The sequence below is a fragment of the Nocardioides sp. genome (assembly GCF_036267815.1).
Classification (GTDB): Bacteria; Actinomycetota; Actinomycetes; order Propionibacteriales; family Nocardioidaceae; genus Nocardioides.
In genome coordinates this window covers 1-44,491 of sequence record NZ_DATAVI010000057.1, presented here as the reverse complement: position 1 = coordinate 44,491, position 44,491 = coordinate 1, and the positions used below count along the sequence as shown (strand labels likewise).

The following is a 44,491-nucleotide window of genomic DNA, read 5'->3' as shown; positions in this document are numbered from 1 at the left end:
CGCGCGATGGCGCGGGATGGGCACACCACCGCTACGGCGCTACGGCGCGACCGCCGCCAGCCGCCCTTGTCCGGCTACGTCGTCGAACGCGCCGCCGAGCAGGGCGACGCCGTGCGAGACCCGGATGTCGAGGATCCCCGGGAAGGTCGTCCCGGACGACGTCTCGACCCGGTCGGACACAGCGCCCGTGGCGGAGTCGACGATGGCGAACATCTTGTGCGCCAGGTCGGAGACCTCGGTGAAGTGCCCACCGATGAGCACGGTGTCACCGACCAGCGCAACGGCGTCGACGTCGCCGTCGGTCTTGTCGGCCCACGCGGTCCTCCCGGTGGACCAGCGGTAGGCGCGGATGCGCCCGCCGGGCCCGTCGATGCCGGCGTAGACCAGCTTGCGGCTGGCGACGAGGTCGCGGACCGGGCAGTCGCGCAGGCACACGGCCGGCGGCGTCCACTTCATCAGGCGTCCGCGCAGGCTGACCGCACCGAGGTTGACCTTCGGCTTGTTGAGCAGCTGGTGGAAGTGACCTCCGACGAGCACCGCCTTGTGACCCGGAGCGGCAGCCAGGGAGAACACCGGGCCGTTGGCACCGCGGGGCGACGCCGGCCAGCCCTCGGCCAGATGGCCTGAAGGGTTCACCGAGAACAGGCGAGCCTGGTGGACCTTGCCGACATAGCGGAAGTCGCCGCCGACGTAGAGCCGGTTGCGCAGGTGCAGGAGCGAGTAGACGGGCCCGTCGAGCCGCAGCCCCTTGACCGGCAGCAGCTTGCCGGTGGACAGCCGGAGGACCGCGAGATGGTGGCGGCTCTTGCCGTTGACCTTGGTGAAGTCGCCACCGATGTAGAGCGCCCGGTGGAACACCGCGATCGCGTCCACCTCACCGTTGGCGTGCGGGTGGAAGGCCTTGATCGGCGCGCCCGTCTTGCTGCTGAGAGCCGCGATCCGGACCCGGCGCTGGCTCTTGGTGAGACTGGAGTTCCAGACGTTCTTGAAGTCGCCGCCGATGTAGAAGCTCTTGCCGTGGGTGGCAACCACGTTGACCGTACCGTCGGGCCGCCACATGCGGGACTGGAGCGCCGAGAGCTTGCCGGACGACTTGCCGGTGCTGCCTCCCTGCGCTGCGCCGGCCCCGCTGACGGGCAGGCCGATCATCGCGATCGCCAGCAGACCAACCAGGCCTGCCGGCATCCCCCGGCGAATCTTGAACGTAGCCATCTGCTCTCCCATGCACAGGCGGCGATCCGGTCACCCGTGCCTGCGTGTGACACGGGGTCAGGGCGATCGCACAAGCCTCACTCGGTAGGCCGCACCCCCCGGCCGTACGCGCATATGGTAGACGGTCAACGCCGCAGATGGCTCGCCCAAAAGGATGACGTCTTTCGGCGGGGCGAGGGGGGTCAGCAGGACATCGAGAACGTCACGTGGTCGACCCAGGTGTCCGTGTGGCTGCCGGAGCCGTCGTGGTAGGTGAGGACGACGCCGTCCATGGTCGAGTCGCCTGGCGTCGGGTCGACCTGGATGCGCAGGAACACGTTGTACCAGCCGGCAGTCGGGTCCAGCGTCACGCCGGCGGCGCTCATCCGCTGGCTCCACTGCACACTGCTGCTCGAGGTGAAGATCTTGGGCGGCGGCCAGCCGGGAAGCGTCCCGGTGCCCGGCGTCTGCGGCGCGGGCGCCAGCCAGGCGCCGGCCACGACGACGCCGTCGGAGTGGTCGGTCGAGACCGCGTCGACGACGACCGGGGCGGTCGCCTTGACCAGGACCGGGTAGTAGAGGAACTCCGCCGGGTCGTCGCCCGGGTGGAGCTGGAGGCACTCGCGGTTGTGCTTGCCGTCGGACCTCGGGCTGAACCTCAGCACGGAGGCGGCCGGCGCGGTCGAGGTGGGCGAGGTCGGGGAGGTGGGAGTCGTCGACGCGGACGAGCCGTCGGAGGGCGTGTCGGCCGACGTCGGCGCGTGGTGATGACGGTGCGGCGGCTCCGCGGATCCCCCGCCGCCCCCGGAGCCGAAGCACCCCGAGAGCAGCGTGCAGGTGGTCACGACGCCGAGCGCGGTGGCCCACCGACGACTGCGGCCGGGTCTCCTGGGACTCATGGGGTTCACGCTATCCAGAGTTGTCGGTGGTCTCTGGGAGGGTCACGCCATGTTCACCATGTCGCTCCTGGCCGTCCTGCTCACCGGGCTCGCGCTGGGCGTTGCGCTGGGCGGCCTCGGCGGCGTCCTCTGGAGCCGATCGCGACCGGCGTACGCCGACACGCTCGGGCGAGGCATGGTCGACCAGGCCGAGGTGATGCAGGGTCTGGACCGGCTCAGCGACCAGCTGCACGACTTCGAGCACGCGCGGGCCACGTGGCAGGGCCAGCTCCACCAGCAGGTCCTCGACATGCGGATGACCACCGACACGCTGCGCCGCGAGACGCAGAGCCTGTCCACGGCGCTGCGACGACCCCAGGTGCGCGGACGCTGGGGTGAGCTCCACCTGCGCCGGGCGGTCGAGGTCGCCGGCCTCGTCGACCGATGCGACTTCTCCGAGCAGGTGCATCTCCGCGACGACGCGGCGGTGCTGCGGCCCGACCTGGTCGTCCGACTCGCCGGTGGGCGAGCGGTGGTCGTCGACGCGAAGGTGCCGCTCGACGCGTTCCTCGACGCGACCACGACCGACGACCTTGACGAGCGGGAGGCGCAGCTGGCCCGACACGCGCGCCAGCTGCGCGGCCACATCGACATGCTGGGCTCGCGGCGGTACTGGCGCGCGCTGCCGGAGTCACCGGAGTTCGTGGTCCTGTTCCTGCCCGCCGAGTCGTTCCTCGCCGCCGCGCTCGACGCCGACGGGTCGCTCATCGAGTACGCCGCCGACCGCGGGGTCGTCCTGGCCAGCCCGACCACGCTGATCGCCCTGCTGCGCACCGTCGCCCACGGGTGGCGCCACGAGGCGCTGGCCGACCAGGCCCGGGAGATCCACCGCGTCGGCCGCGACCTGCACGAGCGGATCGGCACCATGAGCGGCCATCTGGCCAAGCTGGGCCGGTCCCTCGACGCCGCGGTCACGTCGTACAACCAGACGGTCGGCTCGTGGGAGTCCCGCGTGCTGGTCGCGGCCCGACGATTCGAGGAGCTCGACGCCACCGACGAGCGGCTCCCCGAGGCACCGCTCGTCGAGACCGCCGCGCGCGCCGTCGGATCGGTGCACCCGCTGCCACGGCGCGCCGCGGGCGGCGACGAGCCGCGCGAGCATACGGTGAGCCCGTGACGACGCGAGCCGCGCGTGAGCCCGTGCGTCCCGTATGGGACGGCGTCAGCCGTGGGAGCGAGGTGGTCGCTCTCGCCGCTGCCCTGACGCTGACGGCCGCCACGGTGGAGATCACGCTCGGCGGTCACCTTCGGCTCTTCTTCGACGTGTGCTTCGTGCTGGTCTGCGTCGCGGCCGCGATGCTCGTGCGTCCCCGCGACTTCTTCACCGTGGGCGTGCTGCCACCGCTGCTCATGCTCGGCACGATGCTGCTGGTCGCGCTCAACGGTCCGGGGATCGTCGCGGGTCGCCACGACGGCCTGGTGCAGGCCGTGGTCACCGGGCTGGCCCGACACAGCCTCGCGCTCTTCCTGGGGTACGCCGCCTGCCTGGCGACGTTGGTGCTGCGCAAGCGCGCCGACCGCTACTGACCGGGCGCTACTCCTCGAACCTGCCCGGGTCGCCGGCTCCTCGACGTACCACCTCGGGGAAGCCCTCCGACCAGTCGACGACCGTCGTCGGCTCGGCGATCGTCTCGCCGGCCTCGACCACGACGTCGACGGCGTGGTCGAGCTCCTCCTTGATCTCCCAGCCCTGGGCGCGGGGCTCGGACTCGCCGGGGAGGATCAGCGAGCTGGACAGCATCGGCTCCCCGAGCTCGGTGAGCAGCGCCTGGCACACGGCATGGTCGGGGATCCTGACCCCGACGGTGCGCTTCTTGGGGTGGAGCAGGCGACGCGGCACCTCGACCGTGGCCGGCAGGATGAACGTGTAGGGGCCGGGGGTCGCCGCCCGGATGGCCCGGAAGGCGCTGTTGGAGATCTGCACGAACTGGCCGAGCTGCGCGAAGTCCGAGCACATCAGGGTGAAGTGGTGCCGGTCGTCGAGCTCGCGGATCGCGAGAATGCGGTCGCGGCCGTCGCGGTTGCCCATCCGCGCGCCGAGCGCGTAGCCGGAGTCGGTGGGGTAGGCGATCAGGCCGTCGGCACGCACGGCGTCGGCGACCTGCGCGATCACGCGCGGCTGCGGGTTGTCCGGATGGACGTCGAGGTACCTCGCCACGTGCTCATCCTAGGGTCGAGGGGATGGACGGCCTCGACTCCCAGCCCCTGCACAGCATCAGCGCAGCCGGCGCGCAGGAGTCCGCCGTACACGTGGGACATGACCGCCGCCGTGGCCCGACTCCCCCGCACGTTCGTCCGCTTCGCCCTGGTCGGCGTCGCCAACACCGCCCTCGACGTCGCGCTCTTCGCGATGCTCTGCCCGGCGCTCGGGATCTTGGTCGCCAACGTGGTGTCGACGTCGTTCGGCATGGCGTTCAGCTTCGCGATGAACGGACGCCACACCTTCGGCGCCACCCACGCCACACGGGCGCAGGCGATGCGCTTCCTGGCGACGAACGTCGTCACCATGTGGCTGGCGCAGCCGCTCGCGATCAGCGCCGCGCACGCGGTGCCGGGGGTGTCGTTGGCAGTCGCGAAGCTGGCCGGGCTCGGCCTGAGCATGGTTGCGAACTTCCTGCTCTACCGGTACGTCGTGTGGTCGCGGCCGGCGGGCGCCCCTGGCGCGGCCCGAGAGCGGCCGCCCTTCCGAGACGGGGTCGCCGACGTGCGGGTCAGCGACCCGCCGCGCGGAGGTCTCGTCGCAGCTCGGGAGGCAACGCGAAGATGAGCGACTCCTCGGCGCTGTGCACGGCCTGGGCGTCGGGGTAGCCCCGGTCGGCGAGGTAGCCCAGGACGCCGTCGACCAGCGCCTCGGGGACGCTGGCCCCCGAGGTGACGCTGACCCGGTCGACCCCGGCGAGCCAGGCGTCGTCGATCTCGCCGGCGTCGTCGACGCGGTGCGCCGCCTTCGCGCCGGCCTCGAGGGCGACCTCGGCCAGGCGAACGGAGTTGGAGGAGTTGGCCGAGCCCACGACGATCACGAGGTCGGCGTCGTGCGCGATCTCCTTGACGGCCAGCTGACGGTTCTGCGTGGCGTAGCAGATGTCGTCGCTGGGCGGGTCGAGCAGCTCGGGGAACCGGCGGCGGATGGCCTCGACCGTCTCGAGCGTCTCGTCGACCGACAGGGTGGTCTGGGAGAGCCAGGCGACCTTGGCCGGGTCGCGGACGACGATGCCCGGCACGTCGTCGGGGCCCTGGACGAGCTGGATGTGGTCGGGCGCCTCCCCGGAGGTGCCCTCCACCTCCTCGTGTCCGGCGTGCCCGATCAGGAGGATGTCGTAGTCGTCGCCGGCGAACCGCTTGGCCTCGTGATGGACCTTGGTGACCAGCGGGCAGGTGGCGTCGATCGTCTTCAGCCCCCGGGTCCTGGCCTCGTCGTGGACGGTCGGCGAGACGCCGTGGGCGGAGAACACGACGGTCGCACCCTCGGGCACCTCGCCGAGCTCCTCGACGAACACCGCGCCGCGCGACTCGAGGTCCGAGACGACGTGCTTGTTGTGCACGATCTGCTTGCGCACGTAGACCGGCGCGCCGTAGAGGTCGAGCGCCTTCTCGACGGTGATCACCGCGCGGTCGACGCCGGCGCAGTAGCCGCGGGGGGCAGCCAGCCGGACGGCCCTGCTCGGCATGCCGAGTTCCACACTCATGCGCCCGAGTCTACGGAGCGGGGTGGCGATCCCCGAGCCGGCGTGCAGAGTCGGCGGCCTGCCCTAGCGTGTGCGCATGGCCCTGGAGACCTCCCCGTCGGCGCCCGCTGCGGTGCGCCAGATCGCCCTGGCGATCTCGCAGTGGGTGGGTCGGCTCGGCGCGATCTGGGTGGAGGGGCAGATCACCCAGGTCAGCAGGCGCCCGGGCGTCGGGACGGTGTTCATGACGATGCGCGACTCGGCCGCCGACATCTCGGTCCCGGTGACCTGCGCGCGCACGCTCTTCGACAGCCTCAACCCGCCCCTGGTCGAGGGGGCAAGCGTCGTGATCCACGCCAAGCCCGACTACTACCCCAACCGTGGCTCCCTCTCCCTGGTCGCCCGCGAGATCCGGATGGTCGGCCTCGGTGAGCTCCTGGCCCGGCTGGAGCGCCGCCGCCAGCTGCTCGCCGCCGAGGGCCTCTTCGCGCCCGACCTCAAGCGGCGACTGCCGTTCCTGCCCCGGTGCGTCGGCCTGGTGACCGCGCCCGGCTCGGCCGCGGAGCGCGATGTCGTCGACAACGCGCGCCGCCGCTGGCCCGGGGTCGCCTTCGAGACGGCGTACGCCGCGATGCAGGGCAGCCGGGCCGCCAGCGAGGTGATCGACGCCGTGGAGCGCCTCGACCGCGACCCCCGGGTCGACGTGATCGTGGTGGCCCGGGGCGGTGGCTCCGTCGAGGACCTGCTGCCGTTCAGCGACGAGGGGCTGGTGCGTGCCGTCGCCGGTTGCCGGACGCCCGTGGTGTCGGCGATCGGCCACGAGCCCGACACCCCCCTCCTCGACCTGGTGGCCGACCTTCGAGCCTCGACCCCCACCGACGCGGCCAAGCACCTGGTGCCAGACATGGCCGAGGAGCTCGCCGGCGTGACCTGGGCGCGCGACCGCGTGCGGACCCTGCTGCGCCAGCTCGTCGAGCGTGAGTCGCGAGCCCTGGCCGACCTGCGCGCCCGGCCCGCGCTGGCCGACCCGCGCAGCCTGCTCGGCGCGCGCTCGGTCGAGGTCGAGGACCTGCGCGACCGGGGCCGGCGCTGCCTGACCCACCAGCTCGCCCGTGCGGGAGACGACATCGCCCACCAGCGAGCGCGGGCACAGGCACTCTCGCCGCTGGCCACCCTCGAGCGGGGGTACGCCGTCGTCCAGGCAGCTGACGGGGCCGTGGTCAGGTCGGTCGAGGGGGTGGCCGCCGGCGCGCCGCTGCGCATCCGCGTGGCTGACGGCAGGATTGCCGCCACCACCACCAAGGTCGAGGCCGCTGCGATCGACGTCGAGGAGAGTCATGGCTGATCCGGAGTCCCCGGACGAGGACGAGCGACCGGGCTACGAAGAGGCGCGGGCCGAGCTGATCGAGGTCGTCCGCGCCCTCGAGGCGGGAGGCACGACGCTCGAGGAGAGCCTGGCCCTGTGGGAGCGCGGCGAACGGCTGGCGGCGATCTGCCAGGAGTGGCTGGAGGGCGCTCGCCGTCGCCTCGACGCCGCCATCGGCGAGGAGGCCTGAGCACGCGCTGACGGCCCGGTCGGGTCAGCCTGCGACGCGCGAGCTCGTCAGCGACGCCGCGAGCTGCTCCAGCCGGGCCTGCGAGACCGTGCCGAAGACCAGCAGCGACTCCTGGGCGGCGCCGCTGCCGACCCGCGCGACCAGAGCGGTGTCCCCTCCGGTGTCGGTCCAGGTGTCCCACCGGCTCGCCACCGAACCAGCAACCGTGACCGGGGGACCACTGCGGGCATCGGAGTCGACGTAGGTCCCGATCAGCTCCGAGACGGGCTCCGGCGAGTCGACGAACCCGACGTACTGCCCGTCACCGCTGAGCATCGACAGCTCGAGCTCCGACGGCGAGCCGGGCGAGACGGTCACCCGCGTGGCGTACCACCCGGCCGGCAGGCGTGCCGGATAGACCACCTGCGAGCCGGCCTGCTGCGCGTCGTGCACCTGGGCGAGGTAGTCGACATGGGCCGGCCTCTCGTCGAGGTTGGTCCGGTTGAGGGCCCGGAACGCGACGTAGCCGCCGATCACCAGCAAGGTGACCAGGAGCGCGCCGGCCATGCCGGACGCCGAGCGCTGGTAGCGACCCGGCTGCGCACTCACGACGCCCATCCTCACAGCCCGGCCTAGAGTTCGCGGGTGCCGCCCCTGTCTGACGCCGTGGTCGTGCTGGCGCTGGTCGGGCTGCTCGTCGTGGCGTTCGGTCACCCGCGGGGGCGGGTCGAGGCGGCCGCCGCGGCCGTCTGTGCCGCGGCCGCCGTCGCCACCGGCCTGGTGACCTGGCGCCAGGCGGGAACCGCGGTGCGACATCTCGCCCCGGTGGTGGCCTTCCTGGTGACGATCCTGGTCGTCTCCGAGGTGTGCTCGCGGGCCGGCCTGTTCGAGGCGGCTGCGCAACGCGTGGGTCGGTGGGGCCACCGCTCCGCCGCCGCCCTGTTCACCGGCGGCTTCGTCCTCGCCGCGGTCGTGACGGCGACCTTGAGCCTGGACGCGACGGTCGTCCTGCTCACCCCGGTCGTGCTCACCGCGGCCGCGCGCCGCGACGTCCCGGACGAGCCGGGCACCTATGCCTGCCTGCGGATGGCGAACTCCGCCTCGCTGCTGCTGCCGGTGTCCAACCTGACCAACCTCCTGGCCCTGCCGCACCTCGACCTGACCTTCACCGGCTTCGCGATCCGGATGGCGCCGGTGCTGCTGGTGGTCCTCGTCGTGGAGTACGTCGGGCTGCGGCTGCTGTTCCGCGACCGGCTCCGGGCCGTGCCGGCCGATGACGACGAGGAGGTCCGTGCGGTCCCGCTCTTCCCGGTGGTCGTCGTGGTCGCGATGCTCGTCGGCTTCGCCGTGGTCTCGCCGTTCGGCGGGCAGCCCTGGTGGGTCTCGCTGGTCGCCGCGGCCGCACTGGCCGCCTGGTCGGTACGCCGCGGCCTCGCCCGGCCCGCTCACCTGGTCGACGCGGCCCACCCGGGATTCGCGATCTGGGTGCTGGGGCTCGGCGTGGTCGTCGTGGGGCTGGCGCAGGGCTTCCTCGGCGACGCCGTCCGGCATCTCGTGCCGGGCACGACCGGTCTGCTGGCGCTGCTGGGCGTGGCGGTCCTCGCGACGGTGCTCGCCGTCCTCCTCACCAACCTGTCGGCGACGTTGCTGCTGGTGCCGTTCGTCGCGCCGCTGGGCACCACCGCCGTGCTCGCGGCGCTGCTGGGGCTCAACATCGGGTCGGGGATCACCTGGACCGGCTCGCTGGCCAACCTGCTGTGGCGCCGCACGCTGAGCAGGCACGACATCCACCCCGGCAACGCGGCGTTCCACCGGGTCTCGCTGACGCTGACGCCGGTCAGCCTGGTGGCGTCGGTGCTCGTGCTCTGGCTGGTCACCTGAGCCGCTCTCGACGGATAGGGTCCGGGGTATGACGCAGAGCCCGGGGCGCGCTCCGATCACCCCCGACCGCAACCTGGCCCTCGAGCTGGTCCGGGTCACCGAGGCTGCCGCGCTGGCGGCGGCGCGCTGGGTGGGACGCGGCGACAAGGACGGAGCCGACGGCGTCGCCGTCGACGCCATGCGGAAGATGATCGCCACCGTGCAGATGCGGGGCGTGGTGGTGATCGGCGAGGGCGAGAAGGACAACGCGCCCATGCTCTACAACGGCGAGGAGGTCGGCGACGGCACCGGTCCGGAGTGCGACGTCGCGGTCGACCCCATCGACGGCACCACCTTGACCGCCAAGGGCATGAACAACGCGGTCTCCGTGCTCGCCGTGGCCCCACGAGGCTCGATGTACGACCCATCCGCGGTCTTCTACATGGAGAAGCTGGTCACCGGTCCCGACGCGGCCGACGTCGTCGACATCCGGGCTCCCGTGGCCGAGAACATCCACGCCGTCGCGAAGGCCAAGGGATCACGTGCCGACGACGTGACCGTCGTGATGCTGGACCGGACCCGCCACGAGAAGCTCGCCGACGAGGTGCGCGCGACCGGTGCCCGGATCAAGTTCATCGTCGACGGCGACGTCGCAGGCGCGATCATGGCGGCCCGCCCCAACACCGGCATCGACCTCCTGCTCGGCATCGGAGGCACCCCGGAGGGGATCATCGCCGCCTGCGCGATGAAGTGCGTCGGAGGGGTGATCCAGGGCCGGCTCTGGCCGAAGGACGACGCCGAGCGCGAGCGTGCGGTGGCCGCCGGCCACGACCTCGACCCCGACCACGTGCTGACCACCAACGACCTGGTCACCAGCGACGACTGCTTCTTCGTCGCCAGCGGGATCACCGACGGCGAGCTGATGCACGGCGTCCACTTCCGGCCCCACGGCGCGACGTCGGAGTCGCTGGTGATGCGGTCGCGCAGCGGCACCGTGCGGCTGGTCACCAGCGAGCACCAGTTCGAGAAGCTCCAGGAGCTCCAGGACCTGTGAGCCGTGCCTCAGGCCACGCCCAGCTCGGGCCTCGGGTCGTCGACGGCCCCCACGACCGCCCGGATCGCCGCGGGCGCGACGACCATGCCCAGGTGCGACGAGCGCACCTCCACGGCCGTGGCCAGGGGGTCGAGGCAGGCACGCCAGTCGACGATCCCGTCGCGCCGCGAGTAGACCGCGGTGAAGGAGATGTCGGGCGACAGCGGAAGCCGGCTCTCCTCGAAGCTGGCGCGGGCGCACTCTCCGGCGACGCAGTCCAGGGTCATCAGTCCCGGCACTCCGGCCCGGCTCAGCCGCACCAGGGCCTCCAGGCTGCGTGAGAGCGCGGCGTGGTGGGCGCCCGGCGCGAGCATCGGGCTGCCCAGGGTGACGATGCCGTCCACCAGGTCCGGGCGGCGTACGGCGAGACCTCGGGCCAGCAGGCCGCCGAGGCTGTGCCCGACGACGGTGACGCGCCGGCCGCGCCGAGCCACGATCGACGCGACCCGAGCCTCGAGGAGGGTCGAGGCCCGCACCGTGCAGCCGACGTTCGCGTGGATGCCGGAGCGGTAGCTGCGGTGACCCTGCTCGCGCAACGCCCCGGCCAGCAGCGCCAGGCTCGCGTCACCGGCCATGAAGCCCGGCACGAGCACCACCGGCCTCGCGTCGGCCCGGCCGGTGGAGCTCGCGCCAGGTCGCCCCGGACCACGACCCGGCCGGCGCCCCAGACGCGACCACGCCAGGTGCCCCGCCTCGGTCAGCACCCGGGCCTCGCGCAGCACGGCTCTGCGTCCCGGGACTGCGAAGCCGTCCGGGAGCAGGAAGTCGGCGACGGGGAACGTGGCCATAGGAGCCGACGGTAGGGCCTCGCGGACCCGATGTCCGGCAACTGCCGCGAACCTCCCCCAAGGTCGGTATCCGCCGCCGATGGGTGTTTCATGGTCGTCATGGCCGGTCCCGCCTTCGCGACGCCTGAGACGCCCCCTCCCTCAGCCGGGCAGACGTCCTCGGAGCCCGAGGTCGCCGTCTCCCCCGAGCTCTTCGCGCCGGTCTCGACGGGTGTCGAGCTGTGCTACCGCACCTACGGCGACCCCACGGGCGAGCCGATGCTGCTGCTGATGGGGCTGGCGAGTCCGTTGAACTGGTGGGACCCCGAGCTGTGCTCGATGCTCGCTCGCCGGGGGTACTTCGTGGTCATCCTCGACAACCGCGATGTCGGCCGGTCGAGCAAGGTCGCCGGCCGCGTCACCCGGGGCACCCTGGTGCGGGCGTTCGCCGGGCTCCCGGTGCGCGCGCCGTACGCCCTGAGCGACATGGCTCGTGACGCGTTCGCCCTGCTCGACCACCTCTCGATCGACCGCGCCCATGTCGTCGGGGTCTCGATGGGTGGCATGATCGCCCAGACCATGGCCGTCGAGGAGCCGGCGCGGGTCCGGTCCCTGACCAGCATCATGTCGACGACCGGCCGCCGGTCCGTCGGCTGGCAGAGTCCCCGGCTCTTCCCGGCCCTGCTCAGACCGATCCGACCCGGGCGCGAGGGATACGCCGACAGCAGCGTCGCGATGACCCGGATGATCGGCTCCCCCGGCTACCCCCATCCCGAGCAGCGCGTCCGCGAGGTCGCCGACGAGACCTACGACCGCGGGATCTCCGCCAGCGGCACGATGCGCCAGATGCTCGCGATCCTGACGCAGCCCAACCGCACGCCCCGGCTGCGCGAGCTGCGGATGCCGACGCTGGTGATCCACGGCCTGGCCGACCGGATGGTGCACATCTCGGGGGGCCGGGCCACCGCCGCGGCGATCCCCGGCGCCGAGCTGGTCCTCGTGGGCGGCATGGGCCACGACCTTCCCCCCGAGCTGTTCGCGGCCTTCGTGGACGCCATCGACCGGACCGCCCGGCGCGCCTGATCGCGCCCTCCCGGCGTCAAGCAGTCGCACCGGGGAACGGGATTCCGCACCCGCTCTGATCTGCGGTCATCCTCGAGATGCCGCCGGTGTGAAGGGCACAAGCGCCGGATTCCGTCAAGGCTTGCGTCCATGCGGGAAAGGGACTAGACGAGACCTAAGTCACTCTCTCGGAGGGAGCTCACCGACATGTTCCGCTCACGGCCCAGACGGCCGTCCTGGACTCGAGCCGCCGGGGCACTCACCGCCCTTGCTACGGCGGGGGCTCTCCTCGCCGGGTGCGGAGGCAGCTCCAACGGCCGAGCGCAGCTCACCTGGTACATCAACCCCGACGGTGGCGGCTCGGATCCCACCAAGGGGGGCCAGGCGCAGCTCGCCGCCGAGTGCTCGACCGGCCAGTACAAGATCGACATCCAGCTGCTGCCCAACAGCGCCAGCGACCAACGAACCGGGTTGCTCCGCCGCCTCGCGGCCGGCGACTCGAGCATGGACCTGATGAGCATCGACCCGGTCTACGTGCCGGAGTTCGCCGAGGCCGGCTACCTCGCGCCGGTGCCCTCGTCGATGCAGGCAGACTTCGAGGCCGACCGCGTGCAGTCGGCCCTCGACGCCGCCAAGTGGCAGGGCAAGCTCGTCGCGGTCCCCTTCTGGGCCAACACCCAGCTCCTGTGGTACCGCAAGAGCATCGCCGCCAAGGCGGGGCTGAACATGAAGAACCCGGTGACGTGGGACCAGCTGATCTCGGCCGCGCAGCAGACGAAGACCACGATCGGCGTGCAGGCGATGCTCTACGAGGGCTACACCGTGTGGATCAACGCCCTGGTGCGTGGCGCCGGCGGCCAGATCGTCGACAACCCGGGCGCGACGTACGACAGCCTCAAGCTGGGGCTGAACTCCCAGGCCGGCGAGGACGCCGCGAGCATCATCTCCAAGGTCTCGAGCACCGGCGTCGGCGGCCCGGCGATGGGCAGCTCGGACGAGACCGCGTCGCTCAACCTGTTCCAGGGCCCGACCGGTGGGTTCCTGGTCAACTGGCCCTACACCTACGCGGCGCTGAAGTCCGCGGGGGTCTCGTGGCTGAACGACGTGGGCGCGACGCTCTACCCCCGCACGGTCGCCAGTGACCCGTCGGCACCGCCCTTCGGCGGGATCGACCTCGCGGTGGGCTCCAAGAGCGCCCACGTCCAGGACGCCTACGAGGCCGCCAAGTGCATCACCAGCCCGGCGCACCAGGCGGCGTACATGGTCGCCACCGGCAACCCGGCGAGCGACAAGTCGGCCTTCACCGATCCCTCTGTCGAGAAGGCGTTCCCCAACGGGATCGCGGCGCTGATCGGCCAGAGCCTGGAGAACGCCGCACCGCGACCGCAGTCGCAGTACTACGGCGACATCTCGACCGGGCTGCAACAGCAGTTCAGCCCGCCCTCCTCGGTGAGCTCGCAGACACCCGACAAGGCGCAGAACTTCATCACCCAGGTTCTGGACGGAAAGGCGCTGCTATGACGATCGCGGCCGACCGCGCCCCGAAGACCGACAAGCCCGTCACCAGGAAGAGGACCATCACCGACCGCGCCCGGGGCGAGCGGTCGCTGGGCTGGCGACTCGCGGGTCCGGCGTTCGTCGTCATGCTGTTCGTGACGCTGTACCCGATCCTCTACGCGATCTACCTGTCGCTGTTCAACTACCGCCTGACCGACCCCAGCGGCCGCAAGTTCGTGTTCCTCCAGAACTACGGCGTCGCGCTCACCGACTCGCTGTTCTGGCAGTGCTTCGTCACGACGTTCATCATCGTGATCGTCACGCTGGCGGTGGAGCTGGTGCTCGGCATGGCGATCGCCCTGGTGATGAACAGGATCGTGATGCCGCGGCGCACGCTGCGCACGGTGGTGCTGATCCCGTACTCCATCATCACCGTGGTCTCGGCGTTCTCCTGGCTGTACGCCGCTCGGGTGGACACCGGGTTCTTCAACCACTGGCTGCACTTCTTGACCTTCGGCGGCTTCAACCTCGACTACAACTGGTTCGGCGGTCGTTGGTCGTCGCTGACGATCATCTGCCTGTCGGAGATCTGGAAGACCACGCCGTTCATGTCGCTGCTGCTGCTGGCCGGGCTCGCGCAGATCGACTCCTCGATGGAGGAGGCGGCGCAGGTCGACGGCGCGACGTGGTGGCAGCGCTTCTACAAGGTCGTGATTCCGAACATGAAGGCCGCGCTCATGGTGGCGGTGCTGTTCCGGACCCTGGATGCGATCCGCATCTACGACAACCCGTACGTCATGACCGCAGGAGCCAACAAGACGTTGACGTTATCAATGCTGGTCGCGAACGAGACGATCAACCGCGTCGAGATCGGGATGGGCTCGGCCCTGGCCGTGATCCTGTTCGTGATCGTCCTGATCGTCGCCTTCATCTTCGTGCGCGGGTTCAAGGTCGACCTGACCACCACCGGAGGGAGGAACTGACGTGGACTCCACCATGAGCACCAAGTCGAAGTGGTGGCTGAGCGGCGCGTCCATCCCGATCATGGTGTGGACCCTGGTCCCGATCGTGTGGATCTTCGCGACGTCGCTCAAGAGCGACGCGGCCCTGGGCGACCAGAGCAAGAACACGTTCGGCAACTTCTGGCCCAAGAGCCCGACGTGGGCCAACTACAAGCTGATCTTCAACGGCGGCGCGAAGGACCTCTTCCTGCCGGCGCTGTGGCACTCCATCGTGATCTGCCTGAGCGCCACGATCATCAGCGTCGTGCTGGCGACGTTCTGTGCCTACGCCATCTCGCGGCTCGACTTCCCGGGCAAGAAGCTGATCTTGACCACGGCGTTGGCGGTGTCGTTCTTCCCGGTCATCGCGATGGTGACGCCGCTGTTCAACCTGTGGCGGCAGATCGGGCTGTTCGACACGATCCCGGGCCTGATCATCCCCTACCTCGCCCTCACCCTCCCGCTGTCGATCTGGATCCTCTCCGCGTTCTTCCAGCAGATCCCCTGGGAGATGGAGCAGGCAGCCCAGGTCGACGGGGCCACGAGCTGGCAGGCGTTCCGCAAGGTGGTGGCTCCCCTGGCCGCACCCGGGGTGTTCACCACGGCCATCATCGCCTTCTTCACCGCGTGGAACGACTTCGTCTTCTCGCTGAACCTGACGTCGTCCAACGCCCGAACCGTCCCGGCAGCGCTGGCGTTCTTCACCGGTGCCAGCCAGTTCACCCAGCCGACGGGCGCCATCTGCGCGGCCGCCGTCGTCGTCACGATCCCGGTCGTGATCCTGGTGCTGCTCTTCCAGCGCCGCATCGTCTCCGGCCTCACCTCCGGCGCCGTCAAGGGCTGACCGGCTCGTCGATCTCAGGGAGCAAGCAATGTCCACCATCGAAATGAAGAACATCGTCAAGAAGTACGGCGACGGCTTCCCGGCCGTGAACGACGTCACCATCGACGTGGCCGACGGGGAGTTCCTGATCCTCGTCGGGCCCTCGGGCTGCGGGAAGTCCACCCTGCTGCGGATGATCGTGGGCCTGGAGGACATCACCTCCGGCGACATGATGATCGGCGGCAAGCGGGTCAACGACCTCGCACCACGCGACCGGAACCTCGCGATGGTCTTCCAGAACTACGCGCTCCACCCCCACCTGACCGTCTACGAGAACATCGCGTTCCCGCTGCGGCTGGCGGGGGCGAGCAACGACGAGGTCGACCGCAAGGTCCGCGAGGCGTCCAAGACCCTGGAGCTCGACGAGCACCTCGAGCGCAAGCCGGCCAACCTGTCCGGAGGCCAGCGGCAGCGGGTCGCCATGGGCCGGGCCATCGTGCGAGACGCCGAGGCGTTCTTGTTCGACGAGCCGTTGTCCAACCTGGACGCGAAGCTCCGCGGCCAGATGCGCACCGAGATCGCACGGCTCCAGAAGCGGCTGGGCATCACGACCGTCTACGTCACCCACGACCAGACCGAGGCGATGACCCTCGGTGACCGGGTCGCCGTCCTCAAGCGTGGGGTGCTCCAGCAGCTGGCAACGCCGCGCGAGCTCTACACCAACCCCGGCAACCTGTTCGTCGCCGGCTTCATCGGCAGCCCGCCGATGAACTTCCTGCCCGCCACCGTCGAGGGGAACCAGGTCAAGCTGCCCTTCGGGACGGTCACCATCCCAGAGGACCGGGCCAGGAAGGCGCAGGGCAAGGGGCTGCTGATCGCCGGCATCCGGCCCGAGCACTTCGAGGACGCCTCCGTGGTCGAGACCAAGCGCGAGGGCTCGACGTTCAGGGCCCCGGTCGATGTCGTGGAGTGGCTGGGCAACGAGGCGTACGCCTACATCCCCTTCGAGGCCCCCGCCGAGGTGCAGGCACAGCTCGCCGAGCTCGAGCGCGACCTCGACGGCGAGTCGCTGCGGACCCAGCTGATCGTCTCGCTGGACGGCGCGAGCCGGATCAAGGAGGGCGACGAGGCCGAGATCTGGGTCGACGCGGCCAAGATGCACCTCTTCGACCCGACCAGCGGCGAGAACCTCACCGTCGACCTGTCGGCGGCCGGCGAGATCCCGTCGCGGACCGAGACCGCCCAGGTCGCCGAGGCACAGGACTCGATCGCCACTCCGGGCGAGCAGGAGGCGGCTACCGACTCCTGAGGTGTCGCCAGCCGCGACCCTCACCCGGCGCGGGGCGGCGTGAGACGCTCACGCCGCCCATCACGGCGAACCCCCGGACCCGGACGACCGGGCTGTCCGCGTCGAGCTCCGCGGGTGTCGAGTCCGAGGGACCGGAGTAGCCACCCATGATCCCGGTGCCCTCCAGGACGACGTGGGTGTGCGGGTTGACCTTGATGTCCGCGCCGCCCATCACGGCGTTGATGGTGATGACGACCTCAGGTGCCGCGAACTGCGCCCGACGCAGGTCGAGGTCGGCACCGCCCATGAAGCAGGTGATGGTGAGGCGTGCCGGCACCGTCCACACGCCCTTGCGCTCGAGGCCGCCCATGATCGAGAGGTGGCGCTCCTCGGTCGGCCCGCCGGACACCACCGAGGACCCCGACCACCCCGACGACGAGGCAGGCGACGGCGACGCCGGCACGCGGGGCTGGACCGGGAGGTTCGCGCCCTGGACCGGCAGGTCGAGCGTGATCGGGACCAGGTCGGCGTAGGTGCGGGCGGCGTAGGTCGCCTCGAGCCGCTCGTCGAGCTCGTCGAGGTCGATCCGGCCGGCACCGGCGGCCTCACGGAGCACCTCGGCGACCTGGTGCCGGTCGGCATCGGAGATGCGCAGCCGGGCTGGGTCCCAGATCTCCCTGCCGTCGGCCATGACGGGAGCCTAATCTGCCTTGCACGCCACGACGATGTCGCGCTGGATCGCCTGGTCGACCCGGTGCTCGAAGCCGCGGTACGACGGGGTGTCGCGGACGTCCAGCCCTACCTCGACCAGCAGCGCGAGCGCATCCGCCCGCGGGCAGGTCCGGAGGTTGACCGCGATGCCGATCGCGCCTCCCGGGCGCAGGAGCCGTACCCAGCCCGGCAGCGCCTCGCCGAGCAGCTCCAGGGGCCGGCGCCGCAGCCCGTCGCCCGACCGGCTGCCGTGCTGCACGCCGTACGGCGCGTCGGTGACCACGGCGTCGAAGCTGCCCGCGCGGAAGACCTCGGCAGCCTCGCGGGTGTCGGCGAGGATGCCGGTCACGGTGACGGTGTCCTGGGCGGCCCAGGCCTCCTTGCTCGTGGCCAGCTCGACGTCCAGCCGACGGCCCAAGGTGCGCCCCTCGCGTCGCAGCCTGGCCGTGGCGGCCGTGTGCTTGAGGCGCTTGTCCTTCAGCCACCTCGGCAGGAACGCCGCGTAGGCGTCGAAGTCGGTGCCGTCGAGGTCGATGCCGGCCGCGTGCCAGCCGTACATCAGGACCTGGTTGAGCGTCGTCCCCCGGCCGCACAGGGGGTCGAGCACGCGCAGCCGGTCGACGAGCATGCGGTGCGCGGAGCCGCACGCCGAGACGGTCACGTTCACCAGCAGCTTGGTGAAGACCTCGTTGGTCTTGCCCGGGTACTTCAGGATCGTCAGCAGGTCGTCGTCGAGGCAGTCGAGCCGGTCCAGCCCCACCGGGCGCAGCAGCCAGCCGTCGTCGGCCGGCCGGCGTTCGAAGAGCGCCAGCAGCGTGGAGACGTTCGACAGCTGCGCGATCCCGGCCCGGTCCAGGTCCGCCTCGAACACGACGTACTCGACACCACCGAGCTGCTCGACCTGCGCCGCACCCAGGCGACCGGCCAGGACGGTCTCGGCGAGGACCCCCAGCTCCGCCACCGTCAGCGCCGCCGCCGACCGCGCGTACACGCGGTTCGCCGAGGGCGACACGAGCAGGGCATAGGCGGTCATGGTGTCCAAACCTAGGGCTGGTTTGTGATGATCATGACCCCGGCTTCCCCGGATTCGCCGGCGACAACGCATCGAAGGAGCCCCCATGCCCGAGGTCGACCGCCGCAGGTTCCTCCAGATCGCCGGCGGAGGCGCCGCGATGTCCGTGCTGACGCCGTCCATCGCCCGGGCCGCGTCGATCCCGGCAGCACGCCGTACCGGCTCCCTGGCGGATGTCGAGCACGTCGTCGTGCTCCTGCAGGAGAACCGCTCGTTCGACCACTACTTCGGCACGATGAGCGGTGTCCGGGGGTACGGCGACCCCCATCCGGCCGTCAACCGCAACGGACGCAGCGTCTTCCACCAACCGTCGGGCAAGAAGCTCCGCGACGAGGTGCTGCCGTTCCGGCCGGACCTGAAGGACCTCGGACTGGCCTTCATCCAGGACATCGACCATGGCTGGGAGAGCCAGCACGACGCCTTCGCCAAGGGCAACCACGACCGCTGGGTGCCGGCCAAGCAGACCCCCGTGACGATGGCCCACCTGCGCCGCCAGGACATCCCGTTCCACTATGCACTGGCGGACGCCTTCACTGTCTGCGACGCCTACCACTGCAGCATGCTCGGGCCGACCGACCCCAACCGCGAGTACCTCTGGTCGGGCTGGGTGGGCAACAACGGCAAGGGCGGTGGCCCGATGATCGAGAACGTCTCGGGGCCGTTCGGCTGGACCACCTACCCCCAGCGCCTCCAGAAGGCGGGCGTGGACTGGAAGGTCTACCAGGACCAGGGCACCGGGCTCGACGCGGCAAACTTCTGGGGCTTCACCGGCGACCCCTTCATCGGCAACTACGGCGACAACGCGCTGCTGTTCTTCAAGGCCTACCAGAGCGCGGTGTCCGGGGACCCGCTCTACGAGCGAGCCCGAACCGGCACCGACCTGGACGACCACCCGAACACGTCGTTCTTCGACCAGCTCGAGAGCGACGTCACGGGCGGCACCCTCCCCCAGGTCTCGTGGGTCGTCGCGCCGGAGGCCTTCACCGAGCACCCGAACTGGCCCGCCAACTACGGCGCCTGGTACGTCTCGAAGGTCCTGGACGCGCTCACCAGCGACCCTGAGGTCTGGGCCAAGACCGTGTTGTTCTTGACCTACGACGAGAACGACGGCTTCTTCGACCACCAGGTCCCGCCGTACCCCAGTGTCGGTGCGCTGAACGGCGACTCGACGGTGTCGCTCGCCCATGAGCACTACACCGGCAAGCTCGGCTCCGCGGGCCCCTACGGCCTCGGGATCCGGGTGCCGATGACCGTGATCTCGCCGTGGAGCACCGGTGGCTGGGTGTGCTCGGAGACGTTCGACCACACCTCGGTCATCCGGTTCATGGAGCAGCTCTTCGGGGTGCACGAGCCGAACATCACGCCGTGGCGGCGGGCCGTCTGCGGCGACCTCACCTCGGCGTTCGACTTCTCCGCGACCCAGACGGCGGTGCCGTCCCTGCCCGTCACCACGGCCTACCAGCCGCCGCCCGACGCGACCCGCGAGCCCGACGCAACGGGCGTGCACCCGCCGGCCAAGCAGCATCTGCCGAAGCAGGAGGCAGGCTCCAGACCGGCCCGGGCTCTCGGCTATCGCCTCCAGGTCGACCTGGTGGTGAAGAAGGACGAGCTGAGGTTCACCCTCGACAACCTCGGCTCTCTCGGGGCCCACCTCCAGGCGCGGTCCAACGACGTCGCGGGCGCGCCGTACAGCTACACGCTCGGCGCCGGCCACTCGCTCAGGCCGGTCCTGAAGACGCGGGGCAGGTTCGACGTCAGCTTCCACGGACCCAACGGCTTCTTCAGGAGGTTCGCCGGGAGTACCCGGGAGCCGCTGCTCGAGGTGCACGGCCGCCGCCACGACGGCAAGCTCGTGCTCCGGCTGCACAACCGCTCCGAGCACCGCCTCGAGGTCAAGGTCGCCGACGCGTATGCCGGCGCCCGCACCGTGCGCGTCCGCGCCGGCGCCGTTCGCGAGGTGCGGATCGGCCTCACCGCCAGCCGCGGGTGGTACGACGTCCTGGTCACCGTCCCCCAGCACCCGCACCTCGTGCGCGCCCTGGCCGGCAGGTTCGAGGACGGCCGGCCCGGCGTCACCGACCCCCAGCTCAGCCGTTGAGTTGGCCCTCCGGGCTCGTTGAGTTGGCCCTCCGGGCTCGTTGAGTTGGCTCGACATTCAGAGGGCGTTGCGGGAGATGACCTCGGCGTACCAGCGGGCGGAGTCCTTGAAGGTACGGCGCTGGTCGGCGAAGTCCACGTGCACCAGCCCGAAGCGCTTGTCGTAGCCCCACGCCCACTCGAAGTTGTCCAACAGCGTCCACACGTAGTACCCGCGGACGTCGGCGCCCCGACGTCGCGCCTCCAGGACGGCGGCGAGGTGGTCGCGCAGGTAGGCGATCCGTTCCGGGTCGTGGACGGCGCCCGCCTCGACGACGTCCCGCGCGCCCAGCCCGTTCTCGGTCACGTGCATCGGCAGCCCCACGTCACGCTGCACACGCAGCAGCAGGTCGGTGAGGCCGGCGGGGACGATCGGCCACCCCATCACCGTGCGCGGCCCCGCGACGTCGGCGAAGAACGCGCGGTCGCTGCCGGGGAACGGCCGGCCGCCCTCGTTGGCGGCGCGCACCCGCGCCGGGTTGTAGAAGTTGATCCCGATCGAGTCCAGAGCACCCGCGATCTCCGCCTCGTCGCCGTCCTGCACGAACGCCCAGTCGGTGAGCCCCTCGGTCGTCCGCCGCAACGCCTCGGAGTAGCCGGCTCCGAGCATCGGGTCCAGGAAGACCCGGTTCGCGATCAGGTCGACGTGCTCCGCGGCGGCGACGTCCTCCGGCCGCTCCGACGCCGCCTCCACCTGGTGCAGGTTGAGGGCCACGGACACGTCGGCATTGGCGGGCAGGACGTCGCGCAGCGCGGCGACGGCTCGGCCGTGGGCCAGGTTGAGGTGGTGGGCAGCGCGGTAGGCCAAGGCGTTGTCGGTCCGCCCGGGGGCGTGCTCGCCACTGGCGTAGCCGAGGTACGCCGAGCACCAGGGCTCGTTGAGCGTCGTCACCGCCGGCACCCGGTCACCCAGCTCCTTGCCGAGCACCCCGGCGAAGTCGGCGAAGCGAGCGGGCACGTCGCGCGAGAGCCAGCCGCCCGCGTCCCCGACGTCCAGGCTCTGCGGCAGGTCCCAGTGGTAGAGCGTCATCAGCGGGCGGATGCCGCGCGCGAGCAGCCCGTCGACGAGCCGCCGGTAGAAGTCCAGACCCTGCTGGTTGACCGTGCGCCCGTCGGGCATGACGCGTGGCCAGGCCACCGAGAATCGGTACGACGCCACCCCGAGCTCGACCAGGAGGTCGAGGTCCTCGGACCAGCGGTGGTAGTGGTCGCAGGCCACGTCGCCGGTGTCGCCGTTGTCGACGGCGCCCGGCGTATGGCTGAAGGTGTCCCAGATGCTCGCGCCACGGCCGTCCTCGGCGACGGCGCCCTCGATCTGGTACGCCGAGGCGGCCACCCCCCACACGAAGTCCTCGGGAAAGCTGTGCTCGTTCACCCCTTGATCGCTCCTTGCATGATGCCGCCGACGATCTGCCGGCCCAGCAGGGCGAACACGACCAGGACGGGAACCGTGCCGTACAAAGTGCCGGCCATGATGATCGACTGCTGTGGTGCGTAACCGGTCGCCAGGCTCTGGAAGGAGACCTGGACGGTCGGGTTCTGGGTGCTGAGCACGATGATCGGCCAGAAGAAGTCGTTCCACGCCGTCAGGAAGGTCAGCATCGCCAGCACCGCCATGGCCGGCCGCGCCGCCGGAACGACCACCGACCACAGCACTCGCAGGGGCCCGGCCCCGTCGATGTATGCCGCCTCGATCAGCTCGTCGGGAACCGCACCCGCGATGTACTGACGCATGAAGAAGACCCCGAACGCGGTGCACAGGGAGGGCAGGACGACCGCCGTCAGGTGCCCGGCCAGGCCGAGCCGCGCCATCAGCATGTACAGCGGGATCACGCCCATCTGGAGCGGCACCATCATCGTCGCGATGCAGATGCCGAGCAGGATGTTCGCCCCTCGGAAGCGGAGCTTGGCGAAGGCGAAGCCGGCCAGCGTGCACAGAGCGACCGTGCCGAGCGTGATCGCGCCAGAGACGACCAGCGAGTTGATGAGCCCCTTGTTGAGGGGGGCGAGCTGCAACGCCTTGCGCACGTTGCCGAAGAGCGAGGTCGTCGGCAGGATCGGCGGCCGCGTGGCCGCCATCTCGGCGTTGGTGTGCGACGCCATCACGATCGTGTAGTAGAGCGGGAAGACCGACGCCGCGGTGATCACCGCGACGAACACGTAGGTCACCCAGCCCGCCTTGAGCACGCCGCCCGCGCTCGAGCCCTTCATCGCGCCGTCACCTCGGGCACGGCCGCCACCAGCGGAACCCGTCGTCGCCGCCCGCCGTCGCGCTGCTCGCGTCGTCGCGCGAGGAGCAGGTTGACCCCGACCGCCACGACGATGATCAAGAACATCGTCCAAGCCGTCGCGGAGGCCAGTCCGAGCCGGTCGTTGGTCCAGCCCTGCTGGTACATCAGCAGGCCGAGGGTCTGGTACTGGTTCTGCGTGCCGCCGTCGGGCAGCCCGTTGTGGTAGAGCAGGGGCTCTCCGAAGAGCTGGGCCGCGCCGATCGTGGAGACCACGATCGTGAACAGGATCGTGGGCCGGAGGCCGGGGATGGTCACGTGCCGGAACTGCGACCAGCGGCTAGCTCCGTCCATCGCCGCCGCCTCGTAGAGATCGGAGCTGACCGCCTGCATCCCCGCGAGGTAGATCAGCGCGTTGTACCCCGTCCAGCGCCAGGTCACGATGGCGGAGACCGCGATCTGCGACGGCCACTTCGAGCCCTGCCAGTCGACGGCCGGCAGGTGGCCGAGGTGCAGGGCCCAGTTGACCAGGCCCAGCTTGGGGTCGAAGAGCTCGCTGAAGATGACCGTGGCAGCCGCCAGGCTCGTGGCGTACGGCATCAGGATGGCCACCCGGAAGAACGTCCGTCCGCGGAGCCGGTAGTTGAGCAGGTGCGCGACGCCCAGCGCCATGCACAGCTGCGGGACCGTGGAGATGATCCCGATCGAGATGGTGTTCTTGAACGCGTTCCAGAAGAACTTGTTGGTCAGCAGGTTGTGGTAGTTCTCCAGGCCGATCCAGTTCGACTGGTGGTACGTCGAGAGCCGGGTGTCGTGCAGCGACACCCAGGCCGTGGCGAGCCAGGGGTAGACGCTGAAGGCAGCGAAGACCACGAAGAACGGGAGGACGTAGACGTAGCCGATACGCCGGCCGGGGAGGTGGCGGCGCTGCCGAGCCGAGGTCCGCGGGCGGCGTACGGCGACGTCGGGATGCTCCAGGACGGTCATGGCACCTTTCATACGGCAGATCGGCCGGCAGGTCAGGCTGGTCGGCGCGGCGTGCCCCGGCCGCCGACCCAGCGCAGGTCGGGTCGGCGACCGGGAGTCGGTCAGCCGGTGACCTGCTTGATCGCGTCCAGGGCGTCGTTGAACGCGTCGTCCGGCGAGGTGCCCTTGGTCTCGACGTTGGTCAGCTGCGTGGTCAGCGCCTGCTGGATCTGGGTGTCGTAGAGACCGATCGGGGGGATCTTCATCTGCTGGGCGATGTCGCCGAAGATCTGACCGACGGGTGCGTTGCTGAAGTAGGCGCTCGTGGCCTTGGCGACTCCGGGATCGGCCGCGGCGTCGGAGTTGGACGGGAAGTGCCCGCCCTGCTTCCACATCGTCACCTGCTGGGCCTTGGCCGAGAGCCACTCGACCAGGGCGATCGCGGCGTCCTTGTGGGCAGCCTTGTCGGGCACGCCGAGCCAGGAGCCACCCCAGTTGGTCGCCCCGCCGGGCAGCACCGGAGCGATGTCCCACTTGCCGGCGTAGGAGTCACCGGCCTGGCCCTGGATGTAGCCCATCATCCAGGTGGGGCAGGCGAGCGTGGCGAACGCGCCGCTGGAGAACGCCTTGTTCCACTCGGGGGTGAACTGCTGGAGTCCGGCGGTGATGCCGTCCTGTGCCGCCTGCGAGGCGTAGGTCCAGGCGTTCTTCACACCGTCGCTGTTGGCGACGTCGGGCTGGCCGTCGGCGTTGTCGTAGGCCTCGGTGCCCTGGTAGACCGCGGTCGAGAAGATGCTGGCCGCGCTGTCGACGAAGTGCGACCCGGACGGCTTGCTGGTCGACGCCTCGTACTGCTTGCCGAAGGCGATGAAGTCGTCCCAGGTCTTCCACTTCTGTGCCAGTGTCGCCGGGTCCGAGGGAAGTCCCGCCTGCTTGAGCAGGTCCTGGCGGTAGCAGATCGCCTCGGGTCCGATGTCGGTGCCGAGACCGACCGTCGTCTGCCCGTCCGAGGTGGAGGCGAGCTGCCACTTCCACGGGAAGAACTCCGCCTTGTCGGCGGTGGCGTTGGGGACCGTGTTCCAGTTGACGAACTGGCTGGCGTGGTTCTGCACCACGTCGGCGACGAAGCCGATCTCGATGCCCTGCACGTCGTCGAGGCCGCTGCCGGAGGCGAGGCGGGTCTTCAGCCGGGTCCAGTAGTCGGCCGACTGCTCGACGTCGTCCTCCTTGACCGTGATGTTGGGGCAGAGCTTGTGGTAGGCGTCCCAGAGGCCGGCTTCCTTGAAGCCGAAGGTGCCGAACAGGCCGACCGTCACCGTCGTGTCGGCGGTGGTCCCGCACGGACCGGCCGCCGCCTGGTCACCGGCGGAGCCGGACGAGCCGGAGCCTCCGCAGCCGGCGAGCACGAACGCGGCGAGAGCCGAGACCGCCAGCAGGGCGGCACCCTTGCGGCGCGTGGAGCTTCGGGACATGGGTCCTCCTAGTGCCTGCACTGAACCCGTCCACCGGGTCCGTGAGAGCGCTCTCACGAACGCTCGCCGTCAGGATGCTGTGACCGCCGTCACGATGTCAAGAGTGAGTTAGGTCCAGCGCTGTGCGTAATTCGCCCTCGGCCGGTTGGTCGCCAGCCCTACGCGGTCTCGCGCAGGACCAGCTCGACCGGCAGGACCGTACGTCGCGCCAGCCGGTCGCGGCCCTCGATCCGGTCGAGCAGGAGGCGGGACATCGCCGTGCCCAGCGCGGCGATGGGCTGGCGGACCGTGGTCAGCGCCGGCTCCTGCTCCGCCGCGGCCGGGATGTCGTCGAAGCCGACGACCGCGACGTCCTCACCAGCCGTCCGCCCGGCCTCGCGCAGTGCCCGGAGCACCCCGAACGCCGCCAGGTCGGAGGCCGCGAAGATCGCGTCCACGTCGGGGCGGCGCTCGAGCAGCGCCCGCGCGGCGGCATAGCCGCCGGCGACCGTGAAGTCGCCCACCGAGACCAGGGTCTTCTCGGGACCCATCCCCGACTCCTCGACAGCCGCCCGGTATCCGGCGAGCCGGTCCTGGCCGGCGCACATGTCGAGAGGTCCGGTCACGGTGGCCACCGTGGTGCGTCCGGAGGCCAGGAGGTGGCTCGTGGCGAGTCGTCCCCCACCGACGTTGTCCGCGTCGACGTACCACAGCCGACGGCGGTCGCTGAGGGGCCGGCCGGTAAGAACCGTCGGCACACCCACCTGCTCGAGACGCCGGGGCAGGTGGTCCTGGCCGTGCAGCGACATGAGGAGCACGCCGTCCACGTGGCCCCCGGCCGCGTAGGCCAAGAAGCGCTCCTGGTCCTCGGGTCGGTTCACGACCGTGAACACCAGCTGCTTGCCTGCGCCGGCGACCGTCTCCTGCGCGCTGCGCAGCATTCCGAGGAAGAACGGGTCGGCGAACATCCGCTCCTCGGTCTCCTCCACCAGGAACGCGATCGAGTCGCTGCGCCCGGTGACCAGGCTGCGGGCGGCGAGGTTCGGGGCGTAGGAGAGGTCGCGGGCCGCCTCGAGCACGGCCTGGCGTGCACGCTCGCTGACCTTGGAGTCGCCACGCAGCACGCGGCTCGCCGTCGCGCGGGATACGCCGGCCCGGGCCGCCAGGTCCTCCAGCGTCGGAGCCGGGCGGACTCGGCCAGCCTTGCGCGGAGCCGTCGTCACGGACGCAGTGTGGCACGCAGGAGCCGGGACAGGGCTGCGGACTATCGTGCAGCCGTGAGCGAACCCGCTTCCCTGCCGGAGTCGGCGACCGACTCGACCGGCCCCGAGTTCCACTACTCCGACCTGCTGCCCATCGGTCCCGACGACACGCCGTACCGACTGGTGACGACCGAGGGCGTCTCGGCGTTCGAGGCCGACGGGCAGCGGTTCCTGCGGGTCTCGCCCGCTGCGATCCGGCAGCTGACCGCCGAGGCCATGCACGACATCGCCCACTACCTGCGCCCGGCACACCTCACGCAGCTGCGCCGGATCATCGACGACCCGGAGTCCAGCGGCAACGACCGGTTCGTCGCGCTCGATCTGCTGAAGAACGTCAACATCTCCGCCGGTGGCGTCCTGCCGATGTGCCAGGACACGGGGACGGCGATCGTGATGGGCAAGAGGTCCGAGGGCGTGCTCACCGGTGTCGACGACGGGGAGGCCATCAGCAAGGGCGTGTACGACGCCTACACGAGGCTGAACCTGCGCTACTCCCAGCTGGCGCCACTGACCATGTGGGAGGAGAAGAACACCGGCACCAACCTCCCCGCCCAGATCGAGATCTACTCCGTGCCCGGGGACACGCCGGAGTACAGGTTCCTGTTCATGGCGAAGGGCGGCGGATCGGCGAACAAGTCGTTCCTCTACCAGGAGACCAAGGCGGTCTTGAACCCCACCAGGATGCTGGCGTTCCTGGACGAGAAGATCCGCTCGCTCGGCACGGCGGCGTGTCCGCCGTACCACCTCGCGGTGGTGATCGGCGGGACGTCGGCGGAGTTCGCGCTGAAGACCGCGAAGTACGCCTCAGCCCACTACCTCGACCACCTCCCGACGTCGGGATCGCAGGCTGCACACGGGTTTCGAGACCTGGAGCTGGAGGAGGAGGTCTTCAAGCTCACTCAAGGTTTCGGGATCGGTGCTCAGTTCGGCGGCAAGTACTTCTGCCACGACGTTCGCGTCGTCCGACTGCCTCGCCACGGCGCGTCCTGCCCGGTCGCGATCGCAGTCTCCTGCTCGGCCGACCGCCAGGCCCTCGGCAAGATCACCGCGGACGGCGTGTTCCTCGAGCAGCTCGAGACCGACCCGGCGAGGTACCTCCCCGCAACGGCGGCGACGCAGCCCGAGGACGAGGCCGACGTCGTGCGGATCGACCTCAACCGCCCGATGCCCGAGATGCTCGCCGAGCTCTCGCGGCACCCGGTGAAGACGCGTCTGTCCCTGACCGGGCCGCTGGTCGTCGCGCGTGACATCGCGCACGCCAAGCTGAAGGAGCTGCTCGACGCGGGCGAGCCGATGCCGGCGTACCTGCGGGACCACGCGGTCTACTACGCGGGGCCGGCGAAGACCCCCGCGGGATACGCCTCGGGCTCGTTCGGGCCGACGACGGCCGGTCGCATGGACTCCTACGTCGAGCAGTTCCAGGCGGCAGGCGGCTCACTGGTGATGCTGGCCAAGGGCAACCGCTCGAAGGTCGTGACCGAGGCCTGTGCCGCCCACGGCGGCTTCTACCTCGGCTCCATCGGCGGCCCCGCGGCGAGGCTGGCGCAGGACTGCATCAAGTCGGTCGAGGTGCTGGAGTACCCCGAGCTCGGCATGGAGGCCGTCTGGAAGATCGAGGTCGAGGACTTCCCGGCGTTCATCGTCGTCGACGACAAGGGCAACGACTTCTTCACCGACCCCGGCGGGGCGGTCACGGTGCCCCTGACCGGCATCCGCGTCCGCTCCGCCGAGTAGGTCCTCGGGGACGTCATACTCCGAGCGCTACTGCGCCCCATGGCCCTCGGTTGGTATGACGTCAGGGCCGGTCAGACGCCGAGAGGGGCGCCCGACGGGCTGACCAACGACGTGCGACGGCGCTGGTCGAGCGGCGACGAACGCCGGTCGAGGCGGCCGTCCAGCAGGGCCAGGGCGCGGTCGGCCTGGCCGTCGCTGACCAGGCAGTAGAGCAGGGTCTCCTCCACGATCTCGCGCTGCGCGGCCGATCCGCCCACGCGCGGCAGGCCGGGCAGGACGTCGGTCAGCACCCGTGCAGCCTCGCCCCAGCGCTGCTCGCCGGCGGCGAGCAGCGCCTCGCAGACCGAGGTGACAGTCGTCCGGACCGACAGCTCGGAGGTGCCCTGGCAGTGCGCACGGAGTGCGGCCAGGCGCGGCAGGTCGCCGGCTGCGGCCAGGGCCAGAGCCGCGTGCAGTGCGACGAACGCCGTCTGGGGTCGGTCGACCAGCTCCGCCCCGGCGGCGTCGAGCACGCTCTCCACCGGCGGGGGCGCAGTCTCGCCGCTGAACGCCGACGTGCCGGCCGCGGCGTCCCAGCCCGAGGTCGTCACCACCCAGCGCCACAGGAGGGATGCCGAGTCGATGAGCGCGCGGACGCCGGTCACGGTGGGCGGCGCGAGCTGCATGTAGTAGCGCTGGCGCACCGCCTCGGTGTCGCCGATCGCCAGCTCGTGCAGGGCGGCGTGCCAGGAGAAGTGGGCACGATGGCTGGCCGCCCGGCCGCTCTCGGAGACCCAGCCGTCGAGCCACACGCGTCCGGCCTCGTGCCGGCCTGTCTCGTACATGACGTGTGTCTGGGCGTGGACGGCGTGCCCCGACGTCGGCTCGCACTCCAGCGCGCTCTCGGCGAGCAGCCCGGCGTCGTCGAAGCGCGACTGGTCCTGCCGCGTGAAGGCGAGCAGGGAGATGTACCACCAGTGGTCGCCGTAGGCCGGCGCGAGCCCCTCGACGAGCTCCCACGCCTCCTGCTGGATGTCGGTGACTCCGGAGAACGCGATCGTCGGCACGGCCGCCGAGACGGCCAGCACGTCGCGCGGGTGCTGGGCGATGTGGTTCATCAGGGCGGTGGCACCGGAGTTGCGGACGTCCTCGACGCGCCGTCCGACCACGTCGACCAGACTGCGCTCGCGGTCGTCGGCGCGCATCCGGGCCGCCCGCCGGGCCAGCTCCAGCGAGGCTCGGACGTCGACCGCGGACCCTCCCTCGTGCCCGAGCATGGCAAGCGCCGCATGGGCGACGGCGAACTCCGGGTCCAGCCTCACAGCCTCCAGCAGCTTCTCGTCGGCGCCCGACTGAAGCCGCATCAGCCGCTCCAGACCGGCGTTGTACGCCGCCGCCGCCTCGGCCGTCGTCGACAGCGGCAGCCCCAGCGGGTCGCGTGGACGAGCGATCGGATGGTGGCCCCCGACGAGCCGTCCGTCGGCCAGCCGCCGCGGCTCGGGTGCGATCTCCTCGAGCACGGCGGCCGCGAGCTGAGCCGCCTGCACCCGGATCTCGGGGATGGCGGTCGACTCGAAGAGCTCGCCTCGGCGTACCGATCCCAGGGTCCAGATCGGAGCGTCGGTGGTGCCTGCGGTGTCGACGAGCCGGCCGGAGTCGGTGCGCAGACCGAGGGCAGCGGTGCTCAGCTGCCCGAGGGCCACGCCGGCCCGCGGGGTCAGCAGGTCGTCGACCAGCGGGTCTGACCCGGGCCGGACGACGACGCTGGTGCCGGTGCAGTTCACGACCCACCCGACGTCGTGGACGCTGCCGTCGGTCAGGGTCACCCGCAGCCCACCGCCGGTCAACGGCTCGGCGTCCACCACCTCCCCCGCGGCTCGGGCGAGGGTGTCGGAGGCCTCCAGCGCCGTGATGACGTCGGCCGAGCCCGGCGGCATACGGTGACGCATCCTGCCCCAGGCGCTCGCGTCCTCGCGCAGGAACTCGACCCGGTCGTCGTCGCTGAGTCGCTGCCAGAGCGGCTGGACGACGGTGCGGAGTCCGTCGACCGCGGGACGCCAGTCACCGGTGGCGGCCTCGACGCGGGCGATGTGGGCACGCGCGCGGGTGCGGTACTCCGCCAGGCTCGAGCCCCAGTCGTCGATCTCCGGGATGGCGGCGAGCTGGAGCTCGTCGGCGTGCCGCTCGGGCAGCTCCCCGTGCCGCGACACCGCCTTGATCCGGCGCTCGGGGCGTTGGGTCGGCCCGGCGAGCGACAGGACCACGTCGACCATGGTCAGGCCGGTCCCGACGAGGAGTACGTCGGCCGGGCCGGCCGCATCGCGTCGTACGACGTCGATCGCGCCGGGGGCCCACGGGTTCGGCACGAAGAACGCCGAGCGCTGGAGGGCCTCGGGGGCCCAGGCGTAGCCGGGCGGCCGCTCCCCCGTCGCCAGGACGACGGCGTCCCCCACCACGATCTGGCCGTCGTCGGTGCTCACCACGACGCCGGAGTCGTCGCGCCTTACGGCGGTCGCGCGCACGCGCAGGTGGCGCAGCGTCACCAGGTCGTTGTGCGCGTAGGTCCGGGTCAGGGTCTCGTCGAGGTAGCGCCCCCAGTCGACGCGCGGCGCGAAGACACCGGGCTCGGTCATCAGCTCGGGGTGCTGCCGGGCGCGCCAGGCCACGAAGTGGCCGGGATCCTCGGGCAGCGCGCTCATGCCGCCGGCCGGGACGTTCAGCAGGTGCTGCGGGTCGGCCGTGCCGAACGCCGTGCCCCGGGCGCGATGCAGGGACGGGTCGAGCAGGACGACGTCGAGCGCGGCCTCGCGCCGGCGGGCGCTGCGAGCCAGGTGCAGGGCGGTCAGGCTGCCGGAGGCGCCGGCCCCGATCACGACAACCCGCGGTGCCCGCGCCGGTGGTGCTGCCTGCTCGTCTCGCATCTGGCTTCCCTTCGTCGCGCTCGCCGCCGGGTTATTGTCGACTGTTTCAATGCACTTTAGGCGGCGGCACCAAGTCTCCTCGCCGAGCGGCTCCTCACGTGCCTACGGTAGGGCCGTGGAGCACGTCGAGGTGGCACGAAGCGAGAGCGAGCGCGGCGAGCTCGTCCTCCGCGAGCGGCGACCCGGCAAGGGTCCGACCGTACTGGAGCTCCGGGCCAACGGCACTTTCGTGATGGACACCGCCGAGCACGCCTCCGAGCGGGCTCTGGCCGACGCTGCGCTGGGGGCGGTGGCCGACCCGCGGCGGGTCCTGGTCGGGGGGCTCGGACTCGGCTTCACCCTCGACCGGGTGCTGGCCGACCGGCGCGTCGAGCACGTGGACGTCGTGGAGATCGAGCCCGCCCTGGTCGACTGGATGCGCGACGGCACGATCCCGCACGGACCCCGCCTGCTCGCCGACGCCCGGGCCAGGGTGGTGGTCGCCGACATCGTCCAGGCCGTTTCCGAGGCGGGGCCCTCGACGTACGACGTGGTGCTGCTCGACGTCGACAACGGACCGGACCAGCTCGTCCACGAGACCAACGCCTCGATCTACGACGTCCCGTTCCTGCGCCGGGTGCGCGAGTGTCTCGAGCCCGGGGGTGCCCTGGTCGTGTGGTCGGCCGCAGCGTCGAAGACCCTCGTGGCGACGCTGCGCGACGTGTTCGACGAGGTCGGCGAGCACGCCCACGCCGTACGCCTCCAGGACCGCGACGAGCACTACTGGCTGTACGCCGCACGCGTAGCCTCGGGAGCATGAGCGGAGAGTTCCGGACCGAGCACGACTCGATGGGTGACGTCGAGGTCCCGGTCGAGGCCCTGTGGCGCGCCCAGACGCAGCGCGCCGTGCAGAACTTCCCGATCAGCGGCCAGCCCCTCCCGGCCGCCCTGGTCCACGCCCTCGCGCGGATCAAGGGCGCCGCGGCGCGGACCAACGCCGACCTCGGCGTCATCACCGTCGAGCAGCGTGACGCCGTGGTCGCGGCCGTCGCCGAGATCGTCGCCGGCGACCACGACGACCAGTTCCCGATCGACGTCTTCCAGACCGGCTCGGGCACCAGCACCAACATGAACCTCAACGAGGTCCTCGCCTCGCTCGCCACGCGGTCCGGCGTCGAGGCCCACCCCAACGACGTCGTCAACGCCAGCCAGTCCTCCAATGACACGTTCCCCAGCGCCATCCACGTCGCCGCCGTGCTCGCGGCCCGTCCTCTGGACGAGGCGATGGCCACTCTCCGCGCGGCGTTGGAGCGGAAGGCCGCCGAGTATGCCGACGCGGTGAAGTCCGGCCGCACCCACCTGATGGATGCGACCCCGGTCACCCTCGGTCAGGAGCTCGGCGGGTACGCCGCCACCGCGTCGTACGGCCGGGAGCGGCTCGCGGCCGTGCTCCCGCGGGTCCGCGAGCTCCCGCTCGGCGGCACCGCGGTCGGCACTGGGATCAACACCCCACCGGCCTTCGCGGCGCAGACCATCGCGCACCTCGTCGAGGAGACCGGAGAGGCGTTCACCGAGGCCCGCAACCACTTCGAGGCCCAAGGCACCCAGGACTCCCTGGTCGAGCTGAGCGGCGTGCTCAAGACGTACGCCGTCGGCCTGGTCAAGATCTGCAACGACCTGCGCTGGATGGGGAGCGGGCCGACGGCGGGCCTGGCTGAGATCCACCTGGCCGACCTCCAGCCGGGGTCGAGCATCATGCCGGGCAAGGTGAACCCGGTGATCCCGGAGGCGACCCTCCAGGTCTGCGCGCAGGTGATCGGCAACGACGCCGCCATCACCTTCGCCGGCGCGTCCGGCAGCTTCGAGCTCAACGTCATGCTCCCGGTGATCGCCCGCAACCTCCTGGAGTCGACCCGGCTGCTCACCACCGCCTCGCGACTGCTCGCCGACTGCGTCGACGGCATCACCGCCGACCGCGACCGGCTGCGCGCCTACGCCGAGTCGTCGCCGAGCATCGTGACGCCGCTGAACAAGTACGTCGGCTACGAGGCCGCGGCGAAGATCGCCAAGCAGGCGCTCGCGAACGGCGCCACGATCCGCCAGACCGTGCTCGACCTGGGGTACGTCGAGCGAGGCGAGCTCACCGAGGACCAGCTCGACGAGGCGCTCGACGTACACCGGATGACCCGCCCGTGACCGGCTCGGCCCGCACCTATGTCATCACCGGCGCCTCCGACGGCATCGGCCTGGAGTGCGCGAGCCAGCTCGCACGGGCCGAGCCCGGGTGCCGGCTCGTGCTGGTCGGGCGCGACCCGCGGCGCACCGAGGCTGCCGCCGGCCGGATCCGGACGGAGTCTCCCGGCGTCGTCGTCGACCCGATGCTGTGCGACCTGAGCAGCCAGGACGCCGTACGACGCCTGGCCGGTGACCTGCTGGAGACCTGCGACCGGATCGACGTGCTGGTCAACAACGCCGGCACCGTCTTCGCGAGGCGCACCCTGACCGCTGACGGCATCGAGGCGACCTTCGCGGTCAACCACCTGGCCGGGTTCCTGCTCACCGAGCTGCTCCTGGACCGGATCCTCCAGAGTGCGCCCGCCCGGATCGTGTTCACCTCCTCGGAGGGCCACTACTCCGGGACGCTCGACTTCGACGACCTCGGCTTCGAGCACGGGTACTCCGTCATGAAGGCGTACTCCCGCTCCAAGCTCGCCAACGTCCTGACCGCGCGAGCGCTGGCCCGGCGCCTCGACGGGACCGGCGTGACGGTGACCTCACTGCACCCGGGCGCCATCGCGACGAACATCTGGAGCGGAGCGCCGTGGTTCGCCCGGCCGGTGCTGGCGGTGCTCAAGCGACGCATGGAGTCGCCGGCGACCGGCGGCTCGCGGCTGGCCCACCTGGCGGCGAGCCCCGACGTCGAGGGCGAGACCGGCGGCTACTACGACCACGATCGGCTGCGTGAGCCCTCGGTACTGGCGCGCGACGACGCCCTGGCCGACCGGTTGCACGACGTGAGCGCCGGACTGGTCGGGCTCAGTACCAGCCGTGGCTCTGCTTGAAGCCCCACGCGCCGCAGGGTGACCCGTAGCGCTCGGCGATGTAGCCCAGGCCCCACTTGATCTGGGTGGCCGCGTTGGTCTGCCAGTCGGAGCCGGCGCTGGCCATCTTCGAGCCCGGGAGCGCCTGGGGGATGCCATAGGCACCGGAGGAGGAGTTCTCGGCGTTCACCCGCCAGCCGCTCTCGCCGGCCCACAGCGGGATCAGACAGCTCATCTGGGAGCTGGAGAAGCCGAACTTCGACAGCTCGGCCAGGGCGATGGTCTGGGGGTTGCCGCTGATCGCGAGGTTCTCCTGACCGCCGACCGCAGGACCCGTGGACAGGCCCAGCGACTTCGCCTTGGCGGGGACGCGCTGAGAGGCTCCGGCGCCGCCGGAGACGCCGGGCGAGAGCCGCGTGCGGTCAGCCGAGCGCGACACGACGGGCGTGCGGTCCTGGACGGCGGCCGCGGCGGCGCCGTGACCCGCGGTGGAGTCGCCGGTCGAGGCGGCGGTCGTCAGGGAGTCGGCGAGGTTGGCTGCCGCGTCCGGCGACTGCACCATCCCGGTCGCAACGGCGACGCCGGTGGCAGCGGCCGCCAGCCCGGTCACCGTGACCGTGGTGCGCAGCGCGCGCTGGGCAGGCCGTCGCCTGTCGCCCACGTGGCGCGGGCCGAGCCACGCGTCGGGCTGCGTCGGAGCAGGGGCAGCTCGATGCCGGGGCACGTACTGCTGAGGCTGCTGGGACTCGTGAAGGGTAGGCACAGGCGCATTCGCGGGTAGACGACTCGGGGTGATCCGTCCCACCCGACGGGGGCCCGAGGAACATCCGGCAAGGGGAGGACTGCAAGCCACCTTGCATGAGTTCGGAGCCGGGCGCAAACCGATCGGGCCAGAAAGTAGTGGAATTGTGGACTTCTTGACGCCCCTCTCGTCACACCAATCCCGTTGACCCCAAAAGCCCCATCGTTGATGGGCTCTTGATCACGAAACGGTCACGCGCATCGGGCCGCCCACCCACGGCCACCCCCCACGCCAAATCCGGGGTAGTCCCTGACAGAAATGTCGCGGCACCGGCTCTTCGACGACAGTTCTGTCAGGGACTACCCCGGATTTTTAGAGCGTGACGTCCTCGAGCATCTCGGTGACCAACGCGGCGATCGGCGAGCGCTCTGATCGGGTGAGGGTGACGTGGGCGAAGAGCGGATGCCCCTTGAGCTTCTCGACGACCGCGACGACGCCGTCGTGTCGCCCGACCCGGAGGTTGTCGCGTTGCGCGACGTCATGGGTGAGTACGACCTTGGAGTTGGCGCCGATGCGCGACAGCACGGTGAGCAGGACGTTGCGCTCCAGCGACTGCGCCTCGTCGACGATCACGAACGAGTCGTGCAGGGAGCGGCCCCGGATGTGGGTCAGCGGCAGCACCTCGAGCATGCCGCGCTCGAGCACCTCCTCGACGACGTCACGAGAGGTGAGCGAGCCGAGGGTGTCGAAGACGGCCTGCGCCCAGGGCGACATCTTCTCCGACTCCGACCCGGGGAGGTAGCCCAGCTCCTGGCCGCCCACGGCGAACAGGGGCCGGAAGACCACGACCTTCTGGTGCTGGCGCCGCTCGAGGACGGCTTCGAGACCCGCGCACAGCGCCATCGCGGACTTCCCGGTGCCCGCCCGTCCGCCGAGGGAGACGATCCCGACCTCGGGGTCCAGCAGCATCTCCAGGGCGATGCGCTGCTCGGCCGAGCGTCCGTGGATCCCGAAGGCCTCGCGGTCGCCGCGGACCAGGTGGACGTGCTTGTCCGGGCCGACGCGGCCCAGCGCCGTACTGCGCTCGGAGAGCAGGACGAGCCCGGTGTGACAGGGCAGCTCGCGAGCCGCCTCGACGTCGGTCCACCCCTCGTCGTACAGCTCGTCGAGCAGCGGCGCGGGCACCTCGAGCTCGGCCATCCCGCTGTAGCCGGGGTCGGACTCGCCGACGCGCTCGCCGTGGTACTCCTCGGCGCGGAGTCCGACCGCGGATGCCTTGATCCGCATCGGGAGGTCCTTGGAGACCAGCGTGACGTCGCGCTCCTCGTTGGCGAGGTTGCGGGCGACGGCGAGGATCCGAGTGTCGTTGTCACCGAGACGGAAGCCGGACGGGAGCGAGTCGGCATCGGTGTGGTTGAGCTCGACCCGGATCGTGCCGCCGGTCTCGCCGACGGGGACCGGCTCGTCAAGGCGTCCGTGCGTCACGCGCAGCTCGTCGAGGGCTCGCAGGGCGGTGCGGGCGAAGAACCCGAGCTCGGGATGGTGGCGCTTGGCCTCCAGCTCGGTGATCACCACGACGGGCAGGACGACCTCGTGCTCCTCGAAGCGACGCAACGCCCCCGGGTCTGCCAGCAGCACGCTGGTGTCCAGGACGAAGGTCCGGAAGCCGGGCGGCCGGGCAGCCGGCTCCCGGGTGGTCGCGCGCGTGGTCCGACGGGTCCCCTGCTTGGCTTGCGGCACCAGACACCCCTCACCAGACCGCGCGGGCACCCTCCGCCCGGTCCTGCTCCCTCTACGTGACGGACCGGGACGTCACCCGAAGGCCGGAGTGCCGGCCCCCTCGGCGCGACCTGCTGGCCGCGCCGCGCGACCGGCTGGGTCGCGCTGTCTGGTCGTGATGTCTCACGAACGGGCCTCCCGATTCGGGGAGTGACTCCCACCCTCCGATGCGGCGAACGTACGCCGCACTGCCGACCGTTCGTGCCAGACACGCCCGAGCCCGGCGTGAACACTGGATGGCGGCGGCGGACGGCGCTCAGGCGCCGTATCGGCGCTGCCGCTGGGCGTAGGCGCGGATCGCGCGCAGGAAGTCGACCTTGCGGAAGTCGGGCCAGTAGGCCTCGCAGAAGTAGAACTCGCTCTGCGCGCTCTGCCAGAGCAGGAACCCGCCGAGCCGCTGCTCGCCGGAGGTGCGGATCACCAGGTCGGGGTCGGGCTGGCCCTTGGTGTAGAGGTGCCCGGCGATGTGGTCGACGTCGATCACCTCGGCGAGCTCCTCCAGGCTCGTGCCCCGCTCGGCGTGCTCCTGGAGCAGTGAGCGCACGGCGTCGGCGATCTCACGTCGTCCGCCGTAGGGCACCGCGACGTTGACCAGGATCCCGTCGACGTCGCGGGTCGACTCCTCGGCCTCCTTGAGCCGGTTCGCCAGGGCAGCCGGCAGCAGATCGAGTGCCCCCACGGGATGGATGCGCCAGCGGCGCTGGTCGGCCAGCTGCTCGACGGCGTCCCCGATCACGGCGAGCAGACCCTCGAGCTGCTCTGGAGGCCGGTTGAGGTTGTCCGTCGACAGCAGCCACAGGGTGACCACGCCGACACCGACCTCCTCGCTCCACTCCAGCAGCGGCTCGATGTTCGCCGCACCCGCTCGGTAGCCGTGGGTGCTGTCGCCGCCGACCCCCTTGGCCCAGCGTCGGTTGCCGTCCAGCATCACGCCGATGTGCCGGGGCATCTGGTTCTTCGGCAGCGCCTTGACCATCCGAGACTCATAGGCCGGGTAGAAGAGACGGCGTACTCGCTCCTTCACGCCAGGTAGCACAGCCACTCCTCGATGGTAACCGCGTCGCGACCCGGCCGAAGCCAAGACCTCCTCACAGGGGTCCCGGTATCGTCTGCACATGAACGACTCGCTGCGAGCCGGGCTCGACTCCCTTGCCCATCAGGTGGCGGAGTCGATGGCGAAGCCGCGGCTGCGGGGGTGGCTCCACGTCGGGGCCGTGCCCGTCACCCTCATCGCGGGCGTTGTCCTGATCGCGCTCTCGCCGACGGCCTCCACCAGGCTCGGGTCGGTGGTGTACGTCGCGTCGTCGGTGCTGCTGTTCGGCGTGTCGGCCGTCTACCACCGCGGCCGCTGGTCGCCCAGGGTGACGCGGGTGCTGCGGCGGCTCGACCACGCCAACATCTTCGTGCTGATCGCGGGCACCTACACGCCGTTCACCATCCTGCTGCTCCGCGGGACCGACCGGGTGGTGATGCTGGCCGCGGTCTGGGTCGGGGCGCTGCTCGGTGTGGGGTTCCGGGTGTTCTGGCTCGATGCTCCGCGGCGGCTGTGCGTGCCGATCTACATCGGGCTCGGCTGTGCCGCGCTGTTCGCGCTGCCCCAGTTCGCCGCCGGCTGCCACCGGCTGGGAGTGGGCCTGGGCACCGCCGTCCTGGTGCTGATCGTGGTCGGTGGCGTGCTGTACATCGCCGGCGGTGCCGTCTACGGCCTGCGCCATCCCGACCCCTGGCCGCGCTACTTCGGCTTCCACGAGGTCTTCCACTCCCTGACCGTGCTCGCCTTCCTCAGCCACTTCGTCGGCGTCTCCCTGGCGACCTACTCCCTCCGCTGACCCGGCAGATCATCACGCCGCACGACGCTGACCCCGGCACAGCGTCACAGATCTGTGTGCTCCCTCACGTCCAGGAACAATCGGGGTCCGGAGGTCGTCAGACACTCTGATGGCTGATCACAACGCCCACACCGTGACCTACCCGACCGTCGTTGCCGGTGCGGTCGCCGCAGCGACCGCGACCGCACTCTCCAGCCAGCTCGGGCTCCTCGGCACCATCCTCGGTGCCGCTCTGGCGAGCGTGGTCAGCGCAGTGATCACCAACACCTTCGGCGGCTGGATCTCGCGGCTCCACGGGGCCACCCGCGACCGCGACCCGCTTCCCTTCCAGCGACTCGTGATCGGCGTGCTCTCCGTCGCGCTGCTCGTCATCGCGTTCCGGGCAGGGCTCGGGATGGTCACCAGCGGCATCCCGTCACAGGGCTTCGCCGGCCGGCTGGTCGCCCAGGTCGGCCTGCGCTGACCCCCCTGACGATCTGCCGGGTCAGCGTGGGAGGCGGACGGCGAAGGTCGAGCCGCGGCCGGGCTCGGACTCGACGGCGATGGTGCCGCCGAGCCGGTCGACGATCCGGGCGCAGATGGCCAGGCCGATGCCCGAGCCCGGGATGTCCACGGTGCGCGAGTCCGGCGTACGCCGCGCGATGTCGAACAGCATCTCGAGCCGGTCGGCGGGGATGCCGATCCCCTCGTCGGTGCACCGGAACTCGACACCGTCCTCGAGCCGAGCCAGCTGGAGCTGGACGCGTCCGCGCGGCAGGCTGAACTTCACGGCGTTGGTGACCAGGTTGGCCAGGACCCGGGCGAGCGCGTTCGCGTCGACCTCGACCTTCAGCGTCTCGGGCGTGTCGATCTCGAAGGTGACCCGGCGCAGCGTCGCCTCGGTCTCCGCGTGCGCACAGGCGTCGCGCACCAGCTCGACCAGGTCGGCCTGGGCGTGCGCCCCGACGCCCTCCTCGGCGCGGGCCATGGCCAGCAGGTCGTCGACGAGGTTGGACAGACGCTCGGCACTCCGCCGGATCGCCGCCACGGGGTGGGACCCCGCCTCGGCCAGGCGCAGGTCGGACTCCAGCAGCTCGGTGTTGAGCGCGATCGCCGTCAACGGCGTCTTGAGGTCGTGGGTGATGGAGGCGACCAGGTCGCGCCGGCTCTCGTCCAGGCGCACGAGCTGGGCGAGGGTCTCCTGGTCGCGGCGCCGCTCGCGCACCTGGTCGGCCAGGGGGCCGAGCCGCCGTCCGACCGAGAAGACGGCATCGCGCTCATCGGCGGTCCAGGCGCCCTCGCCCGCGGCACGAAGCACCAGGAGCGCACCACGGGACCCCGTGCCGTCGCCGATCGGTGCGAGCAGCGCCCGGTCGAGGCCAGCGACCCCGGCGAGCCGTCCGAGCATGGGCTCGGACTCGTGGGTCAGCGCGCGCCCCTCGCGCAGCGAGTCGACGATCGTCGACTCCAGCAGCGGGTAGACGTCGTCGCCGAGCTTGTCGGTGACGTCCGAGGGGTACGACGCGGCCTCGGCGTGGACGCCAGGCTCGAGGTCGGCGCAGGCCCACACCGCCGATGCGGACAGCACGTCGCCGAGCCGCTCGGTCGCGGCCGCGAGGAGCCCCTGCAGGTCGTCGGCGCGGATCGCGTCGTGCAGCACGGAGTGCTCGGCGTGCGACATCCGCAGTCGCTCGGACATCCGCACCCGGTCCCGCAGAGCGCCGAGGGCGAGCCGCGCCTGCTCGGCGTAGAGCTCGACCAGCTCGCACACGCCCGGCGCCGGATGCTCGATGTCGACCGCACCCTCGGTGCACAGCACCCCGAGGAGCTCGTCGCCGGCACCCCGCAGCGGAGCCAGGAGCAGGCCGAGGTGGTGGTCGAGGTAGCGCCGCGTCTCCGGCTCGTCCTGCGGGATCTCGGCGTACGCCACCGCCCGGCGCTTGGTCAGGTGCAGCCGGCCGAGCTGCTCGGCGTTCGCCAGCAGGCTCTCCAGGTCGGCGCGGCGCCAGCGCAGCCCCTCGACGAGCCCCTCCGAGGGGTCGCCGACGATGGCCATGATCTCGAGCCAGTCGTCGTCGACGACACGGCTCACCATGCCTGCGCGCGCGCCGATGACCTCACGCACGGATCCCGTGATCCGTCGGACGTCCTCGACGAGCTGGTCGTCTGCGGCGTGCGCCACGTCATCCCCCGATGGGCGTGTGCTGGCCGCGGCTTTGTCCCCCAAGCCCGTTCACCGTTCTGGAATGCCGCTTCCCCCCGGTCGCGGTCGTGAGAAGAGTAGGTCAGCGTTCAACCGGTGGCGAGATTTTGCCAAGCGAACGCGTCGGACGGTCACAAACATTGCCACGACAGACGTAGGCCACCGGCTCACCGTCCACAGCTCCACGCCGCGCGAGGAGCCCGATGCCGTCTCGCGGGCCGTCGGACACGGCCACGACGGCGCCCGGCCAGCGCCGCGCCTGACGCTCCAGATCGTCTCGCGCGGAGCCCGGTGGTCCCACCACCGCGATCTCGGGCGCCCCGTCGACGACGGACTGCGCCGCGGCCAACGACCAGCCCGCGAAGCGCGGGCCCCGGCGCCCGAGCTCGGCGACCGCGGCCATCGCCTCGTCGGCGACCTCGCGCCACCGGCCCTCCCCGGTCAGGGCGTAGGCCGCGAGAAGTGCGTGCACGACCGCGGAGGCTCCCGAGGGGCTCGCATTGTCGCTCGGGTCGCGGGGCCGGGCCACCAGGCGCTCGCCGTCCTCCGCAGTGTCGTGGAACCCGCCGTCGGTGGCTCTAAAGCGCGTCAGCGCCGCGTCGAGGAGGTCCGTGCCCCGGACCAGCCAGCGATCGTCGCCGGTCGCGCCGCAGAGCGACAAGAAGGCTCCGGCCACGGTGCCGTGGTCCTCGAGAACGCCGAGCGGTGCGCCGACCCGGCCATCGCGCGAGACCCGATGGAGCCGCCCGTCGACGAGATGGACGTCGAGCAGGAGCCGGCCCGCAGCGAGGGCAGCGTCGACGTACTCCTCGCGCCCGAGCAGCCGACCGGCGTCGACGAGGCCGGAGATCGCGAGGCCGTTCCAGGCCGCGACCACCTTGTCGTCGCGTTCGGGGCGCACCCGCCGCTCCCGGGCGGCCAGGAGACGCCGACGGACGTCGTCGTAGCGGGCCCAGTCGTCGGGGTCCGCCGGGAGCCTGAGCACGGAGGTCCCGTGCTCGAAGGTCCCGGTGACGTCGAAGACGTCCTTGGCCCATCGGCCGTCGTCAGCTCCGAGCGCCGCGACGAGCTGGTCGGCCGTCCAGACGTAGAACCTGCCCTCCTCGCCCTCGCTGTCCGCGTCGAGCGCCGAGGCGAACCCGCCGTCCGCGGTGCGCAGCTCGCGCAGCATCCAGTCGCCCACACCGGTGGCGACACGGTCGCCGAGGGTCGTGCCCCATCGGGCGTAGAGGCCCACCAGCTGGCCGTTGTCGTAGAGCATCTTCTCGAAGTGCGGCACCACCCAGCCGGCATCGACGCTGTAGCGCGCGAGGCCACCTCCGATCTGGTCGTGGATGCCGCCGCGTGCCATCGCCTCGAGGGTCTGGTCGAGCATCTCTCGCGATGCCTCGTCACCACGGCGGCGCAGGAGCTCGAGGACCATCGTCGGTGGGAACTTCGGCGCACTGCCGAAGCCGCCGTTCCGCCGGTCGAGCTGGGTCGCCAGCATTGCCACCGCGGCAGCGAGGTCCTCGGCAGTCAGCGGGGCGCCCCCCAGGTCCACCTCGCGAGCCAGGTGCTCACGCACGGTCGCGGCGGCCTGACGGACGTCTGCGGTGCGGTCGTGCCACGCCTCGGTGAGCGCTGTCAGCACCTGACGCAGCGCCGGCTGTCCGCCACGCGGCCGGTCGGGGAAGTAGGTGCCGGCAAAGAACGGGCTGCCGTCGTGGTCGAGCACGACGGTCATCGGCCAGCCGCCCTGACCGGTCATCGCCACCGTCGCGTCCATGTAGACGGCATCGACGTCGGGCCGCTCCTCGCGGTCGACCTTGACGCAGACGAACCCGGCGTTGAGCTGGGCCGCGGTCTCGGCGTCCTCGAAGGACTCATGCGCCATCACGTGGCACCAGTGGCAGGCGGCGTATCCGACGGACAGGAAAACTGGTGTATCACGGCGCTTCGCCTCGGCGAACGCTTCGGGTCCCCACTCCCACCAATCCACTGGATTTGAGGCGTGTTGGAGCAAATAGGGGCTCGTTGCCGCGGCGAGGCGGTTGGCCATTTCCTGTGACTCCTGACGAGTGGCATGTGCATCACTTTTCCTTGAGTGATGCACCAAAGTGATGCACGAAACCAGCGTACGATGGTTCTTCCAGCGTAGGAGGTCTCGTGGCGACGCGTTCTCAACCGAAGCTGCTCGCGCAGGGCAGGCCGCGCACACTCGGCGGCAGCACGCGGCCGTGGCGGGTGCGCCTCTACGCCCCCGGCGCGGGTACCAACAAGTACCAGGTGTTCTTCCGAGCGCCCGCCGGCGAGGACGAGCCGTGGAAGCGGGTGCTGCGCCGCGCTGCCTCCGAAGAGGAGGCCCGCAAGATCTTCGCCCAGGCCGAGGCCGCGCTCGACACCGAGCAGGCGACGCCCGTCGGCGCTGATGTGCGCGCGTCGCGAACGATTCGGATGCTCGGCGAGGAGTACCTCAGGGATTCGATCGAGCGCGGCAAGCAACCCCGGACGATGGAGCAGCGCGAGTCCCGGCTCAACGCCCACATCCTGCCGACCATCGGCGAGGTGCCTGTGACGAAGTGGCGGGTCGAGCACAGCCGTCGCGTGATGGAGAAGGGCAGCAAGACGCTCTTCTCCCAGCGCGGCCGCGAGGACCTGCGCGGCCAACTCGCCGCGATGCGGAAACTCGCGTGGCGCCTGGGCTGGCTCGACCGGTCGATCGATCCGCTCGACGGCCTCGAGATCGGGCGAGCCAACGTCCTCCACGGAGCGACGGCGCAGTACGTCGACCCCCGCCTACGTCCGGAGACTCGCCAGGTGAAGGCGATGGCGGCTGCGGCCGACAAGCTGTGCGATCCGGACGGCATCGATCCCCTGATGACTCGCCTGCCGCTATTGGGGACGAAGATCCGCGTCGCGGGTTTCGGCGGCCTACGCCTCGGCGAGCAGAACGGGCTGCGGGCCATCGACGTCTTCCTGGATCGCGGCTACGTGCACGTGAACGGCTCCTGGATCACCCCGCGCAAGGTGCCCGGCTTCCGCGGCCCGGTGAAGAACCACACCCTCCACGAGGTCCCACTCCCGAAGTCCCTGATGCACGACGAGCTCCTCCCCCGCGTGCGCGACTTGTTGGACCTGCCCGCCACGGCGTCGCTGCAGCATGTGATCAACGCCCAGGAGACCGAACGCCAGCGACGAGCGACGCTGGCAACGCGAGAGAAGGACAGGGCCCTCGCCTGGTGGAACTACCCCGTCCCACCCGAGGACGAGCTGTGGCTCTTTATCGACACCGTGACCGGTCTGCCCGTGAAGCCCGAGATGCACAACGAACGCTGGCACCGCGTTCGCGCATGGGTCGATGAGAACGACGCCGACAACGCCTGGCCGCGCACGATCGTCTACCGCAACCTCCGTCACCACGCCGCGACGAAGTGGTTTCACGAAGAGCTCGGCGAGCCCTGGGTGGTCGTCGCCCAGTACCTCGGCGACAAGCTCACCACCGTCCTCAACCACTACGTCCGCGCTGGTGAAGACGCCCTCCGCGCCTCGGTGAGCAAGCTCGCGGATCTTTGACGGCTACAGGGTGGAGTAGCGGTCGAGGAAGGCTGACAGCCTGTCGATCACGCGGTCCGCACCCGGTGTGGAACCACTATCGAACCAACGCAAGGGTGTCGTCGGTGCCCAAGACAACAAGGTCGTTGCGGACGAGTCGGTCAATCACCTCGGTCATGCGCCGGTCGACGATGGCACCCGTCCGCGTCCAGCCGAAGATTCTGG

General features: G+C 71.0%; 39 protein-coding genes. 20 read left to right on the top strand and 19 right to left on the bottom strand.

All coding sequences use genetic code 11. From position 1 onward, the window contains the following. Positions 1–39: 39 nt before the first annotated feature. Both VHW64_RS11915 and VHW64_RS11910 read right to left on the bottom strand, forming a co-directional pair. Positions 40–1,212 (bottom strand): hypothetical protein, encoded by a 1,173-nt coding sequence (locus tag VHW64_RS11915; protein WP_329650775.1) that lies wholly within the window; start codon positions 1,210–1,212, stop codon positions 40–42. Positions 1,213–1,394: 182 nt separating this feature from the next. Beyond that, positions 1,395–2,090 (bottom strand): hypothetical protein, encoded by a 696-nt coding sequence (locus VHW64_RS11910; RefSeq protein WP_329650774.1) that lies wholly within the window; start codon positions 2,088–2,090, stop codon positions 1,395–1,397. A 49-nt stretch (positions 2,091–2,139) separates the two neighbouring features. Between VHW64_RS11910 and VHW64_RS11905 the strand changes: the two genes are divergently transcribed. Further along, entirely contained in the window at positions 2,140–3,246 is a 1,107-nt protein-coding gene (locus VHW64_RS11905; protein ID WP_329650773.1) for a DNA recombination protein RmuC, read from the top strand. Next, positions 3,243–3,656 (top strand): DUF6542 domain-containing protein, encoded by a 414-nt coding sequence (locus VHW64_RS11900; RefSeq protein WP_329650772.1) that lies wholly within the window; start codon positions 3,243–3,245, stop codon positions 3,654–3,656. The genes VHW64_RS11905 and VHW64_RS11900 overlap by 4 nt, the downstream gene beginning before the upstream one ends. 7 nt (positions 3,657–3,663) lie before the next feature. On the opposite strand, the gene VHW64_RS11895 is transcribed toward VHW64_RS11900, so the two are convergent. Further along, positions 3,664–4,287 (bottom strand): L-threonylcarbamoyladenylate synthase, encoded by a 624-nt coding sequence (locus VHW64_RS11895; protein WP_329650771.1) that lies wholly within the window; start codon positions 4,285–4,287, stop codon positions 3,664–3,666. 99 nt (positions 4,288–4,386) lie between these two features. On the opposite strand from VHW64_RS11895, the gene VHW64_RS11890 reads away from it, so the two are divergent. Beyond that, positions 4,387–4,896: a GtrA family protein gene (locus VHW64_RS11890; protein ID WP_329650770.1), complete on the top strand. Its 510-nt coding sequence runs from the start codon at positions 4,387–4,389 to the stop codon at positions 4,894–4,896. Here the strand turns inward: VHW64_RS11890 and VHW64_RS11885 are convergent. Further along, positions 4,841–5,815 carry a 4-hydroxy-3-methylbut-2-enyl diphosphate reductase gene (locus VHW64_RS11885; protein WP_329650769.1) on the bottom strand — a complete coding sequence of 325 codons (975 nt, stop codon included), beginning with the start codon at positions 5,813–5,815 and terminating at the stop codon, positions 4,841–4,843. The two genes, VHW64_RS11890 and VHW64_RS11885, sit on opposite strands and share 56 nt — an antisense overlap. Before the next feature lie 76 nt (positions 5,816–5,891). Here VHW64_RS11885 and xseA point away from each other — a divergent pair, with 76 nt between their 5' ends. Together xseA and VHW64_RS11875 are read left to right on the top strand one after the other, a co-directional pair. Continuing rightward, positions 5,892–7,139: an exodeoxyribonuclease VII large subunit gene (gene xseA, locus VHW64_RS11880; protein ID WP_329650768.1), complete on the top strand. Its 1,248-nt coding sequence runs from the start codon at positions 5,892–5,894 to the stop codon at positions 7,137–7,139. Then, on the top strand, positions 7,132–7,350 hold the full coding sequence (locus VHW64_RS11875; RefSeq protein WP_329650767.1) for an exodeoxyribonuclease VII small subunit: 219 nt from the start codon (positions 7,132–7,134) through the stop codon (positions 7,348–7,350). The genes xseA and VHW64_RS11875 overlap by 8 nt, the downstream gene beginning before the upstream one ends. A 24-nt stretch (positions 7,351–7,374) precedes the next feature. Here the strand turns inward: VHW64_RS11875 and VHW64_RS11870 are convergent, their stop codons facing one another. Beyond that, entirely contained in the window at positions 7,375–7,938 is a 564-nt protein-coding gene (locus VHW64_RS11870) for a DUF4245 family protein (protein ID WP_329650766.1), read from the bottom strand. 36 nt (positions 7,939–7,974) lie between these two features. Between VHW64_RS11870 and VHW64_RS11865 the strand changes: the two genes are divergently transcribed. Both VHW64_RS11865 and glpX read left to right on the top strand, forming a co-directional pair. Then, positions 7,975–9,210 (top strand): SLC13 family permease, encoded by a 1,236-nt coding sequence (locus VHW64_RS11865; RefSeq protein ID WP_329650765.1) that lies wholly within the window; start codon positions 7,975–7,977, stop codon positions 9,208–9,210. A 28-nt stretch (positions 9,211–9,238) separates the two neighbouring features. Further along, positions 9,239–10,243 carry a class II fructose-bisphosphatase gene (glpX, locus tag VHW64_RS11860; RefSeq protein WP_329650764.1) on the top strand — a complete coding sequence of 335 codons (1,005 nt, stop codon included), beginning with the start codon at positions 9,239–9,241 and terminating at the stop codon, positions 10,241–10,243. Positions 10,244–10,251: 8 nt separating this feature from the next. On the opposite strand, the gene VHW64_RS11855 is transcribed toward glpX, so the two are convergent. Continuing rightward, entirely contained in the window at positions 10,252–11,070 is an 819-nt protein-coding gene (locus VHW64_RS11855) for an alpha/beta hydrolase (protein WP_329650763.1), read from the bottom strand. Between the two features lie 99 nt (positions 11,071–11,169). Between VHW64_RS11855 and VHW64_RS11850 the strand changes: the two genes are divergently transcribed. The 5 genes from VHW64_RS11850 (at position 11,170) to VHW64_RS11830 (ending at position 16,741) form a co-directional block, all read left to right on the top strand. Continuing rightward, positions 11,170–12,132 (top strand): alpha/beta hydrolase, encoded by a 963-nt coding sequence (locus VHW64_RS11850; protein WP_329650762.1) that lies wholly within the window; start codon positions 11,170–11,172, stop codon positions 12,130–12,132. Between the two features lie 186 nt (positions 12,133–12,318). Next, positions 12,319–13,632: an extracellular solute-binding protein gene (locus VHW64_RS11845; protein WP_329650761.1), complete on the top strand. Its 1,314-nt coding sequence runs from the start codon at positions 12,319–12,321 to the stop codon at positions 13,630–13,632. Further along, on the top strand, positions 13,629–14,591 hold the full coding sequence (locus tag VHW64_RS11840; RefSeq protein ID WP_329650760.1) for a sugar ABC transporter permease: 963 nt from the start codon (positions 13,629–13,631) through the stop codon (positions 14,589–14,591). Before VHW64_RS11845 ends, VHW64_RS11840 begins: the two co-directional genes overlap by 4 nt. 13 nt (positions 14,592–14,604) lie before the next feature. Next, positions 14,605–15,453 carry a carbohydrate ABC transporter permease gene (locus VHW64_RS11835; RefSeq protein ID WP_329650759.1) on the top strand — a complete coding sequence of 283 codons (849 nt, stop codon included), beginning with the start codon at positions 14,605–14,607 and terminating at the stop codon, positions 15,451–15,453. Between the two features lie 28 nt (positions 15,454–15,481). Further along, positions 15,482–16,741 carry a sn-glycerol-3-phosphate ABC transporter ATP-binding protein UgpC gene (locus VHW64_RS11830; RefSeq protein ID WP_329650758.1) on the top strand — a complete coding sequence of 420 codons (1,260 nt, stop codon included), beginning with the start codon at positions 15,482–15,484 and terminating at the stop codon, positions 16,739–16,741. On the opposite strand, the gene VHW64_RS11825 is transcribed toward VHW64_RS11830, so the two are convergent. Both VHW64_RS11825 and VHW64_RS11820 read right to left on the bottom strand, forming a co-directional pair. After that, the gene (locus VHW64_RS11825; protein ID WP_329650757.1) at positions 16,728–17,411 is read right to left on the bottom strand and encodes a DUF1707 SHOCT-like domain-containing protein; all 684 of its coding nucleotides are present in this window, start codon (positions 17,409–17,411) and stop codon (positions 16,728–16,730) included. The genes VHW64_RS11830 and VHW64_RS11825 overlap by 14 nt on opposite strands. 9 nt (positions 17,412–17,420) lie before the next feature. Further along, positions 17,421–18,464 (bottom strand): SAM-dependent methyltransferase, encoded by a 1,044-nt coding sequence (locus VHW64_RS11820; protein ID WP_329650756.1) that lies wholly within the window; start codon positions 18,462–18,464, stop codon positions 17,421–17,423. Between the two features lie 85 nt (positions 18,465–18,549). On the opposite strand from VHW64_RS11820, the gene VHW64_RS11815 reads away from it, so the two are divergent. Further along, entirely contained in the window at positions 18,550–20,601 is a 2,052-nt protein-coding gene (locus VHW64_RS11815) for a phosphocholine-specific phospholipase C (protein ID WP_329650755.1), read from the top strand. Between the two features lie 57 nt (positions 20,602–20,658). On the opposite strand, the gene VHW64_RS11810 is transcribed toward VHW64_RS11815, so the two are convergent. The 5 genes from VHW64_RS11810 to VHW64_RS11790 form a co-directional block, all read right to left on the bottom strand. Continuing rightward, positions 20,659–22,014, bottom strand: a complete 1,356-nt coding sequence (locus tag VHW64_RS11810) for a GH1 family beta-glucosidase (protein WP_329650754.1) — start codon at positions 22,012–22,014, stop codon at positions 20,659–20,661. Beyond that, entirely contained in the window at positions 22,011–22,850 is an 840-nt protein-coding gene (locus VHW64_RS11805; RefSeq protein WP_329650753.1) for a carbohydrate ABC transporter permease, read from the bottom strand. Before VHW64_RS11805 ends, VHW64_RS11810 begins: the two co-directional genes overlap by 4 nt. Next, entirely contained in the window at positions 22,847–23,854 is a 1,008-nt protein-coding gene (locus VHW64_RS11800) for a sugar ABC transporter permease (protein ID WP_329650752.1), read from the bottom strand. The genes VHW64_RS11805 and VHW64_RS11800 overlap by 4 nt, the downstream gene beginning before the upstream one ends. A 101-nt stretch (positions 23,855–23,955) precedes the next feature. Beyond that, positions 23,956–25,305: an extracellular solute-binding protein gene (locus tag VHW64_RS11795; RefSeq protein WP_329650751.1), complete on the bottom strand. Its 1,350-nt coding sequence runs from the start codon at positions 25,303–25,305 to the stop codon at positions 23,956–23,958. A gap of 158 nt (positions 25,306–25,463) precedes the next feature. Then, on the bottom strand, positions 25,464–26,507 hold the full coding sequence (locus VHW64_RS11790; RefSeq protein WP_329650750.1) for a LacI family DNA-binding transcriptional regulator: 1,044 nt from the start codon (positions 26,505–26,507) through the stop codon (positions 25,464–25,466). A 54-nt stretch (positions 26,508–26,561) separates the two neighbouring features. Here VHW64_RS11790 and VHW64_RS11785 point away from each other — a divergent pair, with 54 nt between their 5' ends. Next, entirely contained in the window at positions 26,562–28,280 is a 1,719-nt protein-coding gene (locus tag VHW64_RS11785) for a fumarate hydratase (RefSeq protein ID WP_329650749.1), read from the top strand. Positions 28,281–28,351: 71 nt separating this feature from the next. Here VHW64_RS11785 and VHW64_RS11780 read toward each other — a convergent pair whose 3' ends face one another. Then, positions 28,352–31,180: an FAD/NAD(P)-binding protein gene (locus tag VHW64_RS11780; protein WP_329650748.1), complete on the bottom strand. Its 2,829-nt coding sequence runs from the start codon at positions 31,178–31,180 to the stop codon at positions 28,352–28,354. A 115-nt stretch (positions 31,181–31,295) separates the two neighbouring features. On the opposite strand from VHW64_RS11780, the gene VHW64_RS11775 reads away from it, so the two are divergent. From VHW64_RS11775 to VHW64_RS11765, 3 genes are read left to right on the top strand one after another with little or no spacing between them, the layout of a single operon-like run. Beyond that, on the top strand, positions 31,296–31,979 hold the full coding sequence (locus VHW64_RS11775; RefSeq protein WP_329650747.1) for a hypothetical protein: 684 nt from the start codon (positions 31,296–31,298) through the stop codon (positions 31,977–31,979). Continuing rightward, positions 31,976–33,355 carry a class II fumarate hydratase gene (locus VHW64_RS11770; protein ID WP_329650746.1) on the top strand — a complete coding sequence of 460 codons (1,380 nt, stop codon included), beginning with the start codon at positions 31,976–31,978 and terminating at the stop codon, positions 33,353–33,355. The genes VHW64_RS11775 and VHW64_RS11770 overlap by 4 nt, the downstream gene beginning before the upstream one ends. Continuing rightward, positions 33,352–34,221: an SDR family oxidoreductase gene (locus VHW64_RS11765; protein ID WP_329650745.1), complete on the top strand. Its 870-nt coding sequence runs from the start codon at positions 33,352–33,354 to the stop codon at positions 34,219–34,221. The genes VHW64_RS11770 and VHW64_RS11765 overlap by 4 nt, the downstream gene beginning before the upstream one ends. Here the strand turns inward: VHW64_RS11765 and VHW64_RS11760 are convergent. From VHW64_RS11760 to VHW64_RS11750, 3 genes are all read right to left on the bottom strand, one after another. After that, positions 34,196–34,963, bottom strand: coding sequence for a lytic transglycosylase domain-containing protein (locus VHW64_RS11760; protein ID WP_329650744.1), 768 nt, complete (start codon positions 34,961–34,963; stop codon positions 34,196–34,198). The two genes, VHW64_RS11765 and VHW64_RS11760, sit on opposite strands and share 26 nt — an antisense overlap. A 351-nt stretch (positions 34,964–35,314) precedes the next feature. Continuing rightward, positions 35,315–36,592: a PhoH family protein gene (locus tag VHW64_RS11755; protein WP_329650776.1), complete on the bottom strand. Its 1,278-nt coding sequence runs from the start codon at positions 36,590–36,592 to the stop codon at positions 35,315–35,317. Positions 36,593–36,977: 385 nt separating this feature from the next. Then, positions 36,978–37,763, bottom strand: coding sequence for an isoprenyl transferase (locus VHW64_RS11750; RefSeq protein WP_329650743.1), 786 nt, complete (start codon positions 37,761–37,763; stop codon positions 36,978–36,980). Between the two features lie 73 nt (positions 37,764–37,836). Here VHW64_RS11750 and trhA point away from each other — a divergent pair, with 73 nt between their 5' ends. Both trhA and VHW64_RS11740 read left to right on the top strand, forming a co-directional pair. Further along, positions 37,837–38,550, top strand: coding sequence for a PAQR family membrane homeostasis protein TrhA (trhA, locus tag VHW64_RS11745; RefSeq protein ID WP_329650742.1), 714 nt, complete (start codon positions 37,837–37,839; stop codon positions 38,548–38,550). Between the two features lie 109 nt (positions 38,551–38,659). Then, complete coding sequence (locus VHW64_RS11740) at positions 38,660–39,013, top strand: hypothetical protein (RefSeq protein WP_329650741.1); 354 nt, start codon at positions 38,660–38,662, stop codon at positions 39,011–39,013. A gap of 21 nt (positions 39,014–39,034) precedes the next feature. Here VHW64_RS11740 and VHW64_RS11735 read toward each other — a convergent pair whose 3' ends face one another. Beyond that, a complete protein-coding gene (locus VHW64_RS11735; protein WP_329650740.1) occupies positions 39,035–40,711 on the bottom strand; it encodes a HAMP domain-containing sensor histidine kinase in 1,677 nt (558 codons plus the stop codon). 103 nt (positions 40,712–40,814) lie between these two features. After that, the gene (locus tag VHW64_RS11730) at positions 40,815–42,773 is read right to left on the bottom strand and encodes a thioredoxin domain-containing protein (protein ID WP_329650739.1); all 1,959 of its coding nucleotides are present in this window, start codon (positions 42,771–42,773) and stop codon (positions 40,815–40,817) included. Positions 42,774–42,880: 107 nt separating this feature from the next. Here VHW64_RS11730 and VHW64_RS11725 point away from each other — a divergent pair, with 107 nt between their 5' ends. Beyond that, a complete protein-coding gene (locus tag VHW64_RS11725) occupies positions 42,881–44,287 on the top strand; it encodes a hypothetical protein (protein ID WP_329650738.1) in 1,407 nt (468 codons plus the stop codon). Positions 44,288–44,491 lie beyond the last annotated feature (204 nt).

Bases quoted from the DNA above. Each gene is read 5' to 3' on its own strand.
- VHW64_RS11780 (WP_329650748.1), bottom strand. From the start codon at position 31,180: ATGCGAGACGAGCAGGCAGCACCACCGGCGCGGGCACCGCGGGTTGTC.
- VHW64_RS11875 (WP_329650767.1), top strand. From the start codon at position 7,132: ATGGCTGATCCGGAGTCCCCGGACGAGGACGAGCGACCGGGCTACGAA.
- VHW64_RS11890 (WP_329650770.1), top strand. From the start codon at position 4,387: ATGACCGCCGCCGTGGCCCGACTCCCCCGCACGTTCGTCCGCTTCGCC.
- VHW64_RS11795 (WP_329650751.1), bottom strand. From the start codon at position 25,305: ATGTCCCGAAGCTCCACGCGCCGCAAGGGTGCCGCCCTGCTGGCGGTC.
- VHW64_RS11905 (WP_329650773.1), top strand. From the start codon at position 2,140: ATGTTCACCATGTCGCTCCTGGCCGTCCTGCTCACCGGGCTCGCGCTG.
- VHW64_RS11915 (WP_329650775.1), bottom strand. From the start codon at position 1,212: ATGGCTACGTTCAAGATTCGCCGGGGGATGCCGGCAGGCCTGGTTGGT.
- glpX (WP_329650764.1), top strand. From the start codon at position 9,239: ATGACGCAGAGCCCGGGGCGCGCTCCGATCACCCCCGACCGCAACCTG.
- VHW64_RS11730 (WP_329650739.1), bottom strand. From the start codon at position 42,773: ATGGCCAACCGCCTCGCCGCGGCAACGAGCCCCTATTTGCTCCAACAC.
- VHW64_RS11845 (WP_329650761.1), top strand. From the start codon at position 12,319: ATGTTCCGCTCACGGCCCAGACGGCCGTCCTGGACTCGAGCCGCCGGG.
- VHW64_RS11850 (WP_329650762.1), top strand. From the start codon at position 11,170: ATGGCCGGTCCCGCCTTCGCGACGCCTGAGACGCCCCCTCCCTCAGCC.
- VHW64_RS11800 (WP_329650752.1), bottom strand. From the start codon at position 23,854: ATGACCGTCCTGGAGCATCCCGACGTCGCCGTACGCCGCCCGCGGACC.
- VHW64_RS11885 (WP_329650769.1), bottom strand. From the start codon at position 5,815: ATGAGTGTGGAACTCGGCATGCCGAGCAGGGCCGTCCGGCTGGCTGCC.
- VHW64_RS11740 (WP_329650741.1), top strand. From the start codon at position 38,660: ATGGCTGATCACAACGCCCACACCGTGACCTACCCGACCGTCGTTGCC.
- VHW64_RS11840 (WP_329650760.1), top strand. From the start codon at position 13,629: ATGACGATCGCGGCCGACCGCGCCCCGAAGACCGACAAGCCCGTCACC.
- trhA (WP_329650742.1), top strand. From the start codon at position 37,837: ATGAACGACTCGCTGCGAGCCGGGCTCGACTCCCTTGCCCATCAGGTG.
- VHW64_RS11820 (WP_329650756.1), bottom strand. From the start codon at position 18,464: ATGACCGCCTATGCCCTGCTCGTGTCGCCCTCGGCGAACCGCGTGTAC.
- VHW64_RS11805 (WP_329650753.1), bottom strand. From the start codon at position 22,850: ATGAAGGGCTCGAGCGCGGGCGGCGTGCTCAAGGCGGGCTGGGTGACC.
- xseA (WP_329650768.1), top strand. From the start codon at position 5,892: ATGGCCCTGGAGACCTCCCCGTCGGCGCCCGCTGCGGTGCGCCAGATC.
- VHW64_RS11830 (WP_329650758.1), top strand. From the start codon at position 15,482: ATGTCCACCATCGAAATGAAGAACATCGTCAAGAAGTACGGCGACGGC.
- VHW64_RS11835 (WP_329650759.1), top strand. From the start codon at position 14,605: ATGAGCACCAAGTCGAAGTGGTGGCTGAGCGGCGCGTCCATCCCGATC.
- VHW64_RS11910 (WP_329650774.1), bottom strand. From the start codon at position 2,090: ATGAGTCCCAGGAGACCCGGCCGCAGTCGTCGGTGGGCCACCGCGCTC.
- VHW64_RS11815 (WP_329650755.1), top strand. From the start codon at position 18,550: ATGCCCGAGGTCGACCGCCGCAGGTTCCTCCAGATCGCCGGCGGAGGC.
- VHW64_RS11855 (WP_329650763.1), bottom strand. From the start codon at position 11,070: ATGGCCACGTTCCCCGTCGCCGACTTCCTGCTCCCGGACGGCTTCGCA.
- VHW64_RS11770 (WP_329650746.1), top strand. From the start codon at position 31,976: ATGAGCGGAGAGTTCCGGACCGAGCACGACTCGATGGGTGACGTCGAG.
- VHW64_RS11825 (WP_329650757.1), bottom strand. From the start codon at position 17,411: ATGGCCGACGGCAGGGAGATCTGGGACCCAGCCCGGCTGCGCATCTCC.